At 54.0% G+C, this 57,671-nt stretch carries 53 protein-coding genes, 1 CRISPR repeat array, 1 riboswitch and 1 other annotated feature (2 of these 56 running past the window's edge); of the genes, 46 read left to right on the top strand and 7 right to left on the bottom strand.

Annotated elements, in window-relative coordinates:
- From cbiD to gatB, 11 genes are all read left to right on the top strand, one after another.
- Window positions 1–181: the end of a cobalt-precorrin-5B (C(1))-methyltransferase CbiD gene (cbiD, locus tag C6362_RS11425; RefSeq protein ID WP_014016514.1), read on the top strand. It extends 956 nt beyond the left edge of the window; only the last 181 of its 1,137 coding nucleotides appear in the window; its start codon lies beyond the left edge, outside the window; the stop codon is at window positions 179–181.
- On the top strand, window positions 178–978 hold the full coding sequence (gene cobM / locus C6362_RS11420) for a precorrin-4 C(11)-methyltransferase (RefSeq protein ID WP_014016515.1): 801 nt from the start codon (window positions 178–180) through the stop codon (window positions 976–978). The genes cbiD and cobM overlap by 4 nt, the downstream gene beginning before the upstream one ends.
- The gene (locus C6362_RS11415) at window positions 975–2,021 is read left to right on the top strand and encodes a cobalt-precorrin 5A hydrolase (RefSeq protein ID WP_014016516.1); all 1,047 of its coding nucleotides are present in this window, start codon (window positions 975–977) and stop codon (window positions 2,019–2,021) included. Before cobM ends, C6362_RS11415 begins: the two co-directional genes overlap by 4 nt.
- A 13-nt stretch (window positions 2,022–2,034) precedes the next feature.
- Window positions 2,035–2,763, top strand: a complete 729-nt coding sequence (cobJ, locus tag C6362_RS11410) for a precorrin-3B C(17)-methyltransferase (RefSeq protein WP_014016517.1) — start codon at window positions 2,035–2,037, stop codon at window positions 2,761–2,763.
- On the top strand, window positions 2,760–3,467 hold the full coding sequence (cobK, locus tag C6362_RS11405) for a precorrin-6A reductase (protein WP_014016518.1): 708 nt from the start codon (window positions 2,760–2,762) through the stop codon (window positions 3,465–3,467). The genes cobJ and cobK overlap by 4 nt, the downstream gene beginning before the upstream one ends.
- A gap of 784 nt (window positions 3,468–4,251) precedes the next feature.
- The gene (locus C6362_RS11400) at window positions 4,252–5,472 is read left to right on the top strand and encodes a bifunctional cobalt-precorrin-7 (C(5))-methyltransferase/cobalt-precorrin-6B (C(15))-methyltransferase (protein WP_014016519.1); all 1,221 of its coding nucleotides are present in this window, start codon (window positions 4,252–4,254) and stop codon (window positions 5,470–5,472) included.
- A gap of 132 nt (window positions 5,473–5,604) precedes the next feature.
- Window positions 5,605–7,011, top strand: a complete 1,407-nt coding sequence (locus tag C6362_RS11395) for a cobyrinate a,c-diamide synthase (RefSeq protein ID WP_014016520.1) — start codon at window positions 5,605–5,607, stop codon at window positions 7,009–7,011.
- The gene (locus C6362_RS11390; RefSeq protein ID WP_014016521.1) at window positions 7,001–7,630 is read left to right on the top strand and encodes a precorrin-8X methylmutase; all 630 of its coding nucleotides are present in this window, start codon (window positions 7,001–7,003) and stop codon (window positions 7,628–7,630) included. Before C6362_RS11395 ends, C6362_RS11390 begins: the two co-directional genes overlap by 11 nt.
- 616 nt (window positions 7,631–8,246) lie before the next feature.
- Window positions 8,247–8,537: an Asp-tRNA(Asn)/Glu-tRNA(Gln) amidotransferase subunit GatC gene (gene gatC / locus C6362_RS11385; protein WP_014016522.1), complete on the top strand. Its 291-nt coding sequence runs from the start codon at window positions 8,247–8,249 to the stop codon at window positions 8,535–8,537.
- Between the two features lie 15 nt (window positions 8,538–8,552).
- The gene (gene gatA, locus C6362_RS11380; protein ID WP_014016523.1) at window positions 8,553–10,010 is read left to right on the top strand and encodes an Asp-tRNA(Asn)/Glu-tRNA(Gln) amidotransferase subunit GatA; all 1,458 of its coding nucleotides are present in this window, start codon (window positions 8,553–8,555) and stop codon (window positions 10,008–10,010) included.
- Entirely contained in the window at window positions 10,010–11,449 is a 1,440-nt protein-coding gene (gene gatB, locus C6362_RS11375; RefSeq protein WP_014016524.1) for an Asp-tRNA(Asn)/Glu-tRNA(Gln) amidotransferase subunit GatB, read from the top strand. Before gatA ends, gatB begins: the two co-directional genes overlap by 1 nt.
- 60 nt (window positions 11,450–11,509) lie before the next feature.
- On the opposite strand, the gene C6362_RS11370 is transcribed toward gatB, so the two are convergent.
- Entirely contained in the window at window positions 11,510–12,235 is a 726-nt protein-coding gene (locus tag C6362_RS11370) for a type I 3-dehydroquinate dehydratase (RefSeq protein ID WP_027895029.1), read from the bottom strand.
- Window positions 12,236–12,431: 196 nt separating this feature from the next.
- Between C6362_RS11370 and C6362_RS11365 the strand changes: the two genes are divergently transcribed.
- The 5 genes from C6362_RS11365 (at window position 12,432) to C6362_RS11345 (ending at window position 16,643) form a co-directional block, all read left to right on the top strand.
- Window positions 12,432–14,123, top strand: a complete 1,692-nt coding sequence (locus C6362_RS11365; protein WP_014016526.1) for a glutamine--tRNA ligase/YqeY domain fusion protein — start codon at window positions 12,432–12,434, stop codon at window positions 14,121–14,123.
- Window positions 14,124–14,223: 100 nt separating this feature from the next.
- A complete protein-coding gene (locus C6362_RS11360) occupies window positions 14,224–14,499 on the top strand; it encodes a DUF4321 domain-containing protein (protein WP_014016527.1) in 276 nt (91 codons plus the stop codon).
- A gap of 15 nt (window positions 14,500–14,514) precedes the next feature.
- Window positions 14,515–15,075 carry a Maf family protein gene (locus C6362_RS11355; protein ID WP_014016528.1) on the top strand — a complete coding sequence of 187 codons (561 nt, stop codon included), beginning with the start codon at window positions 14,515–14,517 and terminating at the stop codon, window positions 15,073–15,075.
- Entirely contained in the window at window positions 15,072–15,761 is a 690-nt protein-coding gene (gene radC / locus C6362_RS11350) for a RadC family protein (RefSeq protein WP_014016529.1), read from the top strand. Before C6362_RS11355 ends, radC begins: the two co-directional genes overlap by 4 nt.
- 120 nt (window positions 15,762–15,881) lie before the next feature.
- Window positions 15,882–16,643, top strand: coding sequence for an EFR1 family ferrodoxin (locus tag C6362_RS11345; protein WP_014016530.1), 762 nt, complete (start codon window positions 15,882–15,884; stop codon window positions 16,641–16,643).
- A 123-nt stretch (window positions 16,644–16,766) separates the two neighbouring features.
- On the opposite strand, the gene ppx is transcribed toward C6362_RS11345, so the two are convergent.
- Window positions 16,767–18,302 carry an exopolyphosphatase gene (gene ppx / locus C6362_RS11340; protein ID WP_014016531.1) on the bottom strand — a complete coding sequence of 512 codons (1,536 nt, stop codon included), beginning with the start codon at window positions 18,300–18,302 and terminating at the stop codon, window positions 16,767–16,769.
- Between the two features lie 215 nt (window positions 18,303–18,517).
- On the opposite strand from ppx, the gene thrC reads away from it, so the two are divergent.
- Genes thrC through C6362_RS11320 form a run of 4 tightly spaced genes read left to right on the top strand, consistent with a single transcriptional unit; the run spans window position 18,518 to window position 22,123 of the window.
- Window positions 18,518–20,020, top strand: a complete 1,503-nt coding sequence (thrC, locus tag C6362_RS11335) for a threonine synthase (RefSeq protein ID WP_014016532.1) — start codon at window positions 18,518–18,520, stop codon at window positions 20,018–20,020.
- Between the two features lie 17 nt (window positions 20,021–20,037).
- On the top strand, window positions 20,038–20,922 hold the full coding sequence (locus tag C6362_RS11330; RefSeq protein ID WP_014016533.1) for a DMT family transporter: 885 nt from the start codon (window positions 20,038–20,040) through the stop codon (window positions 20,920–20,922).
- Window positions 20,923–20,936: 14 nt separating this feature from the next.
- A complete protein-coding gene (locus C6362_RS11325; protein ID WP_014016534.1) occupies window positions 20,937–21,674 on the top strand; it encodes a TVP38/TMEM64 family protein in 738 nt (245 codons plus the stop codon).
- Between the two features lie 20 nt (window positions 21,675–21,694).
- Window positions 21,695–22,123, top strand: a complete 429-nt coding sequence (locus C6362_RS11320; RefSeq protein ID WP_022497013.1) for a C-GCAxxG-C-C family protein — start codon at window positions 21,695–21,697, stop codon at window positions 22,121–22,123.
- A 150-nt stretch (window positions 22,124–22,273) separates the two neighbouring features.
- Here the strand turns inward: C6362_RS11320 and C6362_RS11315 are convergent, their stop codons facing one another.
- The gene (locus tag C6362_RS11315) at window positions 22,274–23,668 is read right to left on the bottom strand and encodes an NCS2 family permease (RefSeq protein ID WP_022497012.1); all 1,395 of its coding nucleotides are present in this window, start codon (window positions 23,666–23,668) and stop codon (window positions 22,274–22,276) included.
- A gap of 216 nt (window positions 23,669–23,884) precedes the next feature.
- Here C6362_RS11315 and ade point away from each other — a divergent pair, with 216 nt between their 5' ends.
- The 6 genes from ade (at window position 23,885) to C6362_RS11285 (ending at window position 30,383) form a co-directional block, all read left to right on the top strand.
- Window positions 23,885–25,621: an adenine deaminase gene (gene ade, locus C6362_RS11310; protein ID WP_041647229.1), complete on the top strand. Its 1,737-nt coding sequence runs from the start codon at window positions 23,885–23,887 to the stop codon at window positions 25,619–25,621.
- Window positions 25,622–25,768: 147 nt separating this feature from the next.
- Entirely contained in the window at window positions 25,769–26,557 is a 789-nt protein-coding gene (locus C6362_RS11305; protein ID WP_014016536.1) for a lytic transglycosylase domain-containing protein, read from the top strand.
- An 81-nt stretch (window positions 26,558–26,638) separates the two neighbouring features.
- Window positions 26,639–27,709 (top strand): ABC transporter ATP-binding protein, encoded by a 1,071-nt coding sequence (locus C6362_RS11300; RefSeq protein WP_014016537.1) that lies wholly within the window; start codon window positions 26,639–26,641, stop codon window positions 27,707–27,709.
- Window positions 27,702–28,529, top strand: coding sequence for an ABC transporter permease (locus tag C6362_RS11295; protein WP_014016538.1), 828 nt, complete (start codon window positions 27,702–27,704; stop codon window positions 28,527–28,529). Before C6362_RS11300 ends, C6362_RS11295 begins: the two co-directional genes overlap by 8 nt.
- Window positions 28,529–29,308, top strand: coding sequence for an ABC transporter permease (locus tag C6362_RS11290; protein ID WP_014016539.1), 780 nt, complete (start codon window positions 28,529–28,531; stop codon window positions 29,306–29,308). Before C6362_RS11295 ends, C6362_RS11290 begins: the two co-directional genes overlap by 1 nt.
- 10 nt (window positions 29,309–29,318) lie before the next feature.
- Window positions 29,319–30,383, top strand: a complete 1,065-nt coding sequence (locus C6362_RS11285) for an ABC transporter substrate-binding protein (protein ID WP_014016540.1) — start codon at window positions 29,319–29,321, stop codon at window positions 30,381–30,383.
- A gap of 66 nt (window positions 30,384–30,449) precedes the next feature.
- Here C6362_RS11285 and C6362_RS11280 read toward each other — a convergent pair whose 3' ends face one another.
- A complete protein-coding gene (locus tag C6362_RS11280) occupies window positions 30,450–31,322 on the bottom strand; it encodes a phosphoribosylaminoimidazolesuccinocarboxamide synthase (RefSeq protein WP_014016541.1) in 873 nt (290 codons plus the stop codon).
- Between the two features lie 176 nt (window positions 31,323–31,498).
- Entirely contained in the window at window positions 31,499–32,221 is a 723-nt protein-coding gene (locus tag C6362_RS11275) for an SIMPL domain-containing protein (RefSeq protein WP_014016542.1), read from the bottom strand.
- 147 nt (window positions 32,222–32,368) lie between these two features.
- A riboswitch (TPP riboswitch) is annotated at window positions 32,369–32,472 on the top strand.
- 79 nt (window positions 32,473–32,551) lie between these two features.
- On the opposite strand from C6362_RS11275, the gene thiC reads away from it, so the two are divergent.
- Window positions 32,552–33,853, top strand: coding sequence for a phosphomethylpyrimidine synthase ThiC (gene thiC / locus C6362_RS11270; protein WP_014016543.1), 1,302 nt, complete (start codon window positions 32,552–32,554; stop codon window positions 33,851–33,853).
- A 243-nt stretch (window positions 33,854–34,096) separates the two neighbouring features.
- On the opposite strand, the gene C6362_RS11265 is transcribed toward thiC, so the two are convergent.
- Window positions 34,097–35,332: a YkvI family membrane protein gene (locus tag C6362_RS11265; protein ID WP_014016544.1), complete on the bottom strand. Its 1,236-nt coding sequence runs from the start codon at window positions 35,330–35,332 to the stop codon at window positions 34,097–34,099.
- Between the two features lie 68 nt (window positions 35,333–35,400).
- Window positions 35,401–35,644 (bottom strand) — a binding site (T-box leader).
- Window positions 35,645–36,253: 609 nt separating this feature from the next.
- A CRISPR array of direct repeats spans window positions 36,254–38,836; the repeat unit is 32 nt; unit sequence GTCGCACCCTTCATGGGTGCGTGGATTGAAAT.
- A gap of 197 nt (window positions 38,837–39,033) precedes the next feature.
- Here C6362_RS11265 and cas4 point away from each other — a divergent pair.
- Genes cas4 through cas2 form a run of 3 tightly spaced genes read left to right on the top strand, consistent with a single transcriptional unit; the run spans window position 39,034 to window position 41,027 of the window.
- The gene (gene cas4 / locus C6362_RS11260; protein WP_014016545.1) at window positions 39,034–39,699 is read left to right on the top strand and encodes a CRISPR-associated protein Cas4; all 666 of its coding nucleotides are present in this window, start codon (window positions 39,034–39,036) and stop codon (window positions 39,697–39,699) included.
- Window positions 39,696–40,727 carry a type I-C CRISPR-associated endonuclease Cas1c gene (gene cas1c, locus C6362_RS11255; protein ID WP_014016546.1) on the top strand — a complete coding sequence of 344 codons (1,032 nt, stop codon included), beginning with the start codon at window positions 39,696–39,698 and terminating at the stop codon, window positions 40,725–40,727. Before cas4 ends, cas1c begins: the two co-directional genes overlap by 4 nt.
- A gap of 9 nt (window positions 40,728–40,736) precedes the next feature.
- Complete coding sequence (gene cas2 / locus C6362_RS11250; RefSeq protein ID WP_014016547.1) at window positions 40,737–41,027, top strand: CRISPR-associated endonuclease Cas2; 291 nt, start codon at window positions 40,737–40,739, stop codon at window positions 41,025–41,027.
- 167 nt (window positions 41,028–41,194) lie between these two features.
- Here cas2 and C6362_RS11245 read toward each other — a convergent pair whose 3' ends face one another.
- Complete coding sequence (locus tag C6362_RS11245) at window positions 41,195–42,646, bottom strand: amino acid permease (RefSeq protein ID WP_014016548.1); 1,452 nt, start codon at window positions 42,644–42,646, stop codon at window positions 41,195–41,197.
- Window positions 42,647–42,854: 208 nt separating this feature from the next.
- Here C6362_RS11245 and C6362_RS11240 point away from each other — a divergent pair, with 208 nt between their 5' ends.
- From C6362_RS11240 to C6362_RS11165, 16 genes are all read left to right on the top strand, one after another.
- Entirely contained in the window at window positions 42,855–43,124 is a 270-nt protein-coding gene (locus C6362_RS11240; RefSeq protein WP_014016549.1) for a chorismate mutase, read from the top strand.
- 2 nt (window positions 43,125–43,126) lie between these two features.
- The gene (gene recD2 / locus C6362_RS11235) at window positions 43,127–45,286 is read left to right on the top strand and encodes an SF1B family DNA helicase RecD2 (RefSeq protein WP_027895180.1); all 2,160 of its coding nucleotides are present in this window, start codon (window positions 43,127–43,129) and stop codon (window positions 45,284–45,286) included.
- A 12-nt stretch (window positions 45,287–45,298) separates the two neighbouring features.
- The gene (locus C6362_RS11230; RefSeq protein ID WP_014016551.1) at window positions 45,299–45,946 is read left to right on the top strand and encodes a ComF family protein; all 648 of its coding nucleotides are present in this window, start codon (window positions 45,299–45,301) and stop codon (window positions 45,944–45,946) included.
- 454 nt (window positions 45,947–46,400) lie between these two features.
- Window positions 46,401–46,562 (top strand): hypothetical protein, encoded by a 162-nt coding sequence (locus C6362_RS11870; protein WP_155482888.1) that lies wholly within the window; start codon window positions 46,401–46,403, stop codon window positions 46,560–46,562.
- Window position 46,563: 1 nt separating this feature from the next.
- Entirely contained in the window at window positions 46,564–46,980 is a 417-nt protein-coding gene (locus C6362_RS11225) for a hypothetical protein (RefSeq protein WP_014016553.1), read from the top strand.
- A gap of 483 nt (window positions 46,981–47,463) precedes the next feature.
- A complete protein-coding gene (locus C6362_RS11220) occupies window positions 47,464–47,745 on the top strand; it encodes a transposase (protein ID WP_014015018.1) in 282 nt (93 codons plus the stop codon).
- Window positions 47,742–48,656, top strand: a complete 915-nt coding sequence (locus C6362_RS11215; protein ID WP_014015019.1) for an IS3 family transposase — start codon at window positions 47,742–47,744, stop codon at window positions 48,654–48,656. Before C6362_RS11220 ends, C6362_RS11215 begins: the two co-directional genes overlap by 4 nt.
- Window positions 48,657–48,993: 337 nt before the next feature.
- Window positions 48,994–49,866: a phage replisome organizer N-terminal domain-containing protein gene (locus C6362_RS11210; RefSeq protein ID WP_014016554.1), complete on the top strand. Its 873-nt coding sequence runs from the start codon at window positions 48,994–48,996 to the stop codon at window positions 49,864–49,866.
- The gene (locus C6362_RS12245; protein ID WP_232501462.1) at window positions 49,850–50,239 is read left to right on the top strand and encodes a hypothetical protein; all 390 of its coding nucleotides are present in this window, start codon (window positions 49,850–49,852) and stop codon (window positions 50,237–50,239) included. Before C6362_RS11210 ends, C6362_RS12245 begins: the two co-directional genes overlap by 17 nt.
- Window positions 50,240–50,490: 251 nt before the next feature.
- Window positions 50,491–51,030: an N-acetylmuramoyl-L-alanine amidase family protein gene (locus C6362_RS11195; protein WP_014016557.1), complete on the top strand. Its 540-nt coding sequence runs from the start codon at window positions 50,491–50,493 to the stop codon at window positions 51,028–51,030.
- Window positions 51,031–51,518: 488 nt separating this feature from the next.
- The gene (locus tag C6362_RS11190) at window positions 51,519–51,737 is read left to right on the top strand and encodes a DUF1659 domain-containing protein (protein ID WP_014016558.1); all 219 of its coding nucleotides are present in this window, start codon (window positions 51,519–51,521) and stop codon (window positions 51,735–51,737) included.
- Between the two features lie 136 nt (window positions 51,738–51,873).
- Entirely contained in the window at window positions 51,874–52,104 is a 231-nt protein-coding gene (locus C6362_RS11185) for a DUF2922 domain-containing protein (RefSeq protein ID WP_014016559.1), read from the top strand.
- A 139-nt stretch (window positions 52,105–52,243) separates the two neighbouring features.
- On the top strand, window positions 52,244–52,822 hold the full coding sequence (locus C6362_RS11180; RefSeq protein WP_230583124.1) for a sigma-70 family RNA polymerase sigma factor: 579 nt from the start codon (window positions 52,244–52,246) through the stop codon (window positions 52,820–52,822).
- Between the two features lie 168 nt (window positions 52,823–52,990).
- Complete coding sequence (locus C6362_RS11175) at window positions 52,991–55,015, top strand: type I restriction-modification system subunit M (protein WP_014016561.1); 2,025 nt, start codon at window positions 52,991–52,993, stop codon at window positions 55,013–55,015.
- The gene (locus C6362_RS11170) at window positions 55,015–56,394 is read left to right on the top strand and encodes a restriction endonuclease subunit S (RefSeq protein ID WP_014016562.1); all 1,380 of its coding nucleotides are present in this window, start codon (window positions 55,015–55,017) and stop codon (window positions 56,392–56,394) included. The genes C6362_RS11175 and C6362_RS11170 overlap by 1 nt, the downstream gene beginning before the upstream one ends.
- A 2-nt stretch (window positions 56,395–56,396) precedes the next feature.
- Window positions 56,397–57,671 carry the beginning of a type I restriction endonuclease subunit R gene (locus C6362_RS11165; RefSeq protein WP_014016563.1) on the top strand. It continues 1,737 nt past the right edge of the window, so the window shows 1,275 of its 3,012 coding nt (coding positions 1–1,275); it begins with the start codon at window positions 56,397–56,399; the stop codon falls past the right edge of the window.

Genomic DNA, 57,671 nt, shown 5'->3' with positions numbered 1-57,671 from the left:
GGGCCTGCTGGAGCCCGTCATGGCCGCAGTCTGTGACAAGATAGAAAGCTATATGGACCAGCGGACCCACGGCCAGGTCCCGACGGCAGCCGTTGTCTTTTCCAATGCCTATGGCGTCTTGGGACAGTCGTCACGGGCCCAGGCATTTCTTGCATTGCATACAAAGGGGGAACTACGATGATACATTTTGTCGGCGCCGGTCCCGGTGCTGTCGACCTCATTACCGTCCGCGGCCAGAAACTGCTGGAAACAGCGGATCAGATCATTTACGCTGGCTCTTTGGTCAACCCGCAGCTGCTGGCCTGTGCGAAAAAAGACTGCCGTATCCTCGACAGTGCCGGTATGACCTTGGAAGCGGTCATCGCCGCCATGGAAGAAGGGGAAGGCCAGGGCTGGATGACTGTCCGCCTGCATACGGGCGACCCGTCGGTCTACGGTGCCATCCGCGAACAAATGGATATCCTCAGCCAGAAAGGCCTTGCCTATGACGTCGTGCCCGGCGTCAGCTCCTTCTGCGCCGCTGCCGCGTCCCTCCAGGCCGAATACACCCTGCCGGGCATCAGCCAGTCCGTCATCATTACCCGCATGGAAGGGCGGACGCCTGTGCCGGACAAGCAGAAAATCGCCGATTACGCTGCTCATCAGGCGACGATGGTCATTTTCCTCAGCGCGTCCCTCTTAGACGGACTCCAGGCCGAACTCCTGCGCGGCGGCTATCCCGCCGATACACCGGCGGCTATCGTCTATAAGGCTTCGTGGCCGGAAGAGCGGACCTATACCTGCACGGTCGGCACGTTGGCCGAAACGGCGCAGCGTGAAGGCATTTCCAAGACGGCTCTCATTGTCGTAGGACAGGTCCTGGGCCAGGCTTATGACCGCAGCCTCTTGTATCATCCCGCCTTTACCCATGGCTGCCGCCAGGCCGCTCCGGACGAGCAGCAGTACGGCGACCATATCCAAGGGGAGACGGAATCATGAAAGCCGTCGTCTTTTCCTTTACCCAGGCCGGGACGGCCTTAGGCTGCCGCGTCGTTGCCCATCTCCGGGGAGAAGGCTGGGACGTCCGTCAGGCATCATTGAAGAAATTCGCCGTCGTCCAGGAAGGAGTCCTGCCGTTTACGCCCAATCTCCACGACGAAGCGGCCCGGGCTTTTGAAGCGGCGCGGCTCGTCGTCTTCATCGGCGCGGCGGGCATCGCCGTCCGAACCATTGCCCCTTTTATCCGCCATAAAGACCTGGACCCGGCCGTCCTGGTCATCGACGAAAAAGGGCAGTTCGTCATTCCCCTTTTGTCCGGCCATATCGGCGGAGCCAATGCCATTGCCCGCCGTCTGGCAGAAGAACTGCAGGGCCAGGCTGTCGTGACGACGGCGACCGATGTCAACGCCTTGTTCGCCGTCGATGAATGGGCTGCCCGCCAGGGCCTGCGCCTGTCTTCCCTGGCCGACGCCAAGGCTTTCGCTGCAGCTATGCTGGAGAAGGGCGCTGCCGGTGTCTACAGTGACTTTCCCCTGCAAGGGCCGCTGCCGCAGGGCCTGGTCTATGCCTTCCACGGCGATGCCGGTCTGGTGATCACGACCAAAGCCCAGGTACCCGTTTTCCGCACAACCGTCGTTGCCCGGCCGGTCATCGTCCACGTCGGTATCGGCTGCCGCAAGGGGACGACGGCCAGGGATATCGCCTATTGGGTCAATGCCGTTCTGCAGCGGGCCAACTTATCGCCCGACGCCATTGCTGACGTCAGCTCCATCGACGTGAAACGAGGTGAAGCCGGTCTCCTGGCCTTTGCCAAAGCCCAGCAGTGGCCGCTGCACTTCTTTACGGCCGATGAACTCAATGCCGTTCCAGGTGACTTTACGGCATCGGATTTCGTCAAAGAAAGGGTCGGCACGGATAACGTCTGCGAACGGGCGGCTGTCCTGGCCAGCCATCAGGGGACACTCATCGTCACCAAACAGAGTCGCCGCGGCATCACCGTAGCCGTAGCCTGTGAACGCTACCAGGCCCGGTTCGATTATTGAGAGGAGAAATTTTATGAAACATCGCATTTATGTCGTCGGCATCGGGCCGGGGTCCTTGCAGGGCATGACTTTGCAGGCCCGGGAAATACTCGATGGCTGCGACTGTATTGTCGGTTATGATACATATATCAATTTGATTCGCCATTACTTCCCGGGTAAAGAATTCGTCACGACAGGCATGACTAAGGAAGTCGAACGCTGCCGGATGGTACGGGACCGGGCCCTGCAAGGCCAGACCGTGGCCATCGTGTCCAGCGGCGATGCCGGGATTTACGGCATGGCCGGTATCATGCACGAAGTCGCTGCCGGCGAGGATATCGACATCGAAGTCATTCCCGGCGTGACCGCTGCCAGTGCCGGTGCGGCCCTGCTCGGCGCGCCCTTAGTCGCCGATACGTGCCTTATTTCCCTCAGCGACTTGCTGACGCCGTGGGAAAAAATCGCCAATCGCCTCGACTGTGCCGCTGCTGGTGATTTCGTCATCTGCCTGTACAACCCGGCCAGCAAGAAGCGGGCCGATTATCTGGAAAAGGCCTGCGACATCATCTTGCGCCATCAGCCGGCCGATACGCCAGCCGGCATCGTCCGCAACATCGGCCGCGAAGGCCAGGAAGTCACTGTCCTGACCTTGGGCGAACTGCGTAAGATGCACCTGGACATGTTCTGTACCGTCTTCATTGGCAACAGCCAGACCAAGAATATCGGTGGCAAACTGGTCACGCCGCGGGGTTATCATTTATGAGGAGTCCTGTCTGGATTGCCGGCGGTACGACAGAAGGGCGGAAATTGGCCCATTATGCCGACCGCTATCATATCCGGGCCTATGTGTCCGTGGCGACGGAATACGGCGCTTCCCTGGTGCCGGACAGTCCCTTCGTGACTGTCGTGACCGGTCGCATGGACGAAGGAGAGATGGAAAGCTTTCTTCGGGAACAAGCCATTGCCCAGGTCGTCGACGCGACCCATCCCTATGCGACGGCTGTGACCGCCAATATCCGTCAGGCCTGCCGGGCCGTCGGCGTCCCGTACCGCCGCATACAACGGCGAAGCGGCAGCTATGCCGAACAGGCCGATTGCATCGCCGTCCATTCCGTCGACGAAGCCGTCGAGGTCCTGAGCCATACGACGGGCCCTGTCTTTTTGACGACAGGCAGCAAGGATTTGGACTCCTTTGCCCAGCTTCCCGACTACGCCCAGCGCCTCTATGCCCGCATCCTGCCCGTCCGGCCTTCGCTGGACCGGGCCCTGGACCTGGGCTATCTGCCAGCCCATATCATCTGTATGCAGGGACCGTTCACGACAGAACTCAATGCGGCCATGTTCCGCCAGACCGGCGCCCGCTACGTCGTCACCAAGAACTCCGGCCGCACTGGCGGTTTCCAAGAGAAATTAGAGGCCGCCCGGCAGACAGGCGCCAAGGTCATCGTCATCGAACGGGGAGAGTAATGACAAAAAAGCAACCTCTCCGGCTCTTTGAGCCACCTCCCCTATGAGGGGAGGCTAGGGCAAGGCTCCCTCATAGGGGAGCTGTCAGCGTAGCTGACTGAGAGGTTGCTTTTCACGCATATCTATTCAGTCAAATAGGAGAGGCGCAGGTCATAAAAAGACGGCCCCGTTCGGGGCATTACGGCCTGCAACATGCCAGGGAGGCTAAGGGCAAGGCTCCCCTCATAGGGGAGCTGTCAGCGCAGCTGACTGAGAGGTTGCTTTTCACGCATATCTATTCAGTCAAATAGGAGAGGCGCAGGTCACAAAAAACGGCCCCGTTCGGGGCATTACGGCCTGCAACATGCCAGGGAGGTTAAGGGCAAGGCTCCCCTCATAGGGGAGGTGGCAGCGCAGCTGACTGAGAGGTTGCTTTTCACGCATATCTATTCAGTCAAATAGGAGAGGCGCAGGTCACAAAAAGACGGCCCCGTTCGGGGCATTACGGCTTGCAACATGCCAGGGAGGCAAGAGCAAGGCTCCCCTCATAGGGGAGCTGTCAGCGCAGCTGACTGAGAGGTTGCTTTTTACGCATACCTATTCAGTCAAATAGGGAAGACGCAGGTTGTAGAAAAATAGCCCCGTTCAGGGAATTTTTACGAGCGAGGGTTACTCGAAGTGATGTTGTCAGCTTGAAACTGTTGCCGCGTCGCGGCATCTGAGTCCGATCGGACTGCGACCGGCGGACTGCTGCCTGCGGGCGCCCAACGAGGGCGCCCCTGCACCCCATGAAAGGAGACATACCATGCACATCTATATTATCGGTACCGGTCCTGGCAATCCGGACTTGTTGACGGGGCAGGCGAAAGCAGCTATTGCGGCATCGCCCATCCTGGTCGGTGACAAGCGGATGCTGGCGCCTTTTGCTTCTTCCGGGAAGCGCCTGGTCCCGACATACCGGCGCGACGAGATTTGCCGGCTCGCCGCCTCGCTATCTGCTGACGAAGGCCCCGTGGCCGTCCTGGTATCGGGAGATGTCGGCTTTTTCAGTCTCGCCGCCCTGCTTACGGATATTCCCGGCTGCACGGTGACCCGTCTGGCCGGCATCAGCAGTCTCGTCTATTTTGCCGCGGCCTTGCAGACGACATGGAACGACGCTTTCGTCGTCAGCCGCCACGGCCGCCAGGAATCCCTCGTCGCCGCCGTCTGCCAGCACCGGAAAGTCTTCGTCCTGACGGGTGGATCCGATTCACCGGCGGCCTTGTGCCGGGAACTCTGTCAGGCCGGCCTGGATGCGGTATCCGTGGCCATTGGCTGCGATTTGTCTTATGACAATGAAACCATCTTACGCGGGACAGCTGCCGATTTTACCAGCCGCTCTGAGGATGCCCTGGCTGTCATGATGATTGAAAACGAACAGGCCCGGCCCTGGGTGCGTCCCGTCCATGGACTGCCGGACGAAGCCTTCCTGCGCGGCAAAGCGCCTATGACCAAGCAGGAAATCCGCAGCGTCTCCCTGTCCAAGCTGGCGCCATCAGCGGACGCCGTCGTCTGTGACATCGGCGCCGGCACCGGTTCCTGTACGGTCGAACTGGCCTTGCAGGCGCCGTTTGGACATGTCTATGCCTTTGAGATCAATGAAGAAGCCCTGGACGTATTACGAGAAAACATTGGCCATTTCGACCTGTCCAACGTCACCGTTGTCGCCGGCGATGCCAGCCAGACCTTGCCATCGCTGGATATCGTACCGGACTATGCCTTTATTGGCGGGACGAAGGGCAATCTGGCCATCATCCTCGATGACCTGTACCGCAAAAACAAAACCTGCCGCATGGTCGTCACGGCCATTACCTTGGAAACCCTGGCCGCCGTCACGGCCTATTATGCTGCCCATGACGAATACCACCTGGATATCACCCAGGTCAGCACGGCCCGCAGTAAACAAGCCGGCCAGCACCACCTCATGATAGCCCAGAACCCGGTATATATCATTACCGCTGTCCGTCAGGACGCAGAGAAGGCCTAGCCCCCCGACCGGGGCTTGCGTAGGGGCCGACCTGAAAGACGGCCCACTGCCTCCCCTGCGAAGGCGGGCCGCCCTTTGGGACGGCCCCTACAAAGTGGCCTGCGGCCCCTACATTCACGAAAGGAGATTTTCATGCCCTCATCCATATCACCTACGCCGCTTCCGCGGCTGCTCTTGGCAGCTCCGCGCAGCGGCAGCGGCAAGACGACCGTAGTCTGTGCCTTGCTGCAGGCCCTCAAGGACCGCGGCTTGTCGCCGGCGGCTTTTAAGAGCGGCCCCGATTATATCGACCCCATGTTCCATCGCCGGGTCCTGGATACGCCGTCATATAATCTGGACCTCTTTCTCTTCGGCCGCCATGAACAGGGCGCGGCAGCTGCCCGGGAGGTGCTGATGAACCATGGCGCGGCTGCGGATATTTCCATCCTGGAAGGGGCCATGGGATATTATGACGGCGTCGGCACGGGCCGTGAAGCCAGTGCCTATGAATTGGCTGTGGCGACGGATACACCGGTCGTCCTCGTCGTTGACGGCCGCGGTGCGGGATTGTCTTTAGCCGCCGTCTTGCAGGGTCTGGCTGCATTTCGTCCTGACAGCCATGTTGCAGGTTTCATCGTCAACCGCATCAAGCCCATGGTGTACGAACATTTCAAATCGTCCTGGGAAGCCGCATCGGGCCTGAAGGCTTTTGGCTGTTTCCCGGACATGCCGGACTGCACCTTTTCCAGCCGCCATCTGGGCCTGGTCACGGCCGGGGAAATTGCCGACCTCCAGGAAACCATGAGAAAACTGGCTCTCCAGGCAGAAAAGAGCCTCGACATGGACGGCCTTTTGGCCTGTGCCCGTCAGGCCGCTCCTTTGTCAAGAGTCAGCCCCATTCCGGCGCCACCGGCAGCAGGGCAAGCCATCATCGCCGTAGCCCAGGACGAAGCCTTCTGCTTTTATTATGAAGACAGCCTCCAGGTCCTGCGGGAGGCGGGAGCAGACCTCACCTTTTTCAGCCCCCTCCACGACAGGGAACTGCCGCCTTGCGACGGCATCTATCTCGGCGGCGGCTATCCCGAACTCTACGCCCAGGCTTTGAGCCAGAACGAATCGATGCGGGCGTCCCTGCGCCGGGCCCTGGCCGCACACGTGCCGTGCTTCGCCGAATGTGGGGGCTTCATGTACCTCCATGAAAGCTTTCGCGACAGTCAGGACCACAGCTGGCCCTGGGTCGGCGCCGTTCCTGGCGAGACCTTCATGACGCCGTCCTTGAAGCGCTTCGGCTACGTCACTCTCCAGGCCGAAAAGGACAATCTCTTCTGCCAGGCCGGAGATACCGTAACGGCCCACGAGTTCCATTATTCGGACAGCACGGACAGGGGCAGCGACTTTACGGCCTATAAGGCCGGGAGCCAGCGCCATTGGCCCTGCATCATCGCTGACGACCACTTTGTCGGCGGCTATCCCCATATCCATTTCCTGGGGAAACGGGACTGGGCCGCCCGTTTCGTCGCAGCCTGCATCCATCGAAAGGAAGGATCCCATGAAAATTGAACATATTTTGCCGGCCGATATCGAACGGCGCAGCATGGAAATCATTGAAGACGAATTAGGCGACATCATCCTGCCGCCGGACGAAAAAGACATCATCAAGCGCGTCGTCCACACCAGCGCCGACTTCGACTATGTCCGCAACCTGCGCTTCAGCCCAGGCGCCGTCGAACAGGCCCTGACCGCCTTGAAATCGGGCTGTACTATCGTGACCGATACCAATATGGCCTGCATGGGTATCAGCCAGCCAGGCCTTGAGAAACTGGGCTGCCGTAAAGTCTGCTTCATGGCCGATGCAGATGTCGCGGCGGTGGCCAAAGCCCAGGGGACGACGCGGGCCCAGGCTTCCATGGATAAAGCCGCGGCCCTGGAAGGGGCGGTCATCGTCGCCGTCGGCAATGCGCCGACAGCCCTCTTGCGCCTGCGGGAACTCATCGACGCTGGCAAGATGAAACCGGCCCTGATCATCGGCGTCCCCGTCGGTTTCGTCAACGTCGTCTATGCCAAAGAAACCATTATGGAAGCCGGCGTCCCGTATATCGTCGCCAAAGGACGGAAAGGGGGCAGCACCATCGCCGCCGCCATCTGTAATGCTCTCATCTATCGCTTGACGAGAGGGTAGGCATTGTAGGGGACGCCCAAAGGGCGTCCCGCAGGCCACCGGCCGCCTTGGACTCAGATGCGGCTTTGCCGCGTCAAATTCATGATTGTATTACGACCGCGTGCCATTCGTCATAAATTCCGGCTAGGCACAGGATTCATGGCGGGACGCCTTTTAGGCGTCCCCTACGGTATCGCAGTCAGGCGATGGAAAAGAACGCAGTCACGGTTATTTACGGAGTTCAAAAGCGGGCGCGCTACGTGTACGCCCCTACGAGTCAGATGCGGCTGTGCCGCAACAGACTCAAATTGACAACGACGCTTCGGGAAGCCCTCAGCGCGTAGCGGGCCGCCCGCCGCTGCTATCCGTTGGGGGAATCGTCCTGCATCGGATGGGACAAAAAGGCTCTGGGACGTCCCCTACGGTATCGCATACAGGCGATGAGTTGATATTTACTGCAAACTGCAAACGCAAAACGAGGCTGTCTTGGTGGGCAGCCTCGTTTGCCGTCTGCTACCTGCGGTATTGGCTCCGAGGCTTGCAAAATATGGCAAAAGGTGATTAAATTATATATGTGTTGAATTTTGACAAACGATTCCGATTTGTCACGCTAAAAATATCTGCAAGGAGTGTCAGTATGAAAATCAGTGCCGAAGAAATAAAGAAGATCGCACTGTTGTCCCGCCTGGAAGTCAAGGAAGACCAGATGGAAACGGTCGGGAAACAGCTGAACGACATTTTATCGTACATGGATCTCTTGAGCCAGGTCGATGTGACCGATGTCAAACCGACGGCCCATGCCGTATCTATGTCCAACGTCATGCGCGACGACGTTCCCCAGCCGTCGCTGGCCAATGAAAAAGCGCTTCAGAATGCGCCGGAACAGGCTGATGGCTATTTCAAAGTTCCGAAAGTCATCCAGGATTAACAGGGAGGCGTATGTATGTTAACAATCCATGAACTGCATGAAAAACTGGTCAACGGCGACGTATCGGCTGTCGAATTGACCAAGGCTTTTCTTGCACATAAAGATACAGTAGAACCGAAAGTACAGGCATTCTTGTCGGATAACCGCGAATATGCCCTGGAAGCGGCTGCCGCTGTCGATGCTAAAATCGCAGCTGGCGAAACAATCAGTGACCTTGCCGGTGTCCCCGGTGCCATTAAGGATAACATCTGCATCAAAGGCCAGAAGGCTACGTGTGCTTCGAAGATGTTGGAAAATTTCAAATCGCCGTACAATGCGACGGTCATCGACAAATTGATGGCAGCTGATTACGTCAGCCTGGGCAAGACCAACATGGACGAATTTGCCATGGGCAGCTCGACGGAAAACTCGGCTTTCCAGCTGACTCACAATCCGTGGAACCTCGATTGCGTCCCCGGCGGTTCTTCCGGCGGTTCGGCGGCTGCTGTCGCTTCGGGTGAAACGGTCTGGGCCCTCGGCTCGGATACTGGCGGATCCGTCCGCCAGCCGGCTTCCTACTGCGGTGTCGTCGGCCTCAAACCGACATACGGCCTCATTTCCCGTTACGGCCTCATCGCCTTCGCTTCGTCCCTGGACCAGATCGGTACTTTCACGAATGACGTCGAAGACTGCGCCATCGTCCTCAATGCCGTTGCCGGTCATGACGCCAAGGACTCGACGTCCATTCCCCAGGCCGAAAAAGACTACAAACAGGCTTTGGTCAATGACGTCAAGGGCATGAAAATCGGCGTCCCCGAAGAATTCTTCGGCGAAGGCCTCGACGCTACCTGCCGCAAGGCTTTGGAAGACGCTATCGAAACGTATAAGGAACTCGGTGCCGAAATCGTACCGGTCAGCATGCCGCACATGAAATACGGTATCGCTGCGTACTATATCATCGCGCCGGCCGAAGCCAGCTCCAACCTGGCCCGTTACGACGGCGTCGGTTTTGGTATGCGCGTCGACGGCAAGGATATCGTCGACATGTACATCAAGACCCGTACTGAAGGCTTTGGCGACGAAGTCAAACGCCGTATCCTCCTCGGGACCTACGTCCTCAGCTCGGGCTATTACGATGCCTATTATCTGCGGGCTATGAAAGTCCGTACCCTGATCAAACAGGACTACGACGAAGCTTTGAAGAAATGCGACGTCCTGCTCACGCCGACGGCGCCGGACACAGCCTTCAAGATTGGTCAGAACAGCGACAATCCGCTGGCTATGTACCTCGGCGACGTCTGCACGGTTACGTTGAACCTGGCTGGCCTGCCGGGCCTCAGCATTCCCTGCGGCTACAAAGACGGCCTGCCCATCGGCATGCAGCTCATCGGCAAGGCCCTGGACGAAGCCACACTGCTTCGCGTGGCCTATACGTTTGAACAGAATCGGACGGACCTTCGCAAGCCGTCGCCCATGGGGGAGGTTGAACTTTAATGAAATATGAATCCGTTATCGGCTTGGAAGTCCATGTCGAATTAAAAACGAAAACGAAGATTTTCTGCGGCTGCAGCACAGAATTCGGTGCCGAACCGAATACCCACGTCTGCCCGGTCTGCTTAGGCCTGCCCGGCGTCCTGCCCGTACTCAATAAAGAAGTTCTACATTATGCCGTCAAAGCCGGCCTGGCCCTGCATTGCGACATTCTGCCGTTCAGCAAATTCGACCGCAAGAACTACTACTATCCGGATTTGCCGAAGAACTTCCAGACGTCCCAGTTCGACCTGCCGATCTGCAAAGGCGGTTACATCGACATCGACGTCGACGGCAAACAGCGCCGCATCCATCTGACCCGTATCCACATGGAAGAAGACGCAGGCAAGCTCGTCCACAGCGGCGGCAGCATCGCTAACTCCGACTCGACCAGCGTCGACTATAACCGGACGGGTGTACCGCTCCTGGAAATCGTCGGCGAACCGGAACTGCGCAGCGGTGCCGAAGCCAGAGCCTATCTGGAAAAACTGCGCTCCATCATGCAGTATCTCGGCGTTTCCGACTGCCGTCTGGAAGAAGGCAGTATGCGCTGCGACGCCAACATTTCTGTCCGTCCCGTCGGTTCGGACAAATTGGGGACCAAGACGGAAATCAAGAACATCAACTCCTTCAGTGCCGTCCAGAAGGGCATTGAATACGAAGCCGTCCGCCAGGCACAGATCCTCGACGAAGGCGGCACCATCCAGCAGGCTACGCGCGGCTGGGATGAAGCCAAGGGCATTACCATCCTCCAGCGTGTCAAGGAAGGGGACAGCGACTACCGTTACTTCCCGGAACCGGACCTCATTCCTATCGAAGTTTCGCCGGAATACATCGAACAGGTCCGTCAGGAACTGCCGGAAATGCCCGATGCCCGCTGCCAGCGCTTCCAGGATGAACTGGGCTTGTCCGAATACGATGCCAACTTGCTGACCCTGGAAAAACAGACGGCTGATTACTTCGAAGCTGTCGTCAAAGAAGGCGTCGACGCCAAAGAAGCGGCCAACTGGATGCTCGGCGAATTTGCCAAGAAATTGAACGAAGAAAACGTCGACATCACGGCTTCGCCAGTCAAACCGGCTGACCTGGCTGGTCTCTTGAAGCTCATCGCCAAAGGGACTATCTCCGGCAAGATTGCCAAGAAAGTCCTGCCGGAAATGTGGGAATCCGGCAAATCGGCTGATGTCGTCGTCAAAGAACAGGGCCTGGTCCAGATTACTGATACAGGGGCCCTGGAAGACATGGTCAAGAAAGTCATCGCCGCCAACCCGCAGTCCGTGGCTGACTATAAGGCAGGCAAGAAGAAAGCCATCGGCTTCCTCGTCGGCCAGATCATGAAAGAAACCAAAGGCCGGGCCAACCCGGGCGTCGTCAACCAGCTGTTGACTAAGAATTTGCAGTAAAAGAAAAAGGGACTAACCACTTAAAAGGGCTTGTCGTCGTGCGACAAGCCCTTTTTTCTATCATTCTTCCGGATGGAGCAGTTTGTGGATAGCTGTACTGGTCGGCAACGTTTCTGTTTCTTCGCCGTCTGTCGTGTAGAGCAGGGGCGCGCCGAAGGTGTCGCCGCGAAGCATGGCTTCCTTGGCAATTTTGCCGATAGGATGGGGGATGACCGTTGCGTCATGATGGGCTTCGTGGAAGGCTTTGGCTGCATCTTCCAGGGCCTGGATGTCTTCCTGAGTCTGGACGGGGACGGCCAGTTCAAAGGTCTTGGCTTCCAAATCCCAGCGGCTTTCCATCTTCTGGACTAATTCATCGGCCTTTGCGCCTTGGTCAGCACGGATGACGATGATGGGGACACTGCCCAGGTCGACGGCCTGGCCGGCGATATCGTCGATATCATCTTCGTCGAGGCTGCCTTCGATTTTGACCGCGTCGATGAGGGCCGAGCGGATGGCAAAGCGCAGAATCGTGGCATAATCGTTGTCGGTCTGATACATTTCCGGCAGCTTGCTCTTATCGCAGGAAAAGAGTACCGACGGCTGTTCTGCGTCACGGGCGATGAATAACAAGGCGTTCCAGAGCTGGGACAAATTGATGGTGCCGTTGAAGAGGCCGGCATCAAAAGCAATCATGTCATAAGGTTTCTTCAAAATTTCGTCGATCCGGTCCTGCAAATCCTCAATGGTTTCACATTCCAAAGGAACGGCGATAAAAGGATGATCCGATTCAAAATGAATACTCATTGCACTAGGCATAACGTATATTACCTCCTAAGTCGTATTACCTTTATTGTACTCGGAATATGACATATTTGCAATGGCTCCGGGCGGGACCAGCCTCTCATCACAAATCCCTCTAAAATGGTTGCCAAATAGGTGTAAATCACGGTATAATGTGGTATTGAAGGCATTTATACATATATGAAAGGGAGTTACATCGATGGATAACGAAACGACCAAGAATTTTATTGAAAATATTATCGATGAAGACAACGAAAAGAATACATATGGCAAGCGGGTCCATACCCGTTTCCCGCCGGAACCGAATGGCTATCTCCACCTCGGCCACGCCAAGTCGATTTGCCTGAATTTCGGCATTGCCAAGAAATATGGCGGACTGACGAATCTCCGTTTTGATGATACCAATCCGTCCAAGGAAAATACGGAATATGTCGAATCGATCAAGCGAGATGTCAAATGGCTCGGATTCGATTGGGATGACCGTATGTTCTATGCTTCGGATTATTTCGATAAGCTCTATGAATATGCCAAGAAATTGATCCGCCTGGGCAAGGCTTATGTCGATGACCTGTCGGGTGATGAAATCCGCGAATACCGCGGCACGTTCAATACGCCGGGGAAGGAAAGCCCGTACCGCAACCGCAGTGTCGAAGAAAATCTCCAGCTCTTTGAAGAAATGAAGGACGGCAAGTATGCCGATGGGGAAAAGGTCCTGCGCGCCAAGATAGATATGGCCAGCCCGAACCTCAATATGCGCGACCCCGTCATTTACCGTATCGTCCATGCTTCGCATCACCGGACGGGCGACAAGTGGTGCATCTATCCGATGTACGACTTCGCTCATCCTGTATCGGACGCCATCGAACGCATTACACATTCTATCTGCACGCTGGAATTTGAAGCCCATCGTCCGCTGTACAACTGGGTCCTCGAAGACTGGGACGATCCGGAAGGCCAGAAACCGCGGCAGATCGAATTTGCCCGCCTGAATGTCACCAACATGATCACGAGCAAGCGCAAACTGCGTCTCCTCGTCGAAAAGGGCATCGTCAGCGGCTGGGATGACCCGCGTATGCCGACCATTTCCGGTATCCGCCGCCGCGGCTACACGCCGGAATCGATCCGTGACTTCTGCGAACGCATCGGCGTCGCCAAGGCTGACAGCCTGGTCGATATTTCTCTCTTGGAATACTGCATCCGCGAAGACTTGAAGCTGAAAGCACCGCGCCTGATGACGGTCATCGACCCGATCAAGGTCGTCCTCACCAACTATCCCGACGGCAAGACGGAAACGATGACAGCCGACAACAACCAGGAAAATGAAGCCATGGGCACGCGTGAAATGACGTTCAGCAAGAACCTCTACATCGAACGCAATGACTTCATGGAAGAACCGGTCAAGAAATTCTTCCGCCTGGCTCCGGGCAAGGAAGTCCGCCTCAAATATGCGTACATCATCAAGTGCGAAGAAGTCATCAAAGATGAAGACGGCAACATCGTCGAACTGCACTGCACGTATGATCCGGAAAGCAAGAGCGGCAGTGGTGCCAACGCCAACCGCAAGGTCAAAGGGACGCTGCAGTGGGTCAACGCCGAAGATGCTGTCGATGTCGAAACCCGCGTCTATGATTATCTCCTCAAGGACGATGGCAGCGAAGAAGAAGGGGAAAGCAAGGATTTCCTCGACCAGATCAATCCCCACAGCCTCGATGTATACCACAGCAAGGCTGAAAAGGCATTGGCAACGTACCACGTAGGTGATAAGTTCCAGTTCCTGCGCCAGGGCTATTTTGTCATTGATCCCGATACGACGGCAGACCATTTCGTCGTCAACCGCATCGTCGGCCTCCGCGATACGTGGGCTAAAATGCAGAAAAAGAAAAATCAATAAGGTCATTTATTAAAAAAGGGGCTGCCTTTCTCAGAATGGATTAGAATTTCATGAGAAAGGGCGGCCCCTTCGTATCTTTCGTGTATAATGGAGGTAGTCCATGAAAACCCCTGGTTCACACAGCCTGCTGTTCTTTTTTATCTTTCTCATCGTCGGCGGCATCCTCGGTGGTATCGTCGGGGAAGCGTTGTATGCGGTCCCGGCCTTGAAGGGCATCCTGCCGGCGCTGACGCAGCATTATGAAATCTTGAATATCCAGAATATTCACCTCAATCTTTATCTCATGGAATTGCAGTTTGGCATCCACCTGGCTCCGAACATGCTCAGCATCATCGGCGTCATCCTGGCAGCCATCCTCTTCCGTCATCTTCAGTAATTTAGGAGGGATTACATGCTTATCTTAGCTTCTGGTTCGCCCCGTCGCCGCGAACTGTTGACGCAAATCGGCGTCGCCTATATGGTCAATCCGAGTACGTATAATGAAGAATCGCCGAAAAAGAAGGACCCGGAGAAATACGTCCAGGCCCAGGCTCTGGGGAAAGCCCGCGATGTAGCCGAGAAATTCCCGGGCCAGTGGGTCCTGGGGGCCGATACGATCGTCGCCATCGATGGGGAAATGCTGGGTAAACCCAAGAATGAAGCGGCGGCCATCGAGATGCTCCGCGAATTATCGGGCAGGAAACATTCCGTCTATACGGGCATCGCTCTGATCAATGGCCACAAGGAATACACGAAGGTCGTCGAAACGAAGGTCTGGTTCCGACGGCTCAGTGAAAAGGAAATCAAAGCCTATGTCGCTTCCGGGGAACCGCTGGACAAAGCCGGTGCCTATGGCATACAGGGCCGGGCTGCGGCTTTCGTCGATAAAATCAACGGTTCCTATACCAATGTCGTCGGCCTGCCCTTGTCCCAGGTATGCAAGTTGTTCCACAAGGCCAAGGTCCATGTATGAGCGATCCTTTCCGCAGCCTCGCTGTTTGTGAGAAACCGCGGGAAAAATTCCTCCGTCACGGCCCGGCCGCTGTGACCGATCAGGATTTGCTGGCGATTTTATTGCGGACGGGTACGAAGGGACAATCCGTCCTCGATGTGTCGCGGCAGGTCCTCCATTCCCTGCCAGGGGAAAATATTTGTTATCTCAGCGATACCAGTATCGGTGACCTCTGCCAGATTCCCGGTATCGGGACGGACAAGGCCGTCACGGTCTGTGCCGCTGTCGAGCTGGGACGGCGCATTTCCCGGCAGCATGTCAAGGAAGCGGCACCCGATTTCAGTACGCCCCAGGCCATTGCCGGCTATGTCATGGAAGACCTGCGCTTTTTGCCGCAGGAACAGTTCGGCGCCGTCTATTTATCGACGAAGAACCAGCTCATCGCCTATCGGACTTTGACCATCGGTACGATCAACGCCAGCCTGGCCAAGTCGCGGGAGGTTTTCCGTTATGCTTTGCGCTACAATGCGGCGGCCGTCGTCCTGGTCCACAACCACCCGTCGGGGAACCCTGAACCGAGCCACGAGGACATCGTCGTCACCCAGCGCATTGCCGATGCCGGCCAGATCATGGAAATCCCCGTCCTCGACCATATCATCATTGGCGACGGGACTTTCGTCAGCCTTTGTGAACGCGGATACGTGTAAAGACAAATGTATCAAGACAAATGTATCAAGACAAATGACAGGGTTTCATGCTATAATGGATGTAAAATACCGTCCGTCTGCAAAAGGGAAATTTGCAGTGCGGTCTCTGAGGTGAGCCTTATGATTCTTTACTTTTCAGGAACGGGAAATTCATTATATGTGGCCAAGAAACTGGCTGAACTGACCGGCGATACGGCGGTGCCCATTTCGGCTATCCACGAACGGTGCCAGCGCATCCAGGACCGCATCATCGGCTTCGTCTTTCCCGTCTATTTCGGGGATCTTCCTGACCCCGTACAGGATTTCATCAGACAAGTCCGGTTCCAGAAATCGACGTATTTCTATGGCATCGCCACCTGCGGCAGTACGGCCGGCCGGGCGCTCAAGACGATGGACCGGATTTTGCAGCGCCAGCAGTGTGCCTTGTCGTATGGCGCCGTCTTGCCGATGATTGCCAACAGCACCATCGCGTCGCGCCGCCATATCCGCTACGACACGAACCGCCTGGACCACGCCGATGAGCTGATTGCCGCTGCCGCCGATAAGATACGCAGGCAGATCCGGGATACCGACGCCATCCGTTCGTCTGCATCGGCCTGGCTCATGAACCTGGGCCTGGTCCGCCGTGCCGGGGAACGCTGGCTGACGCCTTCCGTCGACGGGGAACGCTGCATTGCCTGCGGCCTCTGCGCCCGCATCTGCCCCGTGAGCAATATCATCTGTACGGCCAAACGAGCCGTCATCGGGTCCCATTGCAGCCATTGCCTGGCCTGTGTCCACTGGTGTCCCCAGCAGGCCGTCACCGTCCATGGAAAAAAGGTCCTCGCCGAAGACCAGTACCACCATCCCGACGTCACCGCCGCCGACATGACGCGGCGATAAGAGAAAAAGGGCCCTGTCGCACGAAGGCTTCTGCCATCATGCGAGGCTCCTTCATCAAACTTTCAACTTCAAACACAAAAAGGCGCCGTCTTCATAGGACAGCGCCTTTTTCACCCGGCACCCTTATTTCCAGACGAGGAGCAGGGAGGCACCGAATTCTTTTTTGAATTGTTTGCTCAGTTGTTTCATTTCGTAGTCGGCCGCGTTGTATGTCGAGCCCGGTGTCGTCGTGAGGATCATGACGGCGACGTTTTCGGCCAGCGTGACTTCGACGTTGGTGACGATTTGTTCATACGTCAGGTCCGACGCTTCGGCCAGGGCCAGGATGGTCGAGAGCTTGCGGATCATAATCCAGTCTTCAGCCGAGGCCATGTTGGCATAGCGGTAGGCCCGGATGATCTTGCGGCTGATGCCGTGGTGGAAGCCGGCGATGAAGCCGGTAATGATCTGTTCGACCTGGGTCAGGCCGTAGAGCGGAGCGTGGGCGATCATGAAGGCCGAGTGGCGGGCGTGATTGTAGAAGTTGACAATCTTGCCGACGTCGTGCATGCGGGCTGCCGTCTGCAATAAGAGGCGTTCCCGCGGGCCATAGCCGTGGAGGGGCTGGAGCTGATCGAAGAGCTGCGTTGCGATGCGCGTGACCTGGTCGTAGTGGGCCTGGTTGATGATGACGCCGCTCAGGGTCCCGAGGAAGTTCTTGACGCTGAAATCGAGGATGTCGTCGAAGCGAGGCGAGGGCAGGTGGCAGTAGGAGGCATAATATTCATAGAACAAGCCTTCGCGGAGACCGCAGCCGCTGACGACCATTTCCGGACTGCCCGTCATGTCGAAGATGGTCTTGATGACGGCAGCACCAGCGACGATGAGGTCTGACCGTTCGCTGGACAGCCCGGCGATTTTCTTGCGGTTGGCGCTGGTCCGCGTCGTGATTTCCTGGTACAGGCCTTCGAAGTGGTCCAAGGGCATGATGTAGTTGTGGAGCTTCGACAATTCGTAATTCGTCGCCCGCTGGTCCATCTTGGCGAAATTACGGGCTGTGCCGCCGATGCCGACGATGGGCAGGTGGATGTCCTGGATCCAGGGGACGGCGGCCATTTTTTTGCGGACGAATTTCATCAGGCTGGCAATGGCGTCGGCGTCCGGGTTGCCCTGGGTGCCGAATTTTTCAGTCAGCGTGACGGCGCCGATGGGGACCGACAGAGAATGAACGGCTTCGCCATTGCGGACCAAGGTCATTTCGACGCTGGCACCGCCCAGGTCGAAGATGAGGAAATCTTTCATGGCAATGGTGTTGATGACGCCGAGATAACCCAAGTACGCTTCGCGTTCGCCGCTGATGACTTCCATCGTGATGCCCGTTTCCGCATTGATGCGCTGCAAGAAGGCTTCGCCGTTGCTGGCATTGCGGACGGCTGCTGTCGCGACAGCCCGGCATTCATGGATGTCCATGACTTCCATGATGTGTTTATAGACGTGCAGGCAGGTCAGGGCCCGCTGCACCCCTTCTTCGCTGATGACCCCGGTCTGGCTCAGGCCGTGGCCCAGGCGGATGGCTTCCTTTTCCTGGTAGAGCAGGGAATAGGACTGGTTGTCGGCAATCTGCATGACGACAAAGCGGATGGAGTTAGAGCCCATGTCGATGATGGCTAATTTTTCCATGGTATACCTCATTTCTGCGGATGCTTATCAAGTTTATCGTTTACCTTTCCATTATACTACAGATTACTGGTAAAACAAAGAGACGCCGGGGCCGAAAGATAAGCGGAAAATGCCCGTCAGTCCTTGAGGAACAGTGGACAATATGGGGATTTCCCATTATAATAGAACTACTTATAGCCATTCTATGAGGTTAGCCAAAAAGGGGGATTTTATCGATGAATTTTAGAAGTACACGATCTGACGAATGTGTTTCGCCGTCTTATGCACTCTTGCATGGGCTGGCTGCTGACGGAGGCCTTTATGTACCGGAATCATTCCCGGAAAATGTCCTGTCTTATAAAGACCTGGCCGGCAAATCCTATCAGGACATCGCTGAAGCCGTCTTGTCCCATTTCTTTACGAATTTCACGGCGGAAGAACGGAAGCAGATGATCGCTTCGGCCTACAATGATACGACTTTCCGCGATGACCGCATCGTACCGCTCCATTCCATCGATACGGATTTGTCCATTGCCGAACTGTTCCACGGCCGGACGCTGGCCTTCAAGGACCTGGCCCTGTCGTTGTTCCCGTACTTGCTGACGGCGGCCAAGAAGCAGGAAAAAGAAGACCGGGATATCCTTATCCTGACGGCGACCAGCGGCGACACGGGTAAAGCCGCCCTGGAAGGGTTCAAAGATGTACCCGGTACGAATATCATGGTCTTTTATCCCAGCGAAGGCGTCAGCCCCATGCAGAAGCAGCAGATGCAGAAGCAGGAAGGGGACAATGTCAAGGTTTCGGCCATTTACGGCAATTTCGACGACGCTCAGAGCTTCTTGAAACGCGTTTTCACCAGCGCCGAAGTCAATGCCTATGCCAACGAAAAAGGCGTCCTCTTCTCCAGCGCCAACTCCATCAACATCGGCCGCTTGTTCCCGCAGGTCGCTTACTATGTATCGACGTATGTCTCCCTCGTCGATAATGGCGCCATCAGCGAAGGCGAAACATTCGACGTCATCGTCCCGACAGGGAATTTCGGCAATATCCTGGCCGGCTATTTCGCCAAGAAAATGGGCATCCCCATTGGCAAACTGATCTGTGCATCCAATCAGAACAAGGTCCTGGCCGACTTCTTTGAAACCGGCGTCTACGATATGAACCGCGATTTCTATACGACGTCGAGCCCGTCTATGGACATCCTCTTGTCGAGCAACTTTGAACGCTTCTTGTTCTACGTCGCCGGCCAGAATGCCCAAAAGGTCGCCCAGTGGGAAAAAGACCTGCTGGAAACGGGGAAGATGAGCGTTTCGGAAGCGGAATTGAAGACCCTCCGCCAGGAATTTGAAGGCGGCTGGATCGACGATGACGAAACGAAGGCCGTCATCAACCACGTCTACAATGATTTTGGCTATCTCCTCGATCCCCATACGGCGGTCGCTTACGGCGTCGGCATGAACCGCCACCGCCAGGGCCTGGACGAAGGCCGCCACACTGTCGTCATGGCGACGGCTCATCCCTATAAATTCCCGCCGGTCATCTGCGAAGCCCTGGCCCTGCGCCAGAGCGATGATCCCTTCGACATGCTGGCCGACATCAGCAGCGTCACGGGCATTGCCCTGCCCAAGCCCCTGGCTGATCTCAAGGACAAACCGGTCCGTTTCAGCGATTCCATCGACAAAGAAGACATGAAGAAAGCCGTCCTGGCTTTTGTCGACGCCATTGCTGCCAAGCACTAGGAAAAGAGGCCTTTGGTTTGAGTAAAGGGGTTATTTACGCTATCTTATCGGCCCTGGCCTTCAGTATCCAGAATGTCATCGTAAAAGAATTGTCCTATACGACGAGCACTGGGGAAATCGCGTTCTTCCGCGGCTTCCTCAGTGCCCTTCTGATATTGGGGCTCATGCGCATCCAGCATGTACATCTGTCGAAGCAGGACATACCGACGCTGACCCTGCGCGGTGTCCTCGGCGGCATCGGCATGATCTGCATCTTCTATGCCCTCCGCGGCATGCCCTTGGCCGACGTATCCATCATCTCCCAGTTGTCGGCGTTCTTCGTCATGCTCTTCGCGGCGCTTTTCTTAAAGGAAGTCCTGCCGCCTGGGTCGAAATTGCCGCTGCTCATCATCTTCATCGGCGGCTGCCTCGTCGTCCGGCCCTGGAATTTTTCGTCCTTCAACGTCTATTCCCTGTTCGCCCTGGGGCAGGCCGTCTTTGCCGCCGGTGCCTACACAACGGTGAGCAAGCTCACCGGTTCCGGCCGTCATCACCCGTATGAAGTCGTCCTGTACTTCCTGGTCTGTGCCGCCCTGGCCGGCATCGTCCTCATGGCCCTGACCGGCGGCTTCGTCATGCCGGCTCATGGCGACTGGATCTATTATGGCGGTCTGGCGTTGTTCAGCGTCATCGCCCAGATCTGGATGACCAATGCTTATGCGACGGCCAATCCCGTCGTCGTCAGCTTCGTTTCCTATATCGGCGTCTTCTTCAACGCCCTCTGGGGCTTCGTCATCTTTGGCGAAATCCTGACGGGCCTGACCGTTGCCGGCGGCGTGCTCATCATCGGCGGGTCCATGTACCTGACCAAGCTCAAGCACGATAAGATTGCCGAAATGGCCAAGATGCAGGAACGAAAATAGAAAGAGGCATCCGAATGACTACGCAGCAGATTCATGAAACACATATCAAAATCGCTTTCTTTGCCGTTTTAGTGATCATGCTGGCCGCGATTTATGTGGCCATCCCTGACTTTTACCGCACGGTCTGGCAGCTGTCGACGAGCGGCAATATGCAGGGGACCATCGACTACCTGCGCTCCTTCGGCGCCTGGGCCGTCCTGGTCAGCATGATCATCGACATCGTCATCAACATCGTCGGCTTCCTGCCGTCCATCTTCATTTCCACGGCCAACGGCGTCCTCTTCGGCGTCGTCGGCGGGACCGTCGTCTCCTGGGTGGCCGAGACTATCGGCGTCATCATCAGCTTCTTCTTCATGCGGACCCTGTTCCGCCATAAGGCCAAGAAGGTCATCGAGAAGAGCCGCATGCTCAGCAAGCTCGACCACTACAGTACGTGGCAGGCCATGACCCTGGCCCGGGCCGTCCCGTATTCGCCGAACGGCCTGGTCACGGCCCTGGGGGCGCTGAGCCGCATCAGCTACCGCGACTATATCCTGGGCTGCTTCATCGGCAAATTGCCGTCTGTAGCCTGCGAAGTCCTGGTCGGCCACGACCTGGTCATGATGGAAGAACATTCTATGCGCCTGACCATCGTCCTCATCGTCATCGCCATCGTCTACGGCGGCCTGTGGTACTGGCATCGCCGTCAGCAGGCCAAGAAGGTCCTCCATAAGATCGCCGACGATCTCAAGGACGGCGAAGGCCGGAGTTAATTACGAAAGGATTGATCCTCATGGAAAGAGAATATAAATTAGCAGAACAGTATCATTTGCAGGGCAATAACTGTATCGAATCGGTCATCAAGACCTGTAACGATACGATGAACCTCCAGTTGCCGGACGTGGCCATCCGCATGGCTTCGGGCATGGGCGGCGGCATCGGCCGGTCGGGCTGTGTCTGCGGCGCTTTGAGCGGGGCCTGTCTGGTCATCGGCGCCCTCGTCGGCCGCCGGACACCGGACGAAAAGCCCTTGCCGGAAGTCTATAAATACACCAGCGAATTTCATGACCGCTTCAAACAGCACTTCGGCGCCACCTGCTGCCGGGCCCTCAATACCCTCAGCTTCGGTACGCCGGAATACCGCAAGCACTGCATCAAGATCACGGCTACCGCCGCCGACATGGTCTCCGACTTCATCGCCGAAAAAGGATTGCTGAAGTAATTTTAGTGGCTCGTGGCTCGTGGTTCGTGGTTCGTGGTTCGTGGTTCGTGGTTCGTGGTTCGTGGTTCGTGGTTCGTGGTTCGTGGTTCGTATAACAAAAAAGCTGTCGCTTATGCGACAGCTTTTTTGTTAGCCACTAGCCCCCATCTCTTACAAGAAAATGTACTTCATGACGAAGATGACGGCCAGGCAGTACATGAGGAGGGAAATCTTTTCCCGTTTGCCTGTGAGCAGGTTGATGACGACATACGAGATGATGCCGAAGGAGATGCCTTCAGAGATGCTGTAACAGAACGGCATGGCAATGATGGTGATGTATGCCGGAATGGATTCGCTGAAGTCATTGAAATCGATGCCGGCGACGGAGGTCAGCATGAGGAAGCCGACGATGACCAGGGCCGGTGCCGTAGCAAAGGCCGGGATGGCCATGAAGAACGGCGACAGGAAGAGGGACAAGGCGAAGAGGACGGCGACGCAGACTGCCGTCAGACCCGTGCGGCCGCCTTCGCTGACGCCGGTAGCGCTTTCGACGAAGGTCGTCGTCGTACTCGTACCGAGGACTGCCCCGATAGTCGTGGCGACGGCGTCGGCCAGGAGGGCGCCTTTGATGCGAGGCAGGCGGCCCCGTTCATCGAGCATGTTGGCCTTGGACGAGACGCCGATGAGCGTGCCCAACGTGTCGAAGATATCGACGAAGAGGAAAGCGAACATGACGACCAGGAAGTCCAGGCTGAAGACGCGGCTGAAGTCGAGCTGGCCCAGGATGGGACTCAGGCTGGCCGGAGCAAAGGCAGCGGCACCGCCGGACAGGTCGGGGATGACGCTGAACATCTTCATTTCCGGGTTGGGGACGTAGAGGCCGGTCAGTTCGCAGAGGATGGCCAGGATCCACGTGAAGAGGATGCCCCAGAGGATGTTGCCGCGGACTTTCTTGACCATGAGGACGGCCGTGAAGACGATGCCGAGCATGGCCAGGAGGACCGTAATGCCGACGGTGTGGAAGGTCCCCGTAGCAGCGGACTGTTTGAACGAGAACAGGGCGATCTTGGTTGCCGGATTGGCGACGATGATCTGGGCGTTCAGCAGGCCGATGAGGGCGATGAACAGGCCGATGCCGGCAGAGACGGCTTTCTTCAAGGTAATAGGGATGGCGTTGAAGATGGCTTCGCGGACATTGGTCAGGGACAGGACGATGAAAATCAGGCCTTCAAAGAAGACGGCAGCCAGGGCCATTTCCCAGGTGTAGCCCATCTGCAGGACGACGGTAAAGGCGAAGAAGGCGTTCAAGCCCATGCCCGGTGCCAGGGCGAAGGGGTAGTTGGCAAAGAAGGCCATGCACAGCGTCCCGATGAAGGAGGCCAGGGCCGTCGCCGTGAGGACGGCGCCTTTGTCCATGCCGGCGGCACTCATGATGGTCGGGTTGACGGCCAGGATGTAGGCCATGGTCATGAACGTCGTGATGCCAGCCAGGATTTCCGTGCGGACCGTCGTGCCGTTTTCACTCAGGTGAAAGAACCGGTCGAGAAAGGACGGTTGGTTTTCCATAATACATTCACACTCCTTTTGAAATGAAACAAGTTGATACCCATACATGTACACACATAAAGCCAAAAAGACGACGGACATCAACTGAATATAATTATTATAGGGGGTTCTGCCTTTTTGAGCAACTATTTTGTCAAAAAAAGGAAATTTATGATACAATGAGTCCGAAAGAAAAAAATTTACGCCTTTGCCGAAGGGAAGGAGCACTTTATGACTATGACAGGGAATCTTTTAAAACGGCGCATTGCCGTAGCCCGGGGCCTGGAACCGGGGGACGTCGTCCTCAAGGACTGCCGGATTGTCGACGTCTATACACAGACCATCCGGACCGGGGATATCGTCGTGGCTGACGGCGTCATCGCCGGCGTCGGCGGCCCTTATGAAGGACGGGAAGTCATCGAGGCCCATGGGGCTTATGCTGCACCGGGCCTCATCGAAAGCCATATCCATATCGAGTCGTCTTATGTCAGCCCGGAAGAGTTCGGCCGCCTCGTCGTACCCCTGGGGACGACGACCGTCGTCGCCGACCCGCATGAAATCGTCAATGTCTGCGGCCTGGCCGGCCTGCGCTACATGATGGAAGCCGCAGAAAAGACGGCCCTGGACATCCGCTTCATGGTGCCGTCGTGCGTCCCGGCGACGCCGTTCGACCACAGCGGCGCTGTGCTGGAAGCCGACGATATGAAAGGGCCCCTGGCAGACGACCGCATCCTCGGCGTCGGCGAATTTATGAACTGCCCGGGCATCCTGAACGGCGACGATGCCGTCCTGGACAAGCTCGTCGCCGCCTATGAAGCGAAAAAGCCCATCGACGGCCACAGCCCCGGTATCTCGGGCAAGGACCTGCAAGCCTATGCATCGGCCCGGATCCGGACGGACCACGAATGTTTCACCTTGGATGACGTCGAAGCGCGCCTCCAGGCCGGTATATATGTCATGCTGCGCAACGGCTCGGCCTGCCATGACCTGCCCAACCTGGTCAAGGCCGTGACGCCGGCCAACCTGCGCCGGTTTCTGCTCTGCTCGGACGACCTTCATCCCAAGACGATTTTCGAGAAAGGCCACCTCAACGAACACCTGCGCCTCTGCGTCGCCGCCGGCCTGTCGCCGGAAGCGGCCATTACCATGGCGACCCTCAACGCCGCCGACTGCTATCACTTCGACGACCGCGGCGCCCTGGCACCGGGCAAGCGGGCGGACATTGTCCTCTTCGAGGATTTGAAGGACTTCAAGGCCCTGGCGACCTTCATCGGCGGCCGGAAAGTAGCCGAAAAAGGCCGGTACAGCCTGCCCTTTACGCGAGCCGATTACAGCGCCGTCGGCAGTTCCGTCTGCATTGCCGGCTTTTCTGAAGATAAATTGGTCATGCACCTGACATCGGACCAGGTCCGGACCATCGATATCCTGCCGGGAGGCGTCGTCACTGAAAAGGGACAAGCTTCCATCCGGCGCGACGACCGCGACGATTTCATCTACGACCCGCAGGCCGATATCGTCAAGGTCGCCGTCGTCGAACGCCATCACGGCACGGGCAACGTCGGCCTGGGCTTGCTGCGCGGTTACGGCCTGAAGCGGGGCGCCGTCGCCGTGTCCATTGCCCACGATTCGCATAACATCATCGTCGCCGGCACGAACAACGGGGACATGGCTGCTGCCGTCAAGGCCCTGGAAACCCAGAAGGGCGGCATGGCCATCGTCCTGGACGGACAGGTCCTGGCAGCCATTCCCCTGCCCATTGCCGGCCTCATGAGCGACCAGCCGGCAGCTGCCGTCGATGCCGCCATGGATGAGCTCTACGCCAAGGCCCATCATATCCTGGGCGTCAGCGATGAGGTCGACGTCATCATGACCCTTTGTTTCATGAGCCTGCCCGTCATTCCCAAACTGAAATTACTGGACACGGGCCTCTTCGACGTCGAAGCCTTCGATTTCGTTCCTGTTGAACTCGATTAGGAATATGGTGAAGGATACTAACACGTCGAATGGGAACTATGATGCAGAACCCTAATAGGGCAGACGTAAAAGGCATTGGCCGATAGCTTGACGACCATGCTATAATAAAAGGTAGAGTATCGTCGTGAGTGGGGAGGAATGTGAAAGTTGATACTTAGCAAAGCCTGTAAGACAAAAATGGCGGCCTTTTTGCTGGCTGTTATGGCCCTGGCGCCGGTCCAGGCCATTACACAGGAAGAAATGGTCTACGACCAGGTCAGCAAATATATCCGCGGCAGCGAAGCGGCGGCTATCGCCCAGGATATCTGCGATGCATCCTATATGTATGACGTCGACCCGATCCTGGTCACGGCTGTCTTTACGACAGAAAGCCATTTCGACAATTCTGCCGTTTCCGGTGTCGGCGCCGTCGGCATCGCCCAGCTCATGCCGGCTACGGCGGCCTCGCTCAACGTCAACCCGTACAACCGGCGGGAGAACATCTTTGGCGGCGTCAAATACCTCGGCCAGATGGTCGAACGCTACCGTACGTGGGACAAGCCCTTCGTCTATGCCGAAGCGGCCTATAATGCCGGCCCCGGTGCCGTCGACCGGGCCCGTGGCGTCCCGCATTATACGGAGACCATGAACTACGTCCAGACCGTCGAACAGACGCGGCGGGAAATCTGGCGCCTCGCCGGTCATGAAGCCATGGCCATGCAGCCCTATAAGCGGTCGGCCATGACGATGCAGGAAAAGGAAGCGCCGATTTTCCCGAGCCTGAAGGAATGGCATGAACAGCATAGTCAGAAGGCTGCCCAGGTCCAGGCGAAATCCGTCGGTTCCACCAAACCCGCTCTGGTCCGGACCAAAGCGGCGCGCGTAGCACCGGAACGCCCGCGTCCGTCCTATTGGACGACGTCCCTGCCATGGGGCGAAGGGACCCGTAGAAAATAATATCGAGAAAGGGACCTCGCATCGAGCTTATGCGACTCCCTTTTTTTACGGTCTTATTCATAAATAGAAGGAGAAGTGAGAATGGAAAAAGAATTGATTCACTTGGAGCACGTATCCAAGACCTATGATGGGCACAAGGTATTAGACGGCCTGGACCTGGCGATTTCGGAAAATGAATTTGTCACCCTCCTCGGCCCCAGCGGCTGCGGCAAGACGACGACGCTCCGCCTCATTGCCGGCTTTGAGACGCCTGATGAAGGGCGCATCCTCTTTGAGGGAGCCGATATCACCCAGCTGCCGCCGAACCGGCGCCAGGTCAATACGGTGTTCCAGAATTATTCTCTTTTTTCCCATATGGACGTCGCCGAAAATATCGCCTTCGGTCCGAAAATCCACGGCAAGTCCCGCGACTATATCCGCGACAAGATCCGCTATGCCCTGAAACTGGTCAACCTCGACGGCTATGAACATGCCAACATCGTCGACTTGTCCGGCGGCCAGCAGCAGCGCGTGGCCATCGCCCGGGCCGTCGTCAATGAGCCGCGGGTCCTGCTCCTGGACGAACCGCTGAGCGCCTTGGACCGCAAACTGCGGCGCAGTATGCAGCTGGAACTCATCAAGATCAAAGAGGAACTGGGCATTACCTTCGTCTTCGTCACCCACGACCAGGAAGAGGCCCTGAGCATGTCCGACACGGTCGTCGTCATGAACCAGGGCTATATCCAGCAGATCGGCACGCCGGAAAACATCTACAATGAACCGGAAAACGCCTTTGTTGCCGACTTCATCGGGGACAGCAACATCGTCGACGGCCTCATGGTCCACGATAAGCTCGTGCGCATTGCCGACTACGACTTCGACTGCGTCGACGTCGGCTTCGGGACCAACCGGCCTGTCGATGTCCAGATCCGGCCGGAAGACATGGAACTGCGGCCGCCTCAGGACGGCGGTTTCAACGGCGTCGTCACCAAGACCATCTTCGAAGGCATGACCTACAACCTCACTATCCAGGCGCGGGGCATCGAATGGCTGGTCAAATCGACGAAGCACTACCAGCCTGGCGCCGAAGTCAGCCTCTGGGTGGACCCCTTCAACATCCAGATCATGAATAAACCGGAATCGGAAGACGAAAGGGCGATGGAAAATGATTAATTCAGCAGCGATCCGCAACCTCTTTGCCGCGCCGTTCCTCATCTGGGCGGTCCTGTTCATCTTCTGTCCCGTCGTGGCCATCGCCTGGTACGGCCTGACCGATGCCCAGGGGGCGATGACCTTGGCCAATATCAGCCTCATGACCCACTGGGAATACTTGAAGGCCCTGGAATTGTCCATCGTCCTGGCCCTCATCAGCACGGTCATCTGCCTCATCGTGGCCTATCCGCTGTGCCTCATCCTGACTGAGAAGAAGCGGAGGAAGGGCTCGCTCCTGTTCCTGCTCTTCATCCTGCCCATGTGGATGAATTCCCTGCTGACGACCATGGCCTGGCAGACGATTCTGGAAAAGAACGGCATCCTCAACCAGTTCCTGCGCCTCTTGTCCCTGCCCGACATGAGCCTCATCAATACGCCGGCAGCCATCGTCATCGGCATGATTTACAATTTCCTGCCCTATATGGTCCTGCCCCTTTACGTGGCCCTGAGCAAGATCAACGGCAACGTCATCGCCGCTGCCCGCGATTTGGGCGCCAGTTCCTGGCAGACCTTCACCAAGGTCATCCTGCCCTTGTCCCTGCCCGGTGCCATCAGCGGCATCACCATGGTCTTCATTCCGTCGCTGACGACGTTCTTCATCAGCGGCCTCTTAGGGGGCAACAAGATTCTCCTCATCGGCAATATCGTCGAACAGGAATTTACCATGGCCTACGACTGGCACCTGGGCAGCGGCCTGTCGTTGGTGCTCATGGTCTTCATCGTCGTCAACATGGCCGTGACGGCTTATTTCGACCGCAGTGAAGGGCAGGTGAAGAAGTGATGGAAAAAGTGAAGAAACTCTACGTCGCCCTGGTCGTCCTCTTCCTCTATGCGCCCATCGGCGTCCTCGTGGCCCAGTCCTTCAACGCCAGCCGCTACCGCGGTCACTGGACGGGTTTTACCCTGCAGTGGTATGGCGAACTCTTCCAGAATGAAGGCATCCTCGACGCCTTGCAGAACACCGTCACTATCGGCCTGTCGTCAGCGGCCATTGCCACCGTCCTGGGCCTCATCACCTGCATGGCCCTGCGCGGCATGGGCCGCAAACTGCGATCGGTCTTCCTCGGCGTGGCCAGTATGCCTCTGCTCAATGCGGACATCGTCACGGGGATTTCCCTGATGCTCCTCTTTTTGGGCATGGGCCTGCGCCTGGGGTATGGTTCCATCCTCATGGCCCACGTCGTCTTCAACCTGCCCTATGTCATCCTGTGCATCATGCCCCAGTTCCTGTCCCTGGACCGCAGCTGCTATGATGCGGCCCGCGACCTGGGAGCGACGCCGTTCGTGGCTTTCCGCCGCGTCGTCCTGCCGGAATTGCGGCCGAGCCTCCTGGCAGGCTTCATGCTGGCCTTCACCATGTCTGCCGATGACTTCATCATTACTCATTTCACCAAAGGCGCCGGCATCGATACGCTGCCGACGAAAATCTATGCCGAACTGAAATTGGGCATCCATCCGGAAATGTACGCCCTTTCGACGTTAGTCTTCGTCTTCGTCCTGGTCTTCGCCGTCTTGCTCATCGTCAACCGCAAGCGCCTGACCCTGGGACGGAACTGGTAGGAGGTCTGTCATGAAATATATCCGCCTGATCCTGCTCGGCCTTTGCTGCATCCTGGCCTTGAGCGGCTGTGGCTTCTGGGAAAGTGAAGAAGACGGGGACAACGTCGTCTATGTCTACAACTGGGGGGACTATGTCGACCCGGACACGCTCAAGCAGTTCGAAGAAGAAACGGGCATCCGCGTCGTCATGGATGAATTTGATACCAACGAGAGCATGTATCCCCTGGTCGCAGCCGGTGCCGAACGCTATGACGTCATCTGCCCGTCGGACTACATGATCCAGAAGATGATCCACAACGATCTCTTGCAGCCCCTCGATTATTCCCAGCTGCCTAACGCCCGCCAGTACGTCGGCAAGCAGTTCTGGACCCAGTCTGAGTCCTTCGACCCGGGCAACCGCTATGCCGTCCCTTATTGCTGGGGGACTGTCGGCATCGTCTACAACCGGACCATGGTCGATGAACCTGTCGACAGCTGGTCCATCCTCTGGAAAGAGAAGTATAAGAATGACATCATCATGCAGGATTCGCCGCGCGATTCCTTCATGGTCGCCTTGAAGCGCCTGGGCTATTCCCTGAATACGACGGATCCCCAGCAGATCCAAGAAGCCCGGGAGATGCTCATTGCCCAGAAGCCCCTGGTCCAGGCTTATGGCATCGATGACGTCAAGGACAAGCTCGTCTCCGGCGAAGCGGCCATGGGCGTCGTCTTTTCCGGCGAAGCCCTGCGCATGATCCTGGAGAACCGCGACCTGGAATACGTCATCCCCAAAGAAGGGACCAACCTCTGGATCGACTCGTGGGTCATCCCCAAGAACGCCGAACACGTCGAGAATGCCCATAAATTCATTGATTTCATGAGCCGCCCGGACATTGCCCTGAAGAACTTCGAGTACCTGACCTATTCGACGCCCAATACGGCCGTTCCGGATATGGAAGAAGACGAAGACTATAAAGATAACCCTGTCGTCTTCCCGCCGGAAGAAGCTTACGCTGGTCAGGAAACATACAAGTATTTAGGTGAAGAAGGGGATAAACGCTATAACGATGAATGGATACAAGTAAAAGTGTGGTAAGCAAAAGGGACTGTGCATGATGGTCGAAACCATCATGCACAGTCCCTTTTCGTTAGCTGGTAGACACTAGTCGAAGGCTTTGCCTGTGAGCATTTCGTAAGCTTCTTTGTATTTGGCAATGGTCTTGTCGATGACGTCCTGGGGCAGGAGATAATCGCTGTCCGGGTTGGCTTTGAGCCAGTCGCGGACGAACTGCTTGTCATACGACGGCTGGCTCTGGCCGGCTTTGTAGCCTTCGAGGGGCCAGAAGCGGGAGCTGTCCGGTGTGAGCATTTCGTCGCCTAAGACGATATTGCCTTTGTCGTCGAGGCCGAATTCGAATTTCGTGTCGGCAATGATGATGCCTTTGGAAAGGGCGTATTCGGCACATTTTTTATAAAGGGCCAGGGTATAATCGCGGATTTTTTCAGCGTATTCCTTGCCTTTTCCCGGGAAGGTCTTGTCGATGAAAGCGGCGCCTTCTTCGAGGGATACGTTTTCGTCGTGGTCACCGAGTTCCGCTTTCGTGCTCGGCGTGAAGATCGGTTCCGGGAGTTTTTCTGATTCTTTGAGGCCTGCCGGCAATTTGATGCCGCAAACGGTGCCGTCTTTCTGATAGCTTTCCCAGCCGCTGCCCGTGATGTAGCCGCGGACGATACATTCCATGGGGATCATAGTCAGTTTCTGGCATTTCATGCTGTTGCCGACGAACTGTTCCTGCTGGAAAAATTCCGGCATGTCAGCGTTGTCGACGGAAATCATGTGGTTCGGGATGATGTCCGACGTCATATCGAACCAAAACTTGGACATCTGCGTGAGGATGGCGCCTTTTTTGGTGATCTTGTTCTTGAGGATATGGTCGAAAGCGGAAATGCGGTCCGTTGCAACCATGATAATGCTGTCACCTGCGTCATAGACTTCGCGTACTTTACCGGATTTAAAAGGGGTGTATTCTTTCATCTTGTCTGGCCTCCATGATTCAGAACTTATTTTATTATGGTAGAACAGTATTATCATAGCATATTTTGGGGAAAGAAAAAAGGCTTTGTCATCAAAGGACAAAACCTTTTTTTTCGTGGTTTGTGGTTCGTGGCTCGTAGGGGACGCCCAGAGGGCGTCCCGCAAATCATGTATGCTTATTGCAAATAATAGGTCAAGTTGACGCTTTGGCTGAGGGTATTGGTGCCGGCTTCGACAGGCGTCGAATCGGCGGCTTCCATCTTGACGGCCCGCAGGCTCATGCCGGCTGCATAGACGCGGTTATACGAGGGGCTTGTGCCGGAAATGTTGATTTCCTTGACGGCGCCGAGCTGGCTGCCAGCGGCTTCCGCTGCGGCCTGGGCAGCGCGCTGACCGTTGTGGACAGCTTCTTTGATCAGGTTTTCTTTGATCTGGTCGGCGTGTTCATTGGTGAAACGTACGTTGTTGATCTGGTTGGCACCGAGACTGCCGGCTTTGTTGATGACCTGCGATACCATGGTCAGGTCGGTCAGTTTGACTTCCAGGTTGTTGCTTACCGTATACGACGTGACTTTCTGGCCTTTCATGTCGTAGTTCGGCGACATATAGAATCCCGTAGTCTTCATGTTTTCGGCCGGGATGCCCATGGCTTTCAGGGCATTGGTCACTTCATTCATGGCCAGGTTGTTCTTGGTCCGGGCCTGCTGGGCGTCGGCATCGGTGCTGGTCGTACCGATAGTGACATAGGCCGTATCCGGTGAGACTTCCTGCTGGGCATAGCCCGTGACGGTGACGACAGATGGTTCCGGGCCAGCTGCCAGGGACTGCGGGGCAGCGAGTACCAGGGACGACGCCAGCATGGCTGCGACGACCAGGCCTTTCAAGGGTTTATATTTCATAGGTAAGACCTCCTTTTCAATGTGGTTTCATTATACCATATCGGTGAATGTACGTCTATGTAGGACAAATAACGTATTTGTCTATGCCAAATATGACAAAAGTGTTGCATTTTTTTTCGTGGCGTACTATAATAGCCACAGATACATAGAAAAAGCTAGGGGAGCCTTCGGGCTGAGAAAAGTGACGGATTACACTTGACCCTTTACCTGATGCGGATCATGCCGCCGTAGGGAAGCTTTACGGGATTATAAAGCTCACCTGCGGAGGACCGTAGGGCGAGCTTTTTTTATTGCATTGGATTATTTTTTTGTATAGGAAGGATGTTAGTAATGGATTACACAACACAGATGGATGCTGCCCGCAAAGGCATCGTCACGCCGCAGATGAAGATCGTCGCTGAAAAGGAACACATGCCTGTCGAAAAACTCATGGCCCTCGTCGCCAGCGGCAAAGTCGCCATTCCGGCCAACAAAGTCCACACCAGTCTGTCGCCGGAAGCCGTCGGCCAGGACTGCCGCACCAAGATTAACGTCAACCTCGGCGTTTCTCCGGAACACAACAACCATGAAGAAGAATTGCAGAAAGTCCAGAATGCCATCGACATGAAAGCCGAAGCCATCATGGACTTGTCCAACTTCGGCAAGACCCGTGAATTTCGCCGTAAACTGGTCAAGATGTCTACGGCCATGATCGGCACGGTCCCCATGTACGATGCTGTCGGCATGCTGGAAAAGGACCTGAAAGACATTACCGTCGATGAATTTTTCTCCGTCGTCGAACAGCACGCAGAAGACGGCGTCGACTTCATGACCATCCACTGCGGCATGAATCGCAAGACGGCTCAGCGCATCAAAGACAACCCGCGCCTGACCAATGTCGTTTCCCGCGGCGGCTCGCTGCTCTTCGCCTGGATGGAAATGAACAATCAGGAAAACCCGTTCTACGAATACTACGACCGTCTCCTCGACATCTGTGAAAAATATGACGTCACCTTGAGCCTCGGCGACGCTTGTCGTCCGGGCTGTACCCATGACGCTACCGATGCCGCACAGATTGAAGAACTCATTACCCTCGGCGAATTGACCAAACGCGCCTGGGCCCATAACGTCCAGGTCATGATTGAAGGCCCGGGCCACATGGTCCTCAATGAAATCGCAGCCAACATGAAAATTGAAAAACGCCTTTGCCATGGCGCTCCGTTCTACGTCCTCGGACCTTTGGTCACGGACATTGCACCGGGCTATGACCACATCACCAGCGCCATCGGCGGTGCCATCGCTGCATCGTGCGGTGCCGACTTCCTCTGCTACGTCACACCGGCTGAACACCTGCGCCTGCCGACCGTCGACGACGTCAAAGAAGGCATCATCGCTGCCCGCATCGCAGCTCACGCTGCCGACCTGGTCAAAGGCATCCCGGGTGCCCAGGAATGGGATGACGCCATGAGTAAAGCCCGCGTCGACGTCGACTTCGACAAGATGATTTCCTTGTCCATCGATCCGGAAAAAGCCCGCCGCTACTACGAATCGAGCAAACCGGAATGTGAAGGCACCTGCACTATGTGCGGCAAGATGTGCCCGGCTCGCACGATGAAACGCATCCTCGCCGGCGAAGACGTTTCTATCCGCTAGGCTCCAGCTAAAATTTACCTCATAGATACTGAAAAAGGCCCGTCGTCATATGACGGGCCTTTTTCAGCTGCAGATCGCAGGTCGCAGGTGACAGGTCGCAAAAACATACACGGCCCATGGCCTTGTGCGTAGGGGCTGACCCGGTTAGGGCGGCCCGCTGCGAAGTTCGACCACAGCCTATCCGAGTATATGGTCTAACTTATTGGGGTCACTACATCTACCATCATGCGAGGTCCCTTTTTTCTAATGTCCAGCAGCTTCGGCTGTCGGCTGGAATGCCTGGGCAGCTTCAGGGTTTTCGTTCATGGCGTCGATGCGGGCGCGGTATTTGCTGTCAGCGGCATAGCGTTTGTTTTTGTAGCGGCCGATGGTCAGGAAGGGAACGATGATGATGGCGATGGCTAAGTAACCGCAATAGCCGTAGCCGTATTTGATGATGTTGGTCAGGCCGGCAACGGAGACGGTCATGGAAGCGATGATGATGAATAAGGTGACGATAGCCGAGCGGGTAACGGTGTTGCGGCTGATTTTCTTCAGGCATTTCGTTTCCGAGAAGCGGGCCGTGAAACCGAAGACCGTCGTGACACCTGTCGAGATGAGGCACAGCAGTAAGAAGGCGCTGTAGGCAATGGTCAGCCAGGACATGCCCATGGCTTTGCAGCTGGTCAGGGTCGGTAAGGGCGATTTGCCGTAGATGCCGGTCCAGCCTAAGAGCATGCAGACAGCTAAGGTCAGGGCGATGGCGTTCATGGCGAAGGAGAACCACATGGACGTGGCACAGTTCTTACGGGTGACTAAGGGCGTGCCGACGACGATCATCGTCGGGATGACGACGCACTGGAAACCGGAATAAGTGAAAGCGTGGAGAATGGCTGTCGGTACTTTGCTGAAGCCGTTCGTGGTGAAATCCTGGGCCATGGCAGCCGTGAAGAACTGCGTCCCTTCAATGGAACCGCCCATGTAGATGCCGACGGAGAAAATCATGATGACCATGGCTAAGATGGCCATGCCCATGTAGGTCGTGGCCCGACGTACCAGGCCGGCACCGAAGATGGTCAGGAAGAAGATGATCGTGCCGACGATGCCGATACCGGCGTAATAATTGAGGCCCGTCTGGGCATTGATGGCCGAGGCGGCGCCGGAAATCGTAGCCGATACGGCCATTAAGACCATGATATAGAAGAAGGCTTCGAAGAGGTATTCAATGCCTTTGAAGGGGCTGTATAAGTTCTGGAATAATTGACGGTAGCTCGTGAGGTGACGGGAATTGTACATGTTCATGGCTTCCTTGATGGTCAGCGTGAACAGCAGCATGGTGATGATAGCCGTAATCGGGCCGAGCCAGCCGAGGCTGACGAAATAGACGTTTTCCTGGTTGCCCGTAGCGAAACCGCCGCCGGCGTGAGAACTAAATAAGACGGCACCGACGGAAAAACACATGCTCAGTGAAGCGGCTTTGATTGATGAAATGTTAGCCATAAGATTTTCCTCCTTTTAGGACAATGGAGAGAAACGAAACGCCTTCCGTCTCTCTGCACGAAGCGTTGAAGAGAGACGAAAGGCGTTGTAATCCTTCCGCGGTACCACTCTGTTTCATCCTTTATGGATGCACTCTCGGATACGGCCATGGCGATATCCACGCTCTGTAACGGGAGTTCCCGTATCGGCCTACTTCATTCAGCCTTTCCGCTCAGCAATGAGTTCGGTCCGGAATCGATACTGCCTCACACCAGCCGGCAGCTCTCTGGAAACGATAGACTCAGACGTACTATTTTGCGTCATCGCGTTTGTGACGTTTATCAGTTGATGGTGCTATGATAGCATCATCACTTAATAAAGTCAAGAATAAAACATAATATTTTTTGAAATAATCACAATAAACGTTTAAGTTTAAGGTTTGACTTAAACGAAAACTAAGTCGCGTCGATACTGGATTTTATGGTATAATATAATTGTCGTTTTTGTGGATTCCACAGGGACGTGGATTGAAATTGTAACGTTGAATAGTAAGTGAGGTGGAAACCTGCCGTATGCTAACCCTGCGGCAGGTTTTTTCTATAGCTATTAAATTACTAGTCAACATTACAGAATTATATATTGATTTTCTATGGTGAAAGAGGTATACTAACCATATAAAATAGATTACCGAATTAAGACAGGGCATCTTGGCTATCCGTATATGTAACCAGGTCATACCGAACTCTGTCAAGACTGATTTATAGAGAGAAAGTGGTGCGAAGCGGCATCACACATAAAATATATCGGGGTTCCGCGCAGGCCTTACTTTCTATAAAATTAAGCAATATCCAGATAATTAACTCAAAAAATTAGATTGGCTTTCTCTCAGTTCGCAATATAGATGATAGAAAAGCAGGCGATGACTGAGTTAATTTGAAGACTGTCGCACCCTTCATGGGTGCGTGGATTGAAATCCGTTCCTTACAGGCTATGCCGCCCTCTGCTACGTCGCACCCTTCATGGGTGCGTGGATTGAAATAAAGATACCCAGTATCCCCTGGCGGACATCAACGCGTCGCACCCTTCATGGGTGCGTGGATTGAAATCGGAAAGCGATATCTTTGAAGACGTCCCGTCGGCCAGTCGCACCCTTCATGGGTGCGTGGATTGAAATAAAGTTGATGCCGTAGCTGATGGCGCCCAGGCCCATGTCGCACCCTTCATGGGTGCGTGGATTGAAATACTGGATATATCCTTGAAAGGCCAGCTGGTCCTGGGTCGCACCCTTCATGGGTGCGTGGATTGAAATTCGTCAGCCGCGGCTTGTCTGAGAGCCGGGAAAAGGTCGCACCCTTCATGGGTGCGTGGATTGAAATCAGGAAGATGCCCTGCGGTTGTTCCGGGCCTGCCGCGTCGCACCCTTCATGGGTGCGTGGATTGAAATCCGATATGGTGAAGCGGGCCAAGGAGTTGAATATGCGTCGCACCCTTCATGGGTGCGTGGATTGAAATGATGAGGTCCATCTGGTCGACGTTCATGCCGGTCTTGTCGCACCCTTCATGGGTGCGTGGATTGAAATCTCAATGGGCAGGGCATCGACGTCGGCCCGCAGGGTCGCACCCTTCATGGGTGCGTGGATTGAAATAAGCACGTCAGCCCGGCTGGGGCCGCCGTCGCCGTCGCACCCTTCATGGGTGCGTGGATTGAAATTACAGCGGATATGAGTACGCGGCAGTTGGCGACCCGTCGCACCCTTCATGGGTGCGTGGATTGAAATATGCTCTCTGCTGCTTCGACGATGTAATCAAGGGCTGTCGCACCCTTCATGGGTGCGTGGATTGAAATAAGTTTTGCTAACCACTGCTCATAGACACGAATCTTGTCGCACCCTTCATGGGTGCGTGGATTGAAATCGGTTCGGGCTGTTTAGTGGTTGCGGTGGCCGGGGTCGCACCCTTCATGGGTGCGTGGATTGAAATGCATTGACATCTGTAAAAGGGAAAAACTGGCTTACGTCGCACCCTTCATGGGTGCGTGGATTGAAATTTCACGGCGCCTGTGACGCCATGCCATGCCTTAGAGTCGCACCCTTCATGGGTGCGTGGATTGAAATAATATCAAACAGAACACGGCTGCGGCCTGGCTGGAAGTCGCACCCTTCATGGGTGCGTGGATTGAAATATAATTATCATCTACAAGGCACTGCTTCTGGGTATGTCGCACCCTTCATGGGTGCGTGGATTGAAATTGAAACCATGACGGATTTCCTCACAGATGCATACGTCGCACCCTTCATGGGTGCGTGGATTGAAATTGGTTGGCTGTGATGCTTGAAGAAAGCGGCACGTCGTCGCACCCTTCATGGGTGCGTGGATTGAAATAGTTGAAGTACGACTTTATCCGAGTCTTGATGAAGTCGCACCCTTCATGGGTGCGTGGATTGAAATCCGTGTGCGTCCGCCGGATGAGATTTCCGCGCCGTGTCGCACCCTTCATGGGTGCGTGGATTGAAATGTTGCTGATAAAAGCTAGTTCCACTAACACAGCAGGTCGCACCCTTCATGGGTGCGTGGATTGAAATATCGGGCCAGGGCAAGAAGAGCTGTCTTTTAAACTGGTCGCACCCTTCATGGGTGCGTGGATTGAAATATGAGGTAGACCCTTTTCATACGACCGTAAGCATCGTCGCACCCTTCATGGGTGCGTGGATTGAAATGAGGACCGCGGACGACGTTTCACGCGAAATCCGATGTCGCACCCTTCATGGGTGCGTGGATTGAAATGCAAGCCGGGCAGATCTGTGTTTCCAGCCATTTTACGTCGCACCCTTCATGGGTGCGTGGATTGAAATGGAACTCATCCAGGAAGACGCCGGTATCGTCCCGGTCGCACCCTTCATGGGTGCGTGGATTGAAATTGGGCAGTACTGATTGGCGTCCTGGTATCGGCCGCAGTCGCACCCTTCATGGGTGCGTGGATTGAAATCTTGCGGGTCACAGTCAATCATGAGTACTTGCGGTGTCGCACCCTTCATGGGTGCGTGGATTGAAATACGCTGGAGGATTTAGACGGTCGGACACCCGAACAGGTCGCACCTTTCATGGGTGCGTGGATTGAAATGTCGGCATGGCCGCAGATGCCCTCGACGCCATCTGCGTCGCACCCTTCATGGGTGCGTGGATTGAAATTACTGGCGTACTTTGAATAAGCGACAAATCACATGTCGCACCCTTCATGGGTGCGTGGATTGAAATGTTGCTGATAAAAGCTAGTTCCACTAACACAGCAGGTCGCACCCTTCATGGGTGCGTGGATTGAAATTCCGATGCCGTGGCTAAGTACCTCGACCGGATTGGCGTCGCACCCTTCATGGGTGCGTGGATTGAAATGCTGTCTACCATCTCCCATAAGTCAGCACCATTGACGTCGCACCCTTCATGGGTGCGTGGATTGAAATTTGCTGGTTGTCGCCGAAGCTTTTATCCGGCTACTGTCGCACCCTTCATGGGTCCGTGGATTGAAATCACATGGAGGCTCCGCCTTGTACGGATACTTACAAGTCTCACCTTTCATGGGAAAAAAGAATGTTAACTTGCTTTAGATTGTTCGGGCAAAATTACTGCGGAAGAGAATCTTCAATGGTGAGAATCCGTATTGGAATGGGGAAATGTTTTTATGGATCAGCAGTCGAATTTTACAATATAATGAGGGGGTGTCTGTTATGGAATACGATGAAGATGATTTTTTGATGATTTCAGGGATACAACATTTTTCATTTTGTCCTCGACAATGGGCCTTGATTCACATCGACCAGGTTTGGGATGAAAACATGAAGACGATGGAAGGCAATATTATCCATGAAAATTGCCATAATCCAGATTTTATAGAGAAGCGTGGTGAAATTCTTATTTCTCGCGGGATTCGGATTGCTTCAAGGACTTTAGGTGTAACTGGACAATGTGATGTGGTGGAATTTCACCGGGATGATGGTGGAGGGCGTTTATATGGACATAATGGCTTATGGCTTCCATTTCCTATTGAGTACAAACGAGGGAAAACAAAGGATATTAATGCAGATCGTCTTCAACTATGTTGCCAAGCGATGTGTTTAGAAGAGATGTTAGGTGTTTCTATATATCAAGGGGCTTTATATTATCACGAAACACATAGAAGGGAACCTGTTGAGCTAACAGAACCTTTACGCCAAGAAGTTAGAAAAATGCTGGAAATGATGCATGATTATTTTAAACGCGGATATATTCCCAAAGTACGGCCTAAAAAGGGCTGCCCCAGTTGTTCTTTGAAAGAAATCTGCCTACCCGTTATTTGTAAAAAGAAGTCTGCCCAACCGTATTATGAAGCTATGTTAGGAAGCGACGACGTATGAGAAAACTATTGAATACATTATATGTCATGACTCCAGAAACGTATCTGGCATTGGAAAACGATAATATTATTATTTTACTGGATGAAAAAGTCTTGGGGAAATTTCCACTCCATACGTTGGAACAGATTGTTTATTTTGGCTATAAAGGGGCATCTCCGGCCTTGATGGGGGAATGTGCTAAAAGAAATATAGGTCTTTGTTTTTATCGCCCCAATGGCAGGTTTTTAGCCAGAACAGTGGGTACGACGCAAGGAAATGTTTTGTTGCGAAAAGAGCAGTATCGTTGTTCTGATAATGAAATACGAAGCTGCCAAATCGCCAAATATTTTATTGTTGGAAAAATATTCAATTCCCGCAGTGTACTGGAAAGAGCCAAACGGGATCATCCTATGAGTTTTGATATACAATCTTTGAAAGAAATCAGCTCGTCATTACTTCGGTTGGCAAAGGAGGCCAGGAAGTGTTGTGATTTAGACAGCTTACGCGGTTACGAAGGAGAAGCGGCCAGCTTGTATTTTTCAGTATTTGATCATCTGATTTTACAAAATAAGAAAATTTTTTCTTTTAAACAACGGATGAAACGACCGCCTAAGGATTCTGTCAATGCGTTACTTTCTTTTTGTTATACTATTTTGGCAAATGATTGTGCTTCTGCCTTGGAAGCGGTGGGACTCGATGCTTATGTAGGCTTCTTACATCGTGACCGGCCGGGACGTATTTCATTGGCCTTGGATCTAATGGAAGAACTTCGTAGTATCTATGCGGACCGTTTTGTCTTAACATTGATAAATAATCGCAAAATCAATGCTAGTGCCTTTGAGCGACAAGAAAATGGAGCCGTATTGTTGAATGATAAAGGCAGGAAAATTTTCCTGACAGATTGGCAAAATCGTAAGAAAGATATCATCAAACATCCTTTTTTAGATGAAAAAATACCTTGGGGATTGGTGCCTTTTGTGCAGGCACAATTATTGGGAAAGGTATTACGTGGTGACTTAGATGTATATCCTTCGTTTTTATGGAAATGAGATGAGCCTATGTTGGTATTAGTAACTTATGATGTCAGTACGGAAGATGATGCTGGAAAACGGCGACTGCATCAGGTGGCTAAACAGTGCGAAAAGTACGGACAGCGGGTACAGAATTCAGTTTTTGAGTGTCTGTTACAGCCAGATGAATTGATGCTGTTGAAACATCAGTTGATTAAAATTATGGATGAAAATAAAGATAGCATCCGATTCTATAACCTCGGTAAAAAATATCAATCAAAAATAGAGCACTATGGGGCTAAAAACACGTATGACCCTGAAGACGTATTGATTTTCTGATTTCCAAAAGATGTATTCAGAATCTTACCCATTCCCTTTCATAACCACTTAAAAAGGGACTGTCCAACCTTATGGGTACAGTATAATTTTTAATCCCATACGACAAACGATGAACGACCTACGATCAACGGAAAAAGAGGCTGTCTTAATGCGACAGCCTCTTTTTCCTACTTATCCCGGGAAAGATTGACTTCTTTCAAGGGGATGAGGTGGGTCTTATGTTTGATTTTATGATAGAAGAAGACGGCTAAGAAGACAGGGATGCCGATGTAGGCTACGCTGGCTCCGTACCAGTCGATTTCAGCGCCTGTGAAGGCCGAGTAGTTCTGGCCGGCCGTGACGATGATGCACATGATCAGGGCCAGGAGGGGGCCGAAGGGGAACCAAGTGGCTTTATAAGGCAGGTCTTTCAAGTCCTTGCCCTGGGCGACGTAGGCCCGGCGGAAACGGAAGTGGCAGATGGCGATGCCTATCCAGGTGATGAAACCGGCCATGCCGCTGATGTTGACCAGCCAGTCATAGGCTTTGCCTTCGCCGATGAGGGACGTCAGGAAAGCGGCCAGGCCGAAGACGACCGTAGCGAACAGGGCATACGACGGGACACCGCGCTTGTTCAGCTTGAGGAAGCATTTTGGAGCCTGTCCCGTTTCAGCCATGGCGTAGAGCATACGCGTCGAAACGTAGAGGCCCGAGTTGCCTGCCGACAGGACGGCGGTCAGGATGACGGCGTTCATGATGGAAGCGGCTGCGGCCAGGCCGAAGCGTTCAAAGACCAGCGTGAACGGGCTGATGGAGATGTTTTCGATGTTCGTGTTGAGCAGGTTCGGGTCCGTATAGGGGATGAGGAAACCGATGACCGTGAAGGCGCCTAAATAGAAAATCAGGATACGCCAGAAGATGGAGTGGACGGCGCGGGGCACGTTCTTTTCCGGATCTTCACTTTCACCGGCTGCGATGCCGATCATTTCCGTCCCCTGGAAGGAGAAACCGGCGACCATGAAGATGCCCAGCATGGCCGTGAAGCCGCCGACAAAGGGGGCTTCGCCGATGGTCCAGTTGGTAAAGCCCGGCGACGGTTCCGGCCCGAGGCCCAGGATGAGCAGCGTCCCGGCGAAGAGGAAGACCAGGACGGTCAGGACCTTGATGCCGGCGAAGATAAATTCGCTTTCGCCATACGAACGGGTCGACAAGTAGTTGAGGACGAAGAGGATGATCAGGAACAAGCCGCTCCAGATGGCAGCCGGTACGTCGGGGAACCAATACTTCATGATCAGGGCGCCGGCGACGAGTTCGGCTGCTACCGTGATGGCCCAGTTGAACCAGTAGTTCCAGCCCAGGGCAAAGCCCAGGGATTTATCGACATAGCGGTTGGCATAGGTTTCAAAAGAACCGCTGACCGGCAGGTACGACGCCATTTCGCCGAGGCCCGTCATGAGGAAATAAACCATGATGCCGATGAGGGCGTAAGCCACGAGGGCACCGCCAGGACCGGCCGAGCTGACCGTTTCACCGCCAGCGACGAATAAGCCTGTGCCGATAGCGCCGCCGATGGCGATCATGTTCATGTGACGGGCTTTCAGGCTGCGGCGCAGCCCCTGCTGCTGTTGAGTTTCTTCCATGCAAAATCACAACCTTTTTTTACAGAATTGATAAATAAAATCTAAAAAAACTCATACCTTTACATTATAAAGGAAGAATCGGGCTCTGACAAATGGAGATTCTGCATGGACGTAAATCGTTTATGCGATTAATGGATTATAGGGATTGGCCGCAGTTTTTTTACTATGTTATAATAAGGATATTAATTGCAGAAGGGAAGGGCAGTGTATGGATTTAGAAGAATGTCGCCGGGAAATCGACGTATTGGACCGGGACTTGACGAAAATATTGGAACGGCGCATGCAGGTCGTCGCCGAAGTCGCCGCCTATAAGAAGGAACATCATATGGAAATCTACGACCCCCGTCGGGAACGGCAGGTCCTGGATAAAATCGCCAATTTGACGGTCCAGAAGGAATTGTCGCCGTATCTGCGGCGTATTTATCAGTGCATCATGGACGAAAGCAAGAAATACGAACGGGAGCATATGGGGCTGTGAAGATGGAACAGATTGTAGTACGAGGCATTGCGGAACGCCTCTTATTTGAAGCGCCCGACTCGGATTACCGCGTCTTCCGCCTTCATGACGAAGCCGACGACGCGACGTATACCGTCACCGGCCATGGGACGAAACCTCTTGTCGGCGACCGCCTGGAAATCAAGGGCCACTGGGTCCAGCATAAGCGCTATGGCCGCCAGTTCGCCGCCGACGGCTGGAGCCGCATCATCCCTGAATCGGTCGACGGCATCGAACGCTTCCTGGGAAGCGGTGCCGTCAAGGGACTGGGGCCGGCCCTGGCCCACCGCGTCGTCGCGGCCTTTGGCAAGGACACGATGAAGATATTGGAAAGGGACCCGCAGCGGCTCCTGGAAGTCGAAGGCATTGGCCCGAAGAAACTGGCCGTCATTACGGAGTCATTCTACGAAGAGAAACAGGTCAACGACATCGCCTACGACCTGGAACAGCATGGCGTCGCCGGGCGCTACGCCGGCAGGCTCTTGCAGAAATACGGTGACGACGTCCACTATGTCCTGACGGAAGAACCGTACCGCATGATCGCCGAAATCGACGGCATCGGTTTCAAGACGGCCGACCAGATGGCCCTGGCCTATGGCATGGACCGGCAGGACCCGCAGCGCCTCAGCGCCGGCCTGACCTATGTCTTGCAGACCATGACCCAGAACGGCCACGTCTGCATCCCCGATGCGGAATTGGTCCGCCGGGCGGCTTTCATCTTACAGGCCGATGCCCTGGGGCTGCACGATATCCTGAAGGAAGCGATCGAAGTGGGCCAGCTCTGTACGGCCGATTTCCAGGGGACCGTCTATGTCTATACGCCGGAAGCCTATGAAGAAGAAAATTATATTGCCCGGCGTATCCAGGACATGGCAGCCATGAAGCCCCTGCCCATGAAGACCCATGTCCAGCTCTTCCTCGACCGCTGGCAGGATTCGTGCCATTTTGAACTGGCCGATAAGCAGCGCGAAGCCGTCGAAAAATCGCTGGAATCGGGCATGACGGTCATCACCGGCGGTCCCGGGACGGGCAAGACGACTGTCGTCCAGACCATCATCCGCCTGGCCGAACAGGAAGGGCTGCGTATCCTCCTCTGTGCGCCGACCGGGCGGGCCGCCAAGCGCCTGGCCGAAACGACGCAGCGCAAGGCCAAGACCATTCACCGTCTGCTCATCCCCGACGGTCGTCAGGGACGGATCCAGGTCTTTGAATACAACGAAACCAAGCTGCTGCCGGCCGACCTGGTCATCGTCGATGAAGTCTCTATGCTCGACATGGAAATGATGTACCATCTCCTCAGTGCCTTGAAACCGCAGTGCCGCTGCATCCTCGTCGGCGACGCCGATCAGCTGCCGTCGGTCGGGGCCGGTGCCGTCCTGCATGACATCATCGCCTCGGGACAGGTCCCGGTCGTCCGCCTGGATACGATTTTCCGTCAGCAAGAAGGCGGGCGTATCGTGACCAATGCCCACCTCATCAACAGCGGCCGTCTGCCCGTCGTCAATGAAGACCCGGAATTTCGCTTCGTTGAAATCGAAGACGAAGCCCAGGGGGCCGAGAAGATAAGCGCCCTCTATAACAGCGAGCTCCTGGAAACGGGGGATAAGTTCGCCGTCCAGGTTCTGTCGCCGATGTACAAGAACCCTTGCGGCGTCGACAACCTCAATCAGCTCATCCAGGGGCGGTTCAACCCGCCGGCTGAAGGAAAAGGCGAGCTGAAGGGGAAGAACGTGATTTTCCGCGTCGGAGACAAGGTCATGCAGAAGCACAATGACTATGAAAAAGGCGTCTTCAACGGTGATATAGGGGAAATCTTTGCCATCCAGAAGGATATGGTCTATGTCCGCTATCCCGAACAGGACGTCAAGTACGAAGGGCAGGAAGTCGATGAGATTACCCTGGCCTATGCCATTACCGTCCACAAGAGCCAGGGCAGCGAATACCACACGGTCATCATGGTCCTGGTCAACAGCCATGCCATCATGCTCCAGCGTAATCTCTTTTATACGGCCGTCACCCGGGCCAAGCGGAAAGTCATCCTCGTCGGCAGCAAGCGGGCTGTCCAGACTGCCGTCCAGAACCAGCGCACGAGCCGCCGCTTCACGCTGCTCATTCCGCGCCTGCAAGGAGAGCTCATCGTCTAGGGAGGGAAGGCTATGTCCCTGATTACACACCTTTTCAATCTCTTATACCCGCCGCGGTGTCCGGCCTGCGGGGCCCTGGTAGCCCGCGACGGCGACTGGTGCCCGTCCTGCCTGGCCGCTGTCTGGCATCCCCGGCGCATCAACAAGCCGGCGGCAGTGAGGCACCTCGCCGCTTGTTACTGCCTGGCCGATTACCGCGGCGCCATGCGCCACATCCTGCACGACATCAAATATAACGGCAAACAAGGGAAGTGCCGGGCCTGCAGGGTATTGCTCGACCGCTTTCCCTGGCCGGAACGGTTCGACCGCATCGACCGGGTCGTACCCGTCCCGCTGGCACCGGAAAAATTGCAGCGCCGCGGTTTTAACCAGGCCGAAGCCCTCTTTCGCGACTGGGCTTCGGTCCGCTGGGATTGGTGCGACGCCCTGCAGCGCCTGCGGCCGACGAAAGTCCAGTGGCAGCTCTGCCGGGACGAGCGGAAGGAGAATGTCCACGACGCCTTTGCCGTCAAAGAGACCGTCCCCGTCCAGGGAAAACACATCCTCCTCGTCGACGACATCTTCACGACCGGCGCGACCTTAGAAGCCTGTGCACAGGCGCTGACAAAAAAAGGCGCTACCAGCGTGACAGGACTCGTCATCGCCAGCGGCGCACCGTAAAATGAACGCAGTTCGCAGACGGCCGGCCGCAGGTCGCCGCGGTCCTTCGGATCGCAAAAAAAACGGCCCGTGGGCCGTATGCGTAGGGGCTCGCATGTGGCGAGCCCGTTAGGGAGATTCTATCACAGCCCATTCGAGTATAATAGCAGGCCTTTACGAACCACGAGTCACGATTTTTTCCACGAGCCGAGGGTCACTCGAGGCGATGTTGTTAATCAGAATTTGTCGCCGCGCAGCGGCATTTGAGTCCGAGGAGACCTGCGACCTGCGGCCAGCGAACGGTGTGCCGCTAGGCCTCAATTTACATTAACGTTTCCTTAAATATTCGGAAATTCGATTAAAGGACGATTAAGTTTTCCAGAACCATTCTTTTTCTGTTGTATCATGGAACTATCAAGGATATATCCTTTTCGTGGTTCTTCATGATATAATAAAGAAAGGAAGGGTGAATCTGTTGAAAGAACAACTGACTGCCAATGAAATCCGCTATCGTACTTATTTTCCCGAGCTGACGGAAAAGAACTTCAATCCCATGAATGATGTCTTGTTCAAGTTCATCTTCGGACGGCCGGAACGAAAACTCATTACCATTGATTTCCTCAAAGCGAATCAGTGACATGACAAAAATGGAACGCTGGCTGGCTTACTTTGCCAATCAGCTCAGTGATGACGAAATGGGGGAATTGATTATGAGCGATGAAGCCATCCATAAAGCCGTAGATGCGGCCCGGACCTTCTTGCAAAACGATGCCGAACGCCTGGCCTACATCAACCGCGAACTAGCCATCCTAGACTATAACTCGGATCATCGCGATGCTTTTGAGGATGGTAAGGCTGAGGGGCGTAAAGAAGGCGAAGCAAAGGGCCGTAAAGAGGGAGAAGCTAAGGGGCGCGAAGAAGGTCAAGCCATCGCTGATGAACGCTGGTCCATGTTAATGCAACGACTGTTGGGAGAACAGCGTTACGACGATGCGAACAAAGCGGCTGCTGATGCCAGTTTTCGTGAAAAACTTTTTAAGGAATACGGCATTTAGCCGATAGAAAAGGGACTGTTGCGTGAAAGCATAGGCTGTCATGCAAAGTCCCTTTTTTGGATTCAGAAGCGGCTCCGCCGCGATAAACTCATGAAATAAACTAAACGCAAGTGCAGATGGCAGTTCGCTATGGTCCTGCGGACCCAAAAATTTCACGGTCATCGGCCGTATCTGTAGGGGCTCGCACGTGGCGAGCCCGTTAGGGAGATTCCATCACAGCCCATTCGAGTATAATGGCAAGTTTTTACGAACCACGAATCACGAACAACGAGCCACTGCTTTTTTTACGACTCAGATGCGGCTTTGCCGCGACAGACTCAAATTGACAACGACGCTTCGGGATACCCTCGGCGCGTAGCGGGACGCCCTCCGGAATATCCTCCGGGTCGTCCCCTGCGGTATCTGGTGTTAGCATATAAATAGGACAAGTCAAACTGAGGTTCCTAATGGTGGTACAATAGGATTAACTAAGGAGGCCTCAGTATGGCAAAATTCAACAAAGAATTCAAAATCAACGCAGTTAAATATTATCATGAACATCGGGAACTCGGCTTGGTTGGCTGTGCTACGAATCTAGGTATTGCTCCACAAACCTTGTCCCGTTGGCAAAAGCAGCTGAAGGACAATGGCGAAATGCCTTATCGTGGTTCCGGCAACTATGCTTCGGATGAAGCTAAGGAAATCGCCCGTCTGCAGCGTGAACTGCGGGATGCGAAGGATGCGTTGAATGTCCTAAAAAAAGCTATCAGCATTCTGGACAAATGACCATTGCCATCTATCGCAGTGTCCAGGAAGAAGCCGAAAATGCCCATCAGGCAGAACGTCGTTTTTCGGTGTCCGGAGTGCTTTCTGAACTCGACGTTTCTTCTTCAGGATATTATGACTGGGCGGCGCGCAAACCATCGAAACAGGCCCAGCACCGCAAGGAGATGAAGAAAAAGATTCAAACTATCTACGACGATTCCAAGCAGATTTACGGAGCCCCGAAGATTGCCCAAGTTATGCAGCAGAACGGGGACAGTATCTCTGAACGCACAGTTGGCGTATACATGCGGCAAATGGGCATTCAGGCCTGCTGGGTAAAGCATTACACCGTAACGACCCGTAACAGTGACTTTGACGTGGCGCTGGTGAATATCCTTCAGGAATGCTTCAATCCTGAAGAACCGGATCAAGTATGGTGCAGCGACATCACCTATATCTGGACAGCTGAAGGTTTCGTCTATTTGGAAAGCATTATGGATTTGTTCTCCAGGAAAATCATCGCCTGGAATCTGGCCCGTAATCTGGACGTCGCCGGCATCGTCAAGATGCTGCAGGAAGCCAAACAATGCCGGAAACCCGGACAGCTGTTGGTTATCCATTCGGACCGTGGCTGCCAGTATGTTTCGCAGGCATATATTCGGGAGACATCCCAAATGCGCCGCAGCTATTCGAAGAAAGGCTATCCATGGGACAATGCCTGCATCGAATCCTTCCACTCCCTGATTAAACGGGAATGGCTCAATCGCTTCAAGATTCAAAATTATCAGCAAGCGTACTTGTTGGTGTTTGAATACATCAATACCTTTTACAACACCGTACGCATTCATAGCCATTGCAACTACATGTCACCGGATGACTATGAAAAGCTGTATGCTGATTTCCAGAAACATAATATGCGTCTGGGAATCTAAGAAACGAAAAACCTCAATTTAATTTGTCCGAAATCTTGACATAGGACCAATCGCAGACAGGCGATGAATGGGAAGTGATTCGCCGGCCGCATAATGAGAGCGGCATAAACATCAAACTTTCAACTTCAAACTCAAAAAAGCGGTTGTCTTTATACGACAGCCGCTTTTTTTGCTGCTTCCCGTACCGCTGTAACGCGTTACCTATAAAGAAAAGAGAAGAAGAGAAAGGGAAAGGAGAGGAGACTAAAAAACATAGGGAGAATGTCCGCAGCGTGTGGATTTTTTCTCTTATATAGATAGAAGGCCGGAAGGGCTAAACGGAAACGAGGTGCTTGCAATGAAGAAGCTGCAATGGCTTAAAACCAGGACGGGACTGTTTTCGGACCCCCGCATTTTATGTCTGATGAATCAAGCGAACGGCGATTCGTATATCGTGTTATGGTTTTTCCTGAAGGACATGGCCGGAACGGTTAACGACAACGGCCTTGTCTACGTATCGGGCCAGGAAGCCATGACGACGCAGCTCATTGCCAAGTGCCTGCACCGTCGCCGGCCGTTTATCGAAAAAGGATTAGCTTTGTTAGAAAAACTGGAGCTCATCGAACGTGACGGAAACGGCATGATCCGCATTGCTATCTGGAATGAACTGCAGGACTTCCAGCGTGACGAGAGGAAGCGGGAGCAGACAAAAGAACGGGTCCGCCGTTACCGTGAGAGGCAGCGGCTGGCTCAGCCGTCAGATAAAGCGATGGATACAGAAGCCGCTTCACCCGTGATAGAACAAAATGTTTATGAAGGTGAGCCCGTGACGACGCCGAAAGCCATGCGGGATTATGCGTCAGTCCAAAAATACCAGACCCTTTTCGGGCCTATGCAGGGGGATTTTGCCCGGCAGCTGGTCGATTTGGAAACTGCATGGGGCAGTGAAGCAACGTGTATCGCTATCGAACTGGCCCATGAAAATGGGGTCAACAACATCAAGTATATACAGGCTATCTTGAAGAACAGCAACGGCCATCCTATGAAGAAGGAGGACGCTTATGAACGTAAACAGAGAGAATGTTACGAACACCTTGATGCGGTGTTACATGAAGCCCGGAGAGAGAAATTGCAACGACTACAAGCTGAAGATGCTCGAAGAAATGCTGCCCGAAACGATGACGGCTCAGGAAGCGGAATCTCTTTTGCATCGCTTGTTAAAACGATGTAAGTTCGAGCCGTCCATTGCCGAAGTCATGGAAGAATGGTACGCCATCGTCCGCGAGAACCGCCGTCCTCAAGTCTTCCGGCCCGGACCGGCGCAAACCGTACCCCAGCGCCACATCAATCGGCTGAAAGATACGCGGCAGGCGTTACTGGAAGGGCGTCCCATCGAAGGGCTGAACTTATCTAAAGAACTCATCCGCTTCGCCCGCAGTTTTTTCCCGGAAATCAGTCTGCCTGTCATCGAACGGAACCGCTTGGAAATCTCTAACTGCATGACCGACAGGCAGAAAGATTTGGAACGGAAAGACGGCTATATGACCTATATGAAGCTTAACAAAAACGGCGTCATCACGCTGTATATGTCTAAAATTCAATGAGAGAAAGGAGACGAGAATGAACCGGATATTAAGATTTTTGAGGAACCTTGACAAAAGGAAGCTCATTTTCATCTTGCAGAGAGCCAGTGCTGTATTGCTGCCGATTAGGCCCTATCCAGAATGCGGACGCGGGCACTGCCCCTGTCCGGCCGTAAAACACAGGCCTATGCAGGGTATCGCCATCGGAGGAACGACCGCCAGCGTCCATATGAAGCAGTAAGGGGAAAGCCATATTTATCGAAAGGAGTGCTATGAAAGTATATCTCAATGCCGGGCACGACCGGCAACTTGATCCGGGCGCCGTCAATCGCCGCCTGAATCTGCGTGAATGTGATGCAGCCTATGAATTAGCCCTGGGCGTCCAGCAATATTTAGAACGAAATGGAATAGCCGTCGTCTTTGGTCAGGACGATGACCTCTATCATATCTGTGACCAAGCCAACCAGGCAGAATGTGATCTCTTTGTATCCATTCACTTCAACGCCTATAACGGTAGGGCCAGCGGCACGGAAACCTTGATTTCCGGGTCCACCGGCAGCCTCATGCTGGGGCATTGTATCCAGACCAATTTAAAAGCTGTCCTCAACCTGCCCAACCGGGGACTCAAAGAACGGCCAGGACTCTTTGTCCTGCGAAATACGGTCATGCCTGCCGTCCTCGTCGAAGTCTGCTTCATCGATAACGACTTCGACTGGCGCCGCTACGACGCCCACCGCGACGAAGCGGCCCGGGCCATCGCGACAGGCATCATACAGTACCCGCACCAGATGCAGGGCGCCCAGGCGGCATAAAAGAGAAGGCAGGCCGCCGCGGTCCTGCGGATCGTAAAAAATACACGGCCTGTGGCCTTGTTCGTAGGGGCTTCCGCGTGGGAAGCCCGCTAGAGAGATTCGACCACAGCCTATCCAGGTATAATGGCAGGCTTTTACGAGCCATTCGTCATAAATTCCGGATATGCACAGGATTCACGAGGGACGCCTTGTCCAGGACGTCCCCTACGGTATCGCATGCAGGCGATGAATAAATGAACGCAGTTCGCAGGTGGCCGGCCGCAGGTCGCCGCTGTCCTGCGGACCGTAAAAAAACATGGCCAACGGCTGTATGCGTAGGGGCCGACCCGGTCAGGGCGGCCCGCTGCGAACAGTTGGTCATTATCTATCTGGACCATGTGACATGGTTTGGCGAATGCGGCCTGCGAACGGCGGGGGCGCCAGGCTCCAAACTTGAATCACGAGCTATGAAGGCTCTTCACATACAAAAAAGAAAGGAGGAATGAACTATGGCAGCAGAACGCAAAGCGATTTCCGGCAAGTTAAAGCTGGTCATCAGCTACAACGACGAAAATGATAATCTGTGCGAAAAATCCGTACAGATGCGTAACCTCGTCACTGGTGTCGAACCGGCCAACGTCATCACGGCCGTCAACGCCATCGGTACGCTGTACGAAGATCCCATCACGGGCATCCACGAAATCGTCGAAAACGAAATCACAGCGTAAGAGCGCGTAAACCTCTCAGTCAGCTTCGCTGACAGCTCCCCTATGATGGGAGCCATTGCCTCCCTTGATAGGGGAGGTGGCCCGAAGGGCCGGAGAGGTTGCTCTTCTCACCATACCAAAGAAAGGAGGAATTACCATGGCCATCAAATCGGAAACGAAAACGTTACAGCTCACCTTTGTTGATGGAATCAGCAAAAATGTTAGCTACTCCATTTCCAATCCGAAAGCGGACTTGACGAAAGCTACCGTCGATACAGCCGCCAAAGCCATCGTCGACAGCAAAATATTTGCTACGACGGAAGGCGGCAATTTGACAGCACTCAAGTCGAGCCAGATTGTAACCCGTAAAGTCGAAACGCTCGAATAAGCGTAACCGAATAGAGATGCCTTGGGCCGCCTGTCGGCCCAGGGTATTTTCACGTTTTGCCAACACGTGAAATTTGTTAAGATAGATGAAGAAAAGAGGTCTTAATTTGATTTTAAGGTAAGGAGAGGATTACGTGACCATGACATTGCGACACTGCGTGCGCGAAGCACAGAACGGAAATCACGAAGCGACACTGTTTTTGTTGGGGCAATTTTCACCGCTCATCAAAAAACAGGTCAAAAAGTATAACGGCTATTATCAATCCGTTGAAGAAGCTATCTCGACGGCTCATGCTGCGGCGTGCCGATGTATTTTTGAATTTGACCTGACCAAGCCGGGTAATGTCGAACGGCAGATGATGGCCTGTATTCACAATACCTTTGAACGGGAAGGCTATCACAAGGAAAAATACGACCAACGGATACAGAAGAACATCATCCATAACGCGGAAGTCACGGATTTGCCTGTCGACTGCATGGCGCCGTTGTCGCAGTGTCCCGAATATCGCTGTATCGAGAAGGACATACACAGGCTGATTCAGGAAGCCTTGGACGACTTGTCCGAAAAAGAAAGGCATTTCATCATCCTCCATTTTTTCAATGGCCATTCCTATCGGAAAATAGGCCGCATCTACCATCGGGATGAAAGCCTCATCCGGCGGACCGCTAAGCGGGGCCTGGCAAAATTGCGCGTCAGGCTGGCCGAATTGAGGGACTGACAAAAATATGGAGCTGTCGCACGTGCGATAGCTCTTTTTTGTGCTACTCTTAGGGAAAATTGCTCTGTCGCAGTTATCATGATACAATCAATGTATCAGAATAATCATGGGCATTATGCCATATACAATAAATGGCCGCTGGAAAGATGGCGGGATGGAGGAAATGGAATGGATAATCAGGAATATAATTCGATCGTCAGTTTTATATGGGGCATCGCAGACGACTGCCTGCGGGATGTATACGTGCGGGGCAAGTACCGGGACGTTATCCTGCCCATGACGGTCATCCGCCGTCTCGACGCTATGCTGGAAGGAACCAAGAAAACCGTGCTCACCATGAAAAAGCAGCTGGATGCGGCGCACATCGACAACCAGTGGCCGGCACTGTGTAATGCAGCGGGGCAGGCTTTTTGTAATGCTTCGCCTTTCCTGTTGAAGGACCTGACCAGCCGGGGGAAGAAACAGACCTTAGAAGCGGATTTTAAGGCCTATCTCGACGGTTTCTCTCCGAACGTTCAGGAAATCCTCGATAAATTCAAGTTCCGTGACCAGATCCGGACCATGGTTGATGCCGATATTTTAGGAGCCGTCATTGAGAAATTCACGTCGTCTGATATTAACTTGAGCCCTAAGCCGGTGTATAAAGATGAAGAAAAGAAGATTGTAAAGTTACCTGGACTGGATAATCATGGCATGGGGACCATTTTCGAGGAACTCATCCGCCGTTTCAATGAAGAAAACAACGAAGAAGCCGGGGAACACTGGACGCCACGCGATGTCGTCGAACTCATGGCTGATTTGGCTTTCTACCCTGTAGAAGACCAGATTAAAGATGCGACTTATTCCTGCTATGACGGAGCCTGCGGGACCGGCGGGATGCTCACAGTGGCCCAGGCGCGTCTCCTGAAACTGGCGGCTAAACAGGGGAAAAAAGTTTCTATTCACTTGTTTGGTCAGGAAATCAACCCGGAAACCTATGCCATCTGCAAGGCTGATATGCTGCTGAAAGGGGACGGCGAGGAAGCCGAACACATTGCCTATGGCTCGACCCTGTCTCTGGACGGGAACCCGTCGCGGCAATTCGACTTCATGCTCTCCAATCCACCTTATGGAAAGAGTTGGAAGACCGATGCCGACAAGCTGGGAGGCAAAAATGAAATCCTCGATACCCGTTTCAACACCTACCTGCCGGGCGGGGACCTGCTGAAGATGATCCCCCGCACCAGCGACGGGCAGCTCTTATTCCTCCTCAATAACGTATCTAAGATGAAGACCGATACCGAACTGGGCAGCCGTATCATCGAAGTCCATAACGGTTCGTCTCTGTTCACTGGTGACGCCGGCAGCGGTGAGAGCAACGCCCGCCGCTATCTGATGGAAAGCGACTTGGTGGAAGCCATTATCGCCCTGCCGGATAACATGTTCTACAACACGGGCATTGGCACGTACATCTGGGTCCTGTCCAATAAGAAAGAAGCCCGTCGGAAAGGCAAAATCCAGCTCATCGATGCGACGCAGATGAAATCGCCCCTGCGCAAGAACATGGGGAACAAGAACTGCGAATTCACGCCGGATATACGCAAAGAGATCATCCGCCTCTTCCTCGCCATGGAAGAAAGCGACGTCAGTAAGATTTTCGACAACAGTGAATTCGGCTACTGGAATGTCACCGTGGACCGGCCCCTGCGCCTGCGGGTGTTCCCGGAACGGGAGATTCCCGAAAAGGATGAAAAGGGGAAAGTCCTGTTCAAGAAATATATGGAGCTGTTAGACGTGCGCGATGCCGTACAGGAAGCTGCCAAGACGGCGCCTTTTGACGACTGGGATTCCTTTGCTAAAGCCACTAAATTGAAGAAGACACAGCTGAAGAAAATCCGCCCTTATATTACCGAAACAGACCCGGATGCGAAAGAAGTCGCCGGGGAAGCGGATCCGGAACTGCGGGATACAGAAAACATCCCGTTCCAGTATGAAGGTGGAATTGATACCTTCATCGAGAAAGAAGTCCTGCCCTATGCGCCCGATGCCTATGTAGACGAAGACAAGACCAAAATCGGCTATGAAATCAGCTTTACTAAATACTTCTACAAGCCCGTAAAACTGCGGGATATGAAAGACATCCTGGCGTCCCTGGCAGAACTGGAAAAAGAATCAGAAGGCGTTATGGATGACATCGTCAGGGGGCTGGAGTAATGAAGAAATATAGCAATGTGATGAATACTAATGTCACGTGGATTCCCCAGATACCAGCACATTGGAAACTTCAGAAGATAAATGCGTTGTTTACTGAACGCAAGAAAAAGGTTTCAGATAAGGATTATAAGCCGTTATCAGTGACAAAGAAGGGGATACTTCCACAGCTTGAACATGCAGCCAAGTCCAATGATAGCGATAACCGAAAACTCGTAAAGAAAGGAGATTTTGTTATTAATAGTCGTTCAGACAGAAAAGGATCCTGTGGCGTATCAAGATTGGATGGGTCGGTTTCTCTTATCAATATTGTTTTGACTCCAAGCAATGAATTAAATAGTGAATATATTCATTATTTGCTTCGTAATTATAGATTTTCTGAAGAGTATTACAGGAATGGCAGAGGGATTGTTGCAGATTTGTGGACCACTCGCTATAGTGAAATGAGAACCATTCTGTTTCCCGTCCCTCCTCGTGCCGAGCAGGACCAGATTGTGCGCTTCCTGGACTGGAAGGTTTCGGAGATTAACAAGCTGATTGGAATTCGGCGGAAGGAAATACAGGAGCTGGAGGAATTGAAAGCAGAAATTATTAATTCTGCTATCCTTCAAGGAATTGACTCGAATGTAGTTATGAAGAAAACCGATGTTTACTATCTACCGAAAATCCCCGCAACATGGAAGGTTATAAAAATTAAGAGGATATGTAAGGTTGGTGCGTCGATTAGTAATCAATTAAAGAAGCACACGGATCAAGATAAAGTGGTTTTCTTACCAATGGAAAATATTTCAGAAAATGGTAAAATTGATTGCTCAATCAAACAGCCAATTGCAAAAGTAAGAACAGGGTTTTCATCATTTGCTAAAAATGATGTTATTGTTGCTAAAATTACACCATGCTTTGAAAATGGCAAGGGTGCTTGCCTTGATGAACTAGAATCAGATATAGGATATGGGACAACAGAACTTTTTAATTTAAGAGCAGGAAACGATGTTCTGCCTAAATATCTGTACTATATTACGATGACTAAAATTTTCAGGAGTCTCGGAGAAGGGCAAATGACTGGGTCAGCAGGTCAAAAAAGAGTTCCTGCTGATTTTATAAGAAATTTTGTTATTGGTTTGCCATCTATTGCTATACAGTATAAAATTATTGATTACATTTGTCTTAAGACAAGTCAGATAAATAGACTGATATGCACAAAACATAAACAGCTTGAATTTTTAAAAGAGTTATGCTCCACCATCATCTCTGACGTGGTCACCGGCAAAATCGATGTCCGGAATATCCCTGTTCCTGCTTACGAACACGTGGACGACTTGACGGCTGATGATGGGGAAGACAATGACGAAGAAACAGGAATCCCTGGAGAGGAGGACTGACGATGGCTTTTACGGATAAAACGGAAAAGGGTTTTGAAACGCTCATCGTGAACTGGCTGGTAGATCAGAATGGTTACCAGCAGGGCACCAATGAAGACTACAACAAAGAATATGCCATCGATGAAACCCGGCTCTTTCGCTTTTTGAATGATACTCAACCCAAAGAGATGGCAAAGCTCGGCGTCAACCAGAGTGACCAGAAGAAGCGGCAGTTTTTGAACCGCCTTTCTGGAGAAATCACCCGGCGCGGCATTATCGACGTGCTGCGCAATGGCATCAAAGCCTATCCGGCTGACCTGATTTTGTTCTATTTCACGCCGACAGAAAACAATGAGCAGGCGAAGCGGCTGTTTGACCAGAATATTTTCAGCGTTACCCGACAGTTGCGCTATGCTATCGATGCGTCGAAACTGGCACTGGACCTCTGCCTGTTCATCAACGGTCTGCCCGTCATTACCATAGAGCTGAAAAATCATTTCACGGGACAGACAACAGCCGATGCTGTGGAACAGTATAAAAAAGACCGCAATCCCAGGGAACTGCTGTTTTCCTTCAAGCGCTGTATCGTACATTTTGCCGTAGATGATCAGACGGTTCAGTTCTGTACGAAACTTTGCGGAAAGGCCAGCTGGTTCCTGCCTTTCAATAAAGGGTACCACGATGGGGCCGGGAATCCTCCCAACCCTGAAGGCATCATGACGGACTACTTGTGGAAAGATATCCTGACGAAGAAGAAACTGTCCCGTATCATCGAGAATTATGCCCAGGTCGTCGTCGAGGAAAATCCGGAAACCCGGAAGAAATCGGTCAAACAGATCTGGCCGCGCTATCATCAGTTGGATTGTGTAGAAAAACTCCTGGCCGATATCAGGCAGTACGGTGTGGGAAAACGCTATCTCATCCAGCACAGCGCCGGGTCGGGCAAATCCAATTCCATTGCCTGGCTGGCCCATCAGCTGATTGGACTGGAACGGGATGGACGGCCTATGATTGATTCGGTCATCGTCGTAACGGACCGGCGGATTCTGGACAAGCAGATCCGGGATACGATTAAACAGTTCATGCAGGTAAAGAATACCGTCGTATGGGCTCGTCATTCGGGTGACTTGAAAAAGGCTATCCAGGATGGCAAACGGATCATTGTGACGACAGTCGAGAAGTTCCCTTATATTTCCCAGGAAATCGGCCAGGAACACATGAACCATACCTTTGCTATCATCATCGACGAAGCCCATTCGGGACAGAGCGGGCGGAACGCAGCCAGTATGAATCTGGCC

Source organism: Megasphaera elsdenii DSM 20460 (assembly GCF_003010495.1).
In the GTDB taxonomy this organism is placed as follows: Bacteria; Bacillota; Negativicutes; order Veillonellales; family Megasphaeraceae; genus Megasphaera; species Megasphaera elsdenii.
Note: the sequence above shows the minus strand (reverse complement) of the source record. Positions and strands in the feature narration are given on the sequence as shown.

Bases quoted from the DNA above. Each gene is read 5' to 3' on its own strand.
- C6362_RS11300 (WP_014016537.1), top strand. From the start codon at position 26,639: ATGGAAAAAGAATTGATTCACTTGGAGCACGTATCCAAGACCTATGAT.
- C6362_RS11210 (WP_014016554.1), top strand. From the start codon at position 48,994: ATGAAGAAGCTGCAATGGCTTAAAACCAGGACGGGACTGTTTTCGGAC.
- cobJ (WP_014016517.1), top strand. From the start codon at position 2,035: ATGAAACATCGCATTTATGTCGTCGGCATCGGGCCGGGGTCCTTGCAG.
- C6362_RS11275 (WP_014016542.1), bottom strand. From the start codon at position 32,221: ATGAAATATAAACCCTTGAAAGGCCTGGTCGTCGCAGCCATGCTGGCG.
- C6362_RS11175 (WP_014016561.1), top strand. From the start codon at position 52,991: ATGGATAATCAGGAATATAATTCGATCGTCAGTTTTATATGGGGCATC.
- cas2 (WP_014016547.1), top strand. From the start codon at position 40,737: ATGTTGGTATTAGTAACTTATGATGTCAGTACGGAAGATGATGCTGGA.
- thrC (WP_014016532.1), top strand. From the start codon at position 18,518: ATGAATTTTAGAAGTACACGATCTGACGAATGTGTTTCGCCGTCTTAT.
- C6362_RS11355 (WP_014016528.1), top strand. From the start codon at position 14,515: ATGCTTATCTTAGCTTCTGGTTCGCCCCGTCGCCGCGAACTGTTGACG.
- cobK (WP_014016518.1), top strand. From the start codon at position 2,760: ATGAGGAGTCCTGTCTGGATTGCCGGCGGTACGACAGAAGGGCGGAAA.
- C6362_RS11215 (WP_014015019.1), top strand. From the start codon at position 47,742: ATGACCATTGCCATCTATCGCAGTGTCCAGGAAGAAGCCGAAAATGCC.
- C6362_RS11415 (WP_014016516.1), top strand. From the start codon at position 975: ATGAAAGCCGTCGTCTTTTCCTTTACCCAGGCCGGGACGGCCTTAGGC.
- C6362_RS11265 (WP_014016544.1), bottom strand. From the start codon at position 35,332: ATGGCTAACATTTCATCAATCAAAGCCGCTTCACTGAGCATGTGTTTT.
- cas1c (WP_014016546.1), top strand. From the start codon at position 39,696: ATGAGAAAACTATTGAATACATTATATGTCATGACTCCAGAAACGTAT.
- thiC (WP_014016543.1), top strand. From the start codon at position 32,552: ATGGATTACACAACACAGATGGATGCTGCCCGCAAAGGCATCGTCACG.
- C6362_RS11170 (WP_014016562.1), top strand. From the start codon at position 55,015: ATGAAGAAATATAGCAATGTGATGAATACTAATGTCACGTGGATTCCC.
- C6362_RS11400 (WP_014016519.1), top strand. From the start codon at position 4,252: ATGCACATCTATATTATCGGTACCGGTCCTGGCAATCCGGACTTGTTG.
- C6362_RS11345 (WP_014016530.1), top strand. From the start codon at position 15,882: ATGATTCTTTACTTTTCAGGAACGGGAAATTCATTATATGTGGCCAAG.
- C6362_RS11395 (WP_014016520.1), top strand. From the start codon at position 5,605: ATGCCCTCATCCATATCACCTACGCCGCTTCCGCGGCTGCTCTTGGCA.
- C6362_RS11320 (WP_022497013.1), top strand. From the start codon at position 21,695: ATGGAAAGAGAATATAAATTAGCAGAACAGTATCATTTGCAGGGCAAT.
- gatC (WP_014016522.1), top strand. From the start codon at position 8,247: ATGAAAATCAGTGCCGAAGAAATAAAGAAGATCGCACTGTTGTCCCGC.
- recD2 (WP_027895180.1), top strand. From the start codon at position 43,127: ATGGAACAGATTGTAGTACGAGGCATTGCGGAACGCCTCTTATTTGAA.
- cas4 (WP_014016545.1), top strand. From the start codon at position 39,034: ATGGAATACGATGAAGATGATTTTTTGATGATTTCAGGGATACAACAT.
- C6362_RS11315 (WP_022497012.1), bottom strand. From the start codon at position 23,668: ATGGAAAACCAACCGTCCTTTCTCGACCGGTTCTTTCACCTGAGTGAA.
- gatB (WP_014016524.1), top strand. From the start codon at position 10,010: ATGAAATATGAATCCGTTATCGGCTTGGAAGTCCATGTCGAATTAAAA.
- C6362_RS11325 (WP_014016534.1), top strand. From the start codon at position 20,937: ATGACTACGCAGCAGATTCATGAAACACATATCAAAATCGCTTTCTTT.
- C6362_RS11225 (WP_014016553.1), top strand. From the start codon at position 46,564: ATGACAAAAATGGAACGCTGGCTGGCTTACTTTGCCAATCAGCTCAGT.
- C6362_RS11390 (WP_014016521.1), top strand. From the start codon at position 7,001: ATGAAAATTGAACATATTTTGCCGGCCGATATCGAACGGCGCAGCATG.
- C6362_RS11280 (WP_014016541.1), bottom strand. From the start codon at position 31,322: ATGAAAGAATACACCCCTTTTAAATCCGGTAAAGTACGCGAAGTCTAT.
- radC (WP_014016529.1), top strand. From the start codon at position 15,072: ATGAGCGATCCTTTCCGCAGCCTCGCTGTTTGTGAGAAACCGCGGGAA.
- C6362_RS11220 (WP_014015018.1), top strand. From the start codon at position 47,464: ATGGCAAAATTCAACAAAGAATTCAAAATCAACGCAGTTAAATATTAT.
- cobM (WP_014016515.1), top strand. From the start codon at position 178: ATGATACATTTTGTCGGCGCCGGTCCCGGTGCTGTCGACCTCATTACC.
- C6362_RS11285 (WP_014016540.1), top strand. From the start codon at position 29,319: ATGAAATATATCCGCCTGATCCTGCTCGGCCTTTGCTGCATCCTGGCC.
- ppx (WP_014016531.1), bottom strand. From the start codon at position 18,302: ATGGAAAAATTAGCCATCATCGACATGGGCTCTAACTCCATCCGCTTT.
- C6362_RS11230 (WP_014016551.1), top strand. From the start codon at position 45,299: ATGTCCCTGATTACACACCTTTTCAATCTCTTATACCCGCCGCGGTGT.
- gatA (WP_014016523.1), top strand. From the start codon at position 8,553: ATGTTAACAATCCATGAACTGCATGAAAAACTGGTCAACGGCGACGTA.
- ade (WP_041647229.1), top strand. From the start codon at position 23,885: ATGACAGGGAATCTTTTAAAACGGCGCATTGCCGTAGCCCGGGGCCTG.
- C6362_RS11190 (WP_014016558.1), top strand. From the start codon at position 51,519: ATGGCAGCAGAACGCAAAGCGATTTCCGGCAAGTTAAAGCTGGTCATC.
- C6362_RS11365 (WP_014016526.1), top strand. From the start codon at position 12,432: ATGGATAACGAAACGACCAAGAATTTTATTGAAAATATTATCGATGAA.
- C6362_RS11245 (WP_014016548.1), bottom strand. From the start codon at position 42,646: ATGGAAGAAACTCAACAGCAGCAGGGGCTGCGCCGCAGCCTGAAAGCC.
- C6362_RS11195 (WP_014016557.1), top strand. From the start codon at position 50,491: ATGAAAGTATATCTCAATGCCGGGCACGACCGGCAACTTGATCCGGGC.
- C6362_RS11370 (WP_027895029.1), bottom strand. From the start codon at position 12,235: ATGAGTATTCATTTTGAATCGGATCATCCTTTTATCGCCGTTCCTTTG.
- C6362_RS11290 (WP_014016539.1), top strand. From the start codon at position 28,529: ATGGAAAAAGTGAAGAAACTCTACGTCGCCCTGGTCGTCCTCTTCCTC.
- C6362_RS11360 (WP_014016527.1), top strand. From the start codon at position 14,224: ATGAAAACCCCTGGTTCACACAGCCTGCTGTTCTTTTTTATCTTTCTC.
- C6362_RS11295 (WP_014016538.1), top strand. From the start codon at position 27,702: ATGATTAATTCAGCAGCGATCCGCAACCTCTTTGCCGCGCCGTTCCTC.
- C6362_RS11180 (WP_230583124.1), top strand. From the start codon at position 52,244: ATGACATTGCGACACTGCGTGCGCGAAGCACAGAACGGAAATCACGAA.
- C6362_RS11185 (WP_014016559.1), top strand. From the start codon at position 51,874: ATGGCCATCAAATCGGAAACGAAAACGTTACAGCTCACCTTTGTTGAT.
- C6362_RS11240 (WP_014016549.1), top strand. From the start codon at position 42,855: ATGGATTTAGAAGAATGTCGCCGGGAAATCGACGTATTGGACCGGGAC.